The sequence below is a fragment of the Proteus sp. HMSC14B05 genome (assembly GCF_001808035.1).
GTDB classification, from domain to species: Bacteria; Pseudomonadota; Gammaproteobacteria; order Enterobacterales; family Enterobacteriaceae; genus Proteus; species Proteus mirabilis.
The window spans coordinates 1-57,671 of the sequence record NZ_KV791986.1 but is presented as its reverse complement, the minus strand read 5'-3'; the positions used below and the strand labels follow the sequence as shown (position 1 = coordinate 57,671).

Annotated in this window: 50 protein-coding genes and 1 riboswitch; of the genes, 27 read left to right on the top strand and 23 right to left on the bottom strand. The window is 39.3% G+C overall.

Features of this window, described 5'->3' with window-relative positions; genetic code table 11:
- Positions 1-7: 7 nt before the first annotated feature.
- From bioB to HMPREF3129_RS08905, 6 genes are all read left to right on the top strand, one after another.
- Complete coding sequence (gene bioB / locus HMPREF3129_RS08930) at positions 8-1,045, top strand: biotin synthase BioB (protein ID WP_017628468.1); 1,038 nt, start codon at positions 8-10, stop codon at positions 1,043-1,045.
- A complete protein-coding gene (bioF, locus tag HMPREF3129_RS08925; protein WP_036919994.1) occupies positions 1,045-2,208 on the top strand; it encodes an 8-amino-7-oxononanoate synthase in 1,164 nt (387 codons plus the stop codon). The genes bioB and bioF overlap by 1 nt, the downstream gene beginning before the upstream one ends.
- Entirely contained in the window at positions 2,183-2,950 is a 768-nt protein-coding gene (bioC, locus tag HMPREF3129_RS08920; RefSeq protein WP_036919995.1) for a malonyl-ACP O-methyltransferase BioC, read from the top strand. Before bioF ends, bioC begins: the two co-directional genes overlap by 26 nt.
- The gene (gene bioD, locus HMPREF3129_RS08915; protein ID WP_004247565.1) at positions 2,943-3,629 is read left to right on the top strand and encodes a dethiobiotin synthase; all 687 of its coding nucleotides are present in this window, start codon (positions 2,943-2,945) and stop codon (positions 3,627-3,629) included. Before bioC ends, bioD begins: the two co-directional genes overlap by 8 nt.
- 470 nt (positions 3,630-4,099) lie before the next feature.
- Positions 4,100-6,109 carry an excinuclease ABC subunit UvrB gene (gene uvrB / locus HMPREF3129_RS08910; RefSeq protein WP_004247566.1) on the top strand — a complete coding sequence of 670 codons (2,010 nt, stop codon included), beginning with the start codon at positions 4,100-4,102 and terminating at the stop codon, positions 6,107-6,109.
- A 188-nt stretch (positions 6,110-6,297) separates the two neighbouring features.
- Positions 6,298-7,263 (top strand): DUF1266 domain-containing protein, encoded by a 966-nt coding sequence (locus tag HMPREF3129_RS08905; RefSeq protein WP_004252144.1) that lies wholly within the window; start codon positions 6,298-6,300, stop codon positions 7,261-7,263.
- Between the two features lie 117 nt (positions 7,264-7,380).
- Here HMPREF3129_RS08905 and HMPREF3129_RS08900 read toward each other — a convergent pair whose 3' ends face one another.
- The gene (locus HMPREF3129_RS08900) at positions 7,381-8,316 is read right to left on the bottom strand and encodes a gluconeogenesis factor YvcK family protein (protein ID WP_004244471.1); all 936 of its coding nucleotides are present in this window, start codon (positions 8,314-8,316) and stop codon (positions 7,381-7,383) included.
- A gap of 289 nt (positions 8,317-8,605) precedes the next feature.
- Positions 8,606-8,755: riboswitch (molybdenum cofactor riboswitch) on the top strand.
- Between HMPREF3129_RS08900 and moaA the strand changes: the two genes are divergently transcribed.
- The 5 genes from moaA (at position 8,745) to HMPREF3129_RS08875 (ending at position 11,856) form a co-directional block, all read left to right on the top strand.
- Entirely contained in the window at positions 8,745-9,725 is a 981-nt protein-coding gene (gene moaA / locus HMPREF3129_RS08895; RefSeq protein WP_004244473.1) for a GTP 3',8-cyclase MoaA, read from the top strand. (Overlaps the previous riboswitch by 11 nt.)
- A 41-nt stretch (positions 9,726-9,766) precedes the next feature.
- Positions 9,767-10,246, top strand: coding sequence for a cyclic pyranopterin monophosphate synthase MoaC (moaC, locus tag HMPREF3129_RS08890; protein WP_004247569.1), 480 nt, complete (start codon positions 9,767-9,769; stop codon positions 10,244-10,246).
- Positions 10,243-10,488: a molybdopterin synthase sulfur carrier subunit gene (gene moaD / locus HMPREF3129_RS08885; protein WP_017827747.1), complete on the top strand. Its 246-nt coding sequence runs from the start codon at positions 10,243-10,245 to the stop codon at positions 10,486-10,488. The genes moaC and moaD overlap by 4 nt, the downstream gene beginning before the upstream one ends.
- A 1-nt stretch (position 10,489) precedes the next feature.
- Complete coding sequence (moaE, locus tag HMPREF3129_RS08880) at positions 10,490-10,951, top strand: molybdopterin synthase catalytic subunit MoaE (protein ID WP_004244476.1); 462 nt, start codon at positions 10,490-10,492, stop codon at positions 10,949-10,951.
- A gap of 194 nt (positions 10,952-11,145) precedes the next feature.
- Positions 11,146-11,856, top strand: a complete 711-nt coding sequence (locus tag HMPREF3129_RS08875; RefSeq protein ID WP_004244477.1) for a Bax inhibitor-1/YccA family protein — start codon at positions 11,146-11,148, stop codon at positions 11,854-11,856.
- 128 nt (positions 11,857-11,984) lie between these two features.
- On the opposite strand, the gene HMPREF3129_RS08870 is transcribed toward HMPREF3129_RS08875, so the two are convergent.
- The 5 genes from HMPREF3129_RS08870 to cecR are packed head-to-tail and all read right to left on the bottom strand — an operon-like array spanning position 11,985 to position 17,746.
- Positions 11,985-13,094, bottom strand: coding sequence for an ABC transporter permease (locus HMPREF3129_RS08870; protein WP_004244478.1), 1,110 nt, complete (start codon positions 13,092-13,094; stop codon positions 11,985-11,987).
- A 15-nt stretch (positions 13,095-13,109) separates the two neighbouring features.
- Positions 13,110-14,261, bottom strand: a complete 1,152-nt coding sequence (locus tag HMPREF3129_RS08865) for an ABC transporter permease (RefSeq protein WP_004244479.1) — start codon at positions 14,259-14,261, stop codon at positions 13,110-13,112.
- On the bottom strand, positions 14,254-16,023 hold the full coding sequence (locus tag HMPREF3129_RS08860; protein ID WP_036919997.1) for an ATP-binding cassette domain-containing protein: 1,770 nt from the start codon (positions 16,021-16,023) through the stop codon (positions 14,254-14,256). Before HMPREF3129_RS08860 ends, HMPREF3129_RS08865 begins: the two co-directional genes overlap by 8 nt.
- A 20-nt stretch (positions 16,024-16,043) precedes the next feature.
- Positions 16,044-17,030, bottom strand: a complete 987-nt coding sequence (gene hlyD / locus HMPREF3129_RS08855) for a secretion protein HlyD (protein WP_004247573.1) — start codon at positions 17,028-17,030, stop codon at positions 16,044-16,046.
- A gap of 17 nt (positions 17,031-17,047) precedes the next feature.
- The gene (cecR, locus tag HMPREF3129_RS08850) at positions 17,048-17,746 is read right to left on the bottom strand and encodes a transcriptional regulator (RefSeq protein ID WP_004244482.1); all 699 of its coding nucleotides are present in this window, start codon (positions 17,744-17,746) and stop codon (positions 17,048-17,050) included.
- Positions 17,747-18,056: 310 nt separating this feature from the next.
- On the opposite strand from cecR, the gene rhlE reads away from it, so the two are divergent.
- The 3 genes from rhlE to HMPREF3129_RS08835 all read left to right on the top strand — a co-directional run bounded on the left by rhlE (position 18,057) and on the right by HMPREF3129_RS08835 (position 20,850).
- Positions 18,057-19,454, top strand: coding sequence for an ATP-dependent RNA helicase RhlE (gene rhlE / locus HMPREF3129_RS08845; protein ID WP_012367680.1), 1,398 nt, complete (start codon positions 18,057-18,059; stop codon positions 19,452-19,454).
- A gap of 9 nt (positions 19,455-19,463) precedes the next feature.
- The gene (dusC, locus tag HMPREF3129_RS08840) at positions 19,464-20,396 is read left to right on the top strand and encodes a tRNA dihydrouridine(16) synthase DusC (protein WP_004247575.1); all 933 of its coding nucleotides are present in this window, start codon (positions 19,464-19,466) and stop codon (positions 20,394-20,396) included.
- A gap of 205 nt (positions 20,397-20,601) precedes the next feature.
- Positions 20,602-20,850, top strand: a complete 249-nt coding sequence (locus tag HMPREF3129_RS08835) for a GlsB/YeaQ/YmgE family stress response membrane protein (protein WP_004244486.1) — start codon at positions 20,602-20,604, stop codon at positions 20,848-20,850.
- An 83-nt stretch (positions 20,851-20,933) separates the two neighbouring features.
- Here HMPREF3129_RS08835 and sseA read toward each other — a convergent pair whose 3' ends face one another.
- The 4 genes from sseA to metC all read right to left on the bottom strand — a co-directional run bounded on the left by sseA (position 20,934) and on the right by metC (position 24,841).
- Positions 20,934-21,779 carry a 3-mercaptopyruvate sulfurtransferase gene (sseA, locus tag HMPREF3129_RS08830; protein ID WP_036919999.1) on the bottom strand — a complete coding sequence of 282 codons (846 nt, stop codon included), beginning with the start codon at positions 21,777-21,779 and terminating at the stop codon, positions 20,934-20,936.
- A gap of 12 nt (positions 21,780-21,791) precedes the next feature.
- A complete protein-coding gene (locus HMPREF3129_RS08825; RefSeq protein WP_012367682.1) occupies positions 21,792-21,977 on the bottom strand; it encodes a hypothetical protein in 186 nt (61 codons plus the stop codon).
- A 285-nt stretch (positions 21,978-22,262) separates the two neighbouring features.
- A complete protein-coding gene (gene dcuC, locus HMPREF3129_RS08820; protein WP_004252125.1) occupies positions 22,263-23,630 on the bottom strand; it encodes a C4-dicarboxylate transporter DcuC in 1,368 nt (455 codons plus the stop codon).
- Positions 23,631-23,665: 35 nt separating this feature from the next.
- Positions 23,666-24,841: a cystathionine beta-lyase gene (gene metC / locus HMPREF3129_RS08815; RefSeq protein ID WP_004244491.1), complete on the bottom strand. Its 1,176-nt coding sequence runs from the start codon at positions 24,839-24,841 to the stop codon at positions 23,666-23,668.
- Between the two features lie 408 nt (positions 24,842-25,249).
- Between metC and purB the strand changes: the two genes are divergently transcribed.
- Both purB and HMPREF3129_RS08805 read left to right on the top strand, forming a co-directional pair.
- Positions 25,250-26,617, top strand: coding sequence for an adenylosuccinate lyase (gene purB / locus HMPREF3129_RS08810; RefSeq protein ID WP_036920001.1), 1,368 nt, complete (start codon positions 25,250-25,252; stop codon positions 26,615-26,617).
- A 70-nt stretch (positions 26,618-26,687) separates the two neighbouring features.
- Positions 26,688-28,067: an MmgE/PrpD family protein gene (locus HMPREF3129_RS08805; protein WP_070486955.1), complete on the top strand. Its 1,380-nt coding sequence runs from the start codon at positions 26,688-26,690 to the stop codon at positions 28,065-28,067.
- 120 nt (positions 28,068-28,187) lie between these two features.
- Here the strand turns inward: HMPREF3129_RS08805 and HMPREF3129_RS08800 are convergent, their stop codons facing one another.
- The gene (locus HMPREF3129_RS08800; protein ID WP_004244494.1) at positions 28,188-29,096 is read right to left on the bottom strand and encodes a LysR family transcriptional regulator; all 909 of its coding nucleotides are present in this window, start codon (positions 29,094-29,096) and stop codon (positions 28,188-28,190) included.
- Between the two features lie 263 nt (positions 29,097-29,359).
- On the opposite strand from HMPREF3129_RS08800, the gene dinG reads away from it, so the two are divergent.
- The gene (gene dinG / locus HMPREF3129_RS08795) at positions 29,360-31,468 is read left to right on the top strand and encodes an ATP-dependent DNA helicase DinG (protein WP_070486953.1); all 2,109 of its coding nucleotides are present in this window, start codon (positions 29,360-29,362) and stop codon (positions 31,466-31,468) included.
- 60 nt (positions 31,469-31,528) lie between these two features.
- Here the strand turns inward: dinG and dps are convergent, their stop codons facing one another.
- Both dps and rhtA read right to left on the bottom strand, forming a co-directional pair.
- Positions 31,529-32,035 carry a DNA starvation/stationary phase protection protein Dps gene (gene dps / locus HMPREF3129_RS08790; protein ID WP_004244496.1) on the bottom strand — a complete coding sequence of 169 codons (507 nt, stop codon included), beginning with the start codon at positions 32,033-32,035 and terminating at the stop codon, positions 31,529-31,531.
- Positions 32,036-32,312: 277 nt separating this feature from the next.
- Entirely contained in the window at positions 32,313-33,203 is an 891-nt protein-coding gene (rhtA, locus tag HMPREF3129_RS08785) for a threonine/homoserine exporter RhtA (protein ID WP_004244497.1), read from the bottom strand.
- 348 nt (positions 33,204-33,551) lie between these two features.
- On the opposite strand from rhtA, the gene HMPREF3129_RS08780 reads away from it, so the two are divergent.
- Together HMPREF3129_RS08780 and HMPREF3129_RS08775 are read left to right on the top strand one after the other, a co-directional pair.
- Positions 33,552-34,130: an LOG family protein gene (locus tag HMPREF3129_RS08780; RefSeq protein ID WP_004244498.1), complete on the top strand. Its 579-nt coding sequence runs from the start codon at positions 33,552-33,554 to the stop codon at positions 34,128-34,130.
- 9 nt (positions 34,131-34,139) lie between these two features.
- On the top strand, positions 34,140-34,604 hold the full coding sequence (locus HMPREF3129_RS08775; protein ID WP_004244499.1) for a GNAT family N-acetyltransferase: 465 nt from the start codon (positions 34,140-34,142) through the stop codon (positions 34,602-34,604).
- A gap of 63 nt (positions 34,605-34,667) precedes the next feature.
- Here the strand turns inward: HMPREF3129_RS08775 and HMPREF3129_RS08770 are convergent, their stop codons facing one another.
- From HMPREF3129_RS08770 to moeA, 3 genes are all read right to left on the bottom strand, one after another.
- A complete protein-coding gene (locus tag HMPREF3129_RS08770) occupies positions 34,668-36,368 on the bottom strand; it encodes an amidohydrolase (RefSeq protein ID WP_004247580.1) in 1,701 nt (566 codons plus the stop codon).
- Between the two features lie 256 nt (positions 36,369-36,624).
- Entirely contained in the window at positions 36,625-37,392 is a 768-nt protein-coding gene (moeB, locus tag HMPREF3129_RS08765; protein WP_036920003.1) for a molybdopterin-synthase adenylyltransferase MoeB, read from the bottom strand.
- Positions 37,393-37,397: 5 nt separating this feature from the next.
- Positions 37,398-38,639, bottom strand: a complete 1,242-nt coding sequence (gene moeA, locus HMPREF3129_RS08760; protein ID WP_004252107.1) for a molybdopterin molybdotransferase MoeA — start codon at positions 38,637-38,639, stop codon at positions 37,398-37,400.
- Between the two features lie 215 nt (positions 38,640-38,854).
- Here moeA and HMPREF3129_RS08755 point away from each other — a divergent pair, with 215 nt between their 5' ends.
- The 3 genes from HMPREF3129_RS08755 (at position 38,855) to yeiB (ending at position 41,993) form a co-directional block, all read left to right on the top strand.
- Positions 38,855-40,024 (top strand): YbfB/YjiJ family MFS transporter, encoded by a 1,170-nt coding sequence (locus tag HMPREF3129_RS08755; RefSeq protein WP_004244503.1) that lies wholly within the window; start codon positions 38,855-38,857, stop codon positions 40,022-40,024.
- Positions 40,025-40,169: 145 nt separating this feature from the next.
- Positions 40,170-40,832: a GTP cyclohydrolase I FolE gene (folE, locus tag HMPREF3129_RS08750; protein ID WP_004244504.1), complete on the top strand. Its 663-nt coding sequence runs from the start codon at positions 40,170-40,172 to the stop codon at positions 40,830-40,832.
- 9 nt (positions 40,833-40,841) lie between these two features.
- Positions 40,842-41,993 carry a DUF418 domain-containing protein YeiB gene (gene yeiB, locus HMPREF3129_RS08745; RefSeq protein ID WP_036920004.1) on the top strand — a complete coding sequence of 384 codons (1,152 nt, stop codon included), beginning with the start codon at positions 40,842-40,844 and terminating at the stop codon, positions 41,991-41,993.
- On the opposite strand, the gene sanA is transcribed toward yeiB, so the two are convergent.
- From sanA to metG, 6 genes are all read right to left on the bottom strand, one after another.
- On the bottom strand, positions 41,990-42,715 hold the full coding sequence (gene sanA, locus HMPREF3129_RS08740) for an outer membrane permeability protein SanA (protein ID WP_004244506.1): 726 nt from the start codon (positions 42,713-42,715) through the stop codon (positions 41,990-41,992). The two genes, yeiB and sanA, sit on opposite strands and share 4 nt — an antisense overlap.
- A gap of 134 nt (positions 42,716-42,849) precedes the next feature.
- Positions 42,850-44,547, bottom strand: coding sequence for an NAD-dependent malic enzyme (locus tag HMPREF3129_RS08735; protein WP_004244507.1), 1,698 nt, complete (start codon positions 44,545-44,547; stop codon positions 42,850-42,852).
- A 214-nt stretch (positions 44,548-44,761) separates the two neighbouring features.
- Positions 44,762-45,646, bottom strand: coding sequence for a cytidine deaminase (gene cdd / locus HMPREF3129_RS08730; protein ID WP_004247586.1), 885 nt, complete (start codon positions 45,644-45,646; stop codon positions 44,762-44,764).
- Between the two features lie 214 nt (positions 45,647-45,860).
- Positions 45,861-46,562, bottom strand: coding sequence for a CidB/LrgB family autolysis modulator (locus tag HMPREF3129_RS08725; protein ID WP_004247587.1), 702 nt, complete (start codon positions 46,560-46,562; stop codon positions 45,861-45,863).
- Positions 46,556-47,023 (bottom strand): CidA/LrgA family protein, encoded by a 468-nt coding sequence (locus HMPREF3129_RS08720; RefSeq protein ID WP_004247588.1) that lies wholly within the window; start codon positions 47,021-47,023, stop codon positions 46,556-46,558. Before HMPREF3129_RS08720 ends, HMPREF3129_RS08725 begins: the two co-directional genes overlap by 7 nt.
- Positions 47,024-47,158: 135 nt before the next feature.
- Complete coding sequence (gene metG / locus HMPREF3129_RS08715; protein ID WP_036920005.1) at positions 47,159-49,186, bottom strand: methionine--tRNA ligase; 2,028 nt, start codon at positions 49,184-49,186, stop codon at positions 47,159-47,161.
- 204 nt (positions 49,187-49,390) lie between these two features.
- Between metG and apbC the strand changes: the two genes are divergently transcribed.
- The 5 genes from apbC to dcuC (HMPREF3129_RS08690) all read left to right on the top strand — a co-directional run bounded on the left by apbC (position 49,391) and on the right by dcuC (HMPREF3129_RS08690) (position 55,790).
- Positions 49,391-50,503 (top strand): iron-sulfur cluster carrier protein ApbC, encoded by a 1,113-nt coding sequence (gene apbC, locus HMPREF3129_RS08710; RefSeq protein WP_004247590.1) that lies wholly within the window; start codon positions 49,391-49,393, stop codon positions 50,501-50,503.
- A 212-nt stretch (positions 50,504-50,715) separates the two neighbouring features.
- Positions 50,716-51,357, top strand: a complete 642-nt coding sequence (gene udk, locus HMPREF3129_RS08705) for a uridine kinase (protein WP_004247591.1) — start codon at positions 50,716-50,718, stop codon at positions 51,355-51,357.
- Positions 51,358-51,433: 76 nt separating this feature from the next.
- Positions 51,434-52,015, top strand: coding sequence for a dCTP deaminase (dcd, locus tag HMPREF3129_RS08700; RefSeq protein ID WP_004244515.1), 582 nt, complete (start codon positions 51,434-51,436; stop codon positions 52,013-52,015).
- Between the two features lie 45 nt (positions 52,016-52,060).
- Complete coding sequence (gene asmA, locus HMPREF3129_RS08695; RefSeq protein WP_004247592.1) at positions 52,061-53,992, top strand: outer membrane assembly protein AsmA; 1,932 nt, start codon at positions 52,061-52,063, stop codon at positions 53,990-53,992.
- 436 nt (positions 53,993-54,428) lie between these two features.
- The gene (gene dcuC / locus HMPREF3129_RS08690) at positions 54,429-55,790 is read left to right on the top strand and encodes an anaerobic C4-dicarboxylate transporter DcuC (protein WP_004247593.1); all 1,362 of its coding nucleotides are present in this window, start codon (positions 54,429-54,431) and stop codon (positions 55,788-55,790) included.
- Positions 55,791-55,950: 160 nt separating this feature from the next.
- Here dcuC (HMPREF3129_RS08690) and HMPREF3129_RS08685 read toward each other — a convergent pair whose 3' ends face one another.
- On the bottom strand, positions 55,951-57,531 hold the full coding sequence (locus HMPREF3129_RS08685) for a TerC family protein (protein ID WP_036920006.1): 1,581 nt from the start codon (positions 57,529-57,531) through the stop codon (positions 55,951-55,953).
- Positions 57,532-57,671 lie beyond the last annotated feature (140 nt).

Below are 57,671 nucleotides of genomic sequence, written 5' to 3'. Positions count from 1 at the left end.
ATGTATTGTGAGTACGTTAAAACGTTGGACATTAAAAGAAGCTAGGGCACTGTTTGATATGCCATTTTTAGATTTGGTTTTTCAAGCGCAACAAGTGCATCGTCAACATTTTGATCCTTCACAAATTCAAGTCAGCACCTTACTGTCGATAAAAACAGGCGCTTGTCCTGAAGATTGTAAATATTGTGCCCAAAGTGCGCGCTATAAAACAGGGTTAGAAAAAGAGCGCTTAATGGAAGTACAACAAGTGATTGAATCAGCCAAAAAAGCAAAAGCAGCAGGTTCAACCCGTTTTTGTATGGGCGCGGCTTGGCGTAATCCACATGAGCGTGATATGCCTTATCTTGAGCAGATGGTCAAAGAAGTGAAAGCGCTAGGTATGGAAACCTGTATGACATTGGGTAAGCTTGATGATTCACAAGCCTCACGCTTAGCACAAGCAGGACTGGATTTTTATAACCATAATCTTGATACATCACCTGAGTTTTACGGTAGCATTATTACCACCCGGACATATCAAGACCGTTTAGATACCTTAGATAAAGTACGTAATGCGGGCATTAAAGTGTGCTCTGGAGGCATTTTAGGTTTAGGGGAAGAGGTCAAAGATAGAGCCGCTATGTTAGTGCAATTAGCTAACTTACCGCAACCGCCGGAAAGTGTACCTATCAATATGTTAGCCAAAATTAAAGGTACGCCACTGGCTGATAATGAAGATGTCGATCCCTTTGATTTTATTCGGACTATTGCTGTTGCTCGTATTATGATGCCTCGCTCTTATGTGCGACTTTCAGCAGGGCGTGAGCAAATGAGTGAACAAACGCAAGCATTTTGTTTTATGGCTGGCGCAAACTCCATTTTTTATGGTTGCAAATTATTAACGACTACGAATCCCACTGAAGATAAAGATCACCAATTATTCCGTAAGCTTGGTTTAAATCCTGAAAGATTATCTGTCTCGATGGGCGATCAGCAACAAGAAGACGCGTTGCTACAAGCTGTTGCTGAAAAAGACACCGAACAATTTTATAACGCGGCACTGTAATGAGTTGGCAAAACTATCTAGATAGGCGACTTAATGAGCGTAGAAATACGCCATTATGGCGAAAAAGACAGGTGATCCAGCATAGTAATGGACGCTATTTAACCACACTGTCTGGTGATAAATATGTTAATTTTTCTGGTAACGATTATTTAGGGATAAGCCAACATCCTGATGTTATTCAAGCATGGCAACGTGGTGCGAATGAATATGGTATAGGGAGTGGGGGATCGGGTCATATTACCGGTTTTACACAGGCCCATCAGCAGTTAGAGCAACAACTCGCTGACTGGTTAGGGTACGATCATGCGCTATTATTTTCTTCAGGCTATAGTGCTAATCAAGGTGTTATTGCGACATTACTTGAAAAAGAAGATGCCATCATTGCCGATAAACTTTGTCATGCTTCATTAATGGAAGCGGCTATCTTATCACCGGCGAGTTTATGGCGCTTTTTGCATAATTCTGCGCCATCTCTATCTCAGCGGCTTCATAAAACCTCTGCGAATAAAAGCTTAGTCGTGACAGAAGGGGTTTTTAGCATGGATGGTGATAAAGCGCCATTAGCGGCTATGGCAGAAATAAGTCAACAGCATCAGGCGTGGTTAATGGTTGATGATGCGCATGGTATTGGCGTGTTAGGTAAAGAAGGTAAAGGGAGTTGCCATGAAGCAGGGATTAAACCTGAGTTATTAATAGCGACTTTTGGTAAAGCCTTTGGTATTAGTGGTGCGGCTGTACTGTGTAATAAGGCGACTGCTGAGTTTTTCGAACAATATTCACGTCACTTAATTTACAGTACCTCAATGCCCCCCGCACAAGCCGTTGCTTTACATGCAGCGTTAAAAGTTATTAAACAAGATGATGAAGGACGAGAATATCTTCAACAACTTATTAGCTTTTTCCGTCAAGGTGTCTCATCACTTCCAGTCACATTATTACCTTCACAAACAGCCATTCAACCGTTAATTATTGGTGATGAACTACGCTGTCAACAACTTTCAGACTATTTACAACGTGAAGGTTTCTGGGTAAAAGCGATCTTTCCACCGACTGTACCCCCTCACAGCGCACGTTTACGCATTACTTTAACGACTCGTCACCAAATTTCTGACATTGCGATGTTAATCGAGCTTCTTCATGGTTTCTTCAATCAAAACAGATAAACAGCAGATAGCCCAGTGTTTTAGTAAAGCGGCTAGCCATTATGATCATCATGCCTCTATTCAACGTTATAGTGGCGATAAATTGATGTATTTAGCTCGCCACCAAGCAGGGGATAGGGTGCTAGATGCGGGGTGTGGCACTGGGTATTTCAGTCAAAAATGGCGACAACAAGGGCGGTTTGTTATCGCACTTGATTTATCTCATGCCATGTTACAAGTGGCGAGACAACAACAACGGGCTAATTGTTATTTACAAAGTGATATTGAGCACTGTGCGATCACCCCCCACAGCATAGATATCGTTTTTAGCAATTTAGCTATGCAGTGGTGTGATGATCTTACCATTGCGGTAAATAGCTTAATGAGTGTCGTCAATCCACAAGGGGCGCTCTATTTTTCTACGTTAGCAACATCAACGTTACAAGAGGTACGAGACGCTTGGCAGTTTCTTGATAACCACCAACATGTTAACCCGTTCCTCTCTTACCAACAGATTGAACAAGCCTGTAGTGGTTTTCAATATCAATTTGTGACTGAAAAGGTGACAGAACAATATGCATCATTGCCTGAGCTTTTTACCTCATTAAAAGGGGTAGGCGCGAATTTTGTGCAAGGAGAACGGCCAAAAGGATTAATGACACGCCAAAAACTGCGTCAATTAGAGCAAGTTTGGCGCAAAACAGACTCTGGTAAATATTTACTTACTTATGAACTCGTTATAGGAAAGATTTCTCATGGCTAAAACATGGTTTTTAACAGGAACAGATACCGAAGTCGGTAAAACCGTCGTAAGTAGTGCATTATTACAATGTGCTACACAACAAGGATATCAAACGGCGGGTTATAAACCTGTCGCATCTGGTAGCGAATGGTTACCTGAAGGTTTACGTAATAGTGATGCATTAACGTTGCAACAGTTTAGTAGCGTCCCTTTGGCTTATCAGCAAGTGAATCCCTATTGCTTTGAAACCCCCACATCACCTCATATTGTGAGCGAAGAAACAAAACAACCTATTGATTTTCAGGTTATGTCGAAGGGGTTATCTTATCTGCAACAACGCGCAGATTGGGTATTAGTTGAAGGTGCTGGGGGATGGTTTACGCCACTATCAGCAAACCAATTCTTTGCAGATTGGGTGATTGAAGAAAAATTACCCGTTATTTTAACGGTGGGTATTAAATTAGGTTGTATTAATCATGCATTATTAACGCAACAAGCTATTTGGCAATCAGGGTTGACTTTAGCGGGCTGGGTAGCAAATGAAGTAGAGCCTGCCGGACGGTATCAACAGCAGTATTTAGCTACTTTAATGACGCATATTAAAGCACCACTTTTAGGTAAAATTCCTTATTTAACACAAGACGTTAAACAACATAATTTTACCTCTTATCTTGATCTCTCTTATCTCAAATCACATTGATACATCATCATTGAGTCAATTTTAACAGCTTATTTTCATGTATAAAAAAATAAAAAAATTATTTTTTTGCTAAATATTAGGGTTATTTTTAATAAGAAAAAAAGCTGTAACCTACCGTGGTATAAGCACTTTGTTCAGTTATCCACTATTCCTGTGGATAACCTTGTGTATTACCATAATAAAAATACGCCAAATATAGAGAATACAAGGCATTGCTAAAGATTGGTGTTATTCTCAACTTTTATTTTTTATTGTTTATTATTAATAAGTTAAATAAAATCAATAGTGCGAAAGCGTCAACTTACTCTCAGTGATTTATCCCTAAAATAAGGGGTTGATTTTTTAAAAAACTTTTTGATTAAAATCTGGGGATAACTTAAATCCGTTATTCAGATTATTTTTTGTAAGATAGAGATTGAAGCTGGATTTTTATCCAGTATCATAAGGAGTGTCTGCGAGGAGATAAGAATATGAGCAAAGTTTTTAAACTGCATTCAGAATTTAAACCCGGTGGTGATCAACCTACTGCTATCGCTTCATTATGTGAAGGGTTAGAAGATGGACTTGCTCACCAAACCTTATTAGGGGTAACCGGATCAGGTAAAACCTTCACTATTGCCAATGTGATAGCTAACCTAAATCGTCCTACTATGGTATTAGCGCCAAACAAAACGCTAGCTGCACAGCTTTATAGTGAAATGAAAGAGTTTTTCCCTGAAAATGCGGTGGAATACTTTGTCTCTTATTATGACTACTATCAACCTGAAGCCTATGTGCCAAGCTCCGATACCTTTATTGAAAAAGACGCCTCTGTTAACGAACATATCGAACAAATGCGTCTATCGGCTACAAAGGCTCTCTTAGAGCGTAAAGACGTTATTGTGGTCTCTTCAGTTTCAGCTATTTATGGTTTGGGTGATCCTGATAGCTATTTAAAAATGATGCTACATTTAAGCAATGGCATGATTATTGACCAACGTGCGATTTTACGCCGACTTGCTGATTTGCAATATACCCGCAATGATCAGGCTTTTCAGCGCGGTACTTTCCGAGTCCGTGGTGAAGTGATCGATATCTTTCCGGCTGAATCTGATGACTACGCTTTACGTGTTGAATTATTTGATGAAGAGGTTGAGCGTTTATCGCTATTTGATCCTCTCACAGGGCAAATTCATTACAATGTGCCACGTTTCACCGTCTATCCTAAAACCCACTATGTTACGCCACGCGAACGTATTCTGGATGCGATGGAAAAAATCAAACAGGAGCTAGCTGAAAGACGTAAGGTGCTATTAGCCAATGATAAATTGGTTGAAGAGCAGCGAGTTACCCAGCGCACTCAATTTGATTTAGAAATGATGAATGAATTGGGGTATTGCTCAGGTATTGAAAACTACTCCCGCTATCTTTCTGGTCGTGGGCCTGGTGAGCCACCACCAACGCTATTTGATTATTTGCCTGCTGATGGGTTATTAGTGATTGACGAATCACACGTTACTATTCCGCAAATTGGCGGCATGTATAAAGGCGACCGCTCACGTAAAGAGACGTTAGTAGAATATGGCTTCCGGTTGCCTTCTGCGTTGGATAACCGTCCATTGCGTTTTGAAGAGTTTGAAGCATTAGCACCACAAACCATTTATGTCTCAGCAACACCGGGCAAATATGAGCTAGAAAAATCAGGTAATGACATTGTAGAACAAGTGGTTAGACCTACAGGCTTACTTGATCCGGTGGTTGAAGTTCGCCCTGTTGCCACACAGGTTGATGATTTATTATCAGAAATACGTATACGAGCAGCTAAAAATGAACGTGTATTAGTGACAACATTAACAAAACGTATGGCGGAAGATCTGACCGAATATCTTGAAGAGCATGGTGAACGGGTACGTTATTTGCACTCAGATATTGATACCGTCGAGCGGGTTGAAATTATCCGAGATTTACGTCTAGGTGAATTTGATGTGCTGGTGGGGATAAACTTACTTCGTGAAGGGTTAGATATGCCAGAAGTCTCTCTTGTGGCGATTTTAGATGCAGATAAAGAGGGATTCTTACGTTCAGAACGTTCGCTTATTCAGACGATTGGTCGTGCTGCTCGTAACCTTGAAGGTAAAGCTATTTTATATGGCGATAAAATAACAGATTCTATGGCGAAAGCTATTGGTGAGACAGAACGTCGTCGGGAAAAACAGCAACAATTTAACCTTGAACATGGCATTGTGCCAAAAGGCTTAAATAAGAAAATTGGTGATATTCTTAAGATTGGTCAACCGACTCAAGGCCGTAATAAGAAAGGACATAAAGCGGTTGATACTCATGAAGATTATCCATTACTTTCTACGGCTGAATTAGAAAAAGAAATTCAGCGCTTAGAAACGGAAATGTATCAACATGCTAAAGATCTTGAATTTGAAAAAGCGGCTCAAACACGGGATAAATTACAAACTTTGCGTGCGCAATTTATTGCTAATTCTTAATAAGAACATTTAAGTAGATTAGCTTACAGGGGGGCGTTATAACGTTTATAACGCTCTTTTTTGTTATTTCTTTATCACTTTTTATTTATTTTGTTATTCCCTTCCTGGCAGGCAATCAACTGTTTAAATATTACAACTAACAAACAGTCAATGATTTACAAAGATAAAAAAGACATTAAGGATAGTGAATGAGTGGTTATGTGTATGCAGGGTTTCCAAGCTCTGTAGGAGTCATTATTGGTGTTTTTTTCCTCGTGGTACTTTTTAAGTGGTTACGCAACTTTGCCGTGCAAGACAATAAATTATCAACCTCTGCAATGCCAGCAACAACTGATCCAGAGTCTGCGTTATCTACTCCAACAACGGAAGGTTCAGTAAATCAGCTATTACCTAATGAATGGGGATTATATGTTGCAGCCCCTTATGCTGTCATGAATGAATGGGCATATAACGAATATAATCAAGGTAAAGATGATGGTGGGCTATCAGCGGCTTGGGGAGTTAATGATCGGTGGGATTTAATCTACCAATTATTTTGGTTGCTGACTCAAGGTCATACCAATGACTTTTACCAGTTACGTGACCAGATTTTGAATGGCAAAGAAGAAGATATTCAATCATTAAAAAACGATATTTTATTATCTGATTTAACTGAAAATGATAAAAATGAACGTTTATGGCAAATCGATATGATGAACACCAATCGAATGAATATCCAAAATGTAAAATATCTTATTTGGGATCTTTGTCGTTTTAACAAGCTTTGCTTAGAAGGCTGCCAACAAGGTTATATTACCCAGCAAGAAGCACAAACATGGTCATTAATGAGTGCATCAATGCTACGTCGTATTTATGATGGTTGGGAAGATATGTGGCAAAACTTTATTGCTACTCGTTGGTTATGGGCAAGTGGTGATCAAAATTGGGCATCATCACATCAAACATTTTCCGATGTCGTACAAAATATACTCAAAGCAGAAAATACCTTAGCGACAGAAGAAAACTGGGTGATGGAGCTACCCCCATTAGATTTAATGTCTTTTACACGAGCCGTAGCTGGATTAGGTTTTATGAAAAATGATGTGCCTATGTCACTGGCTGAAATAGAAGAAATGATCAGCGAACGCATTACTTTAAAAACACTTAATAGCTAATTGTCTATTTGTAAAACAAAATTACACAGTTAAAGTAAGAAAATAATCTAATAAAGACTAATTAACCGCACTGAGATAGATAATGATTTTAGTGCGGTTTTTTGATTGGTATAACGATTAACTCGCTGTACAAGCGGTATTACGTTGACCTAATTGCTGAAGTGTTAATTCAATAGCTTTACTTAATAGGTGCCTATCATGACGGTAAGGAATATCTTTCGCCTCTAATTGCGCTTGAACAATCAATCGTCCTTTCATTGATTCATATTGTGTTTCTGGACTAATAATCACGGCATCAATAGTTTGTAAGCCAATATAGGTTTCCATCATGGCGATTTTATCTGACATCGTCATACTTGCAGCCGCAGGGCTAAGCTCTTTACCTAAATTACCAATATAAATAGTAGTGGCACTGCTACGACGTAATGCTTTAGCTAAATCAGGTAGCAACAATAAAGGCATCAAACTGGTAAAAAAACTGCCCGGGCCAATTAAAATTAAATCAGCTTGCTCAATGGCTTCAATGGCTTCTCGTGTGGTGGTGACGTCTGGATAGAGTTTTAATTGACGAGGCATCCTCGGTAAATTATCTACATTGACCTCGCCATAGATTTCATTTCCTTCATCATCAATGGCCATTAAATCAACCGCTTGTTCTGACATAGGAATAAGATGAGCATTGACTCTAAGTAGACCGCGGATAAGATTAATTGCTTCTAATGGGCGAACGCTTAAGTTATCTAAGGCCTTTAGCATAAGATTACCTAAGTTGTGTCCAGCAAGCTCTCCTGTGCCGGAGAAACGGTATTCAAACATCGCAGAAGCAACGGAAGGCTCTGTGATTAATTGATTAATACAATTGCGCATATCTCCCCACGCGATACCGCCTTCGTCTTTACGAATACGTCCCGTGGAGCCACCATTATCTGTTGTCGTGACAATCCCCGTAAGGCGAGTTCCTAAATAGGAGAGTGCTGAAAGCACACGTCCAAGGCCATGACCTCCACCAAGGGCTACAACACGATCTAAATCACTTAGCGTGCGATTTCGCATAATTGTCTTACTCACTTTTAAAAATTTGCCGCTAATTTATCACAATTATAATTTAAGCCTATGATCACGGCGTGATTTCATCACATTCTTAATCTTGAATGAGTATCGATTGCTGGTTATTTAGACAAATAAAAGGGAAGAGTAAGGGGAGTGTAAATAGAATAAAAATAAAAAAAGTGTTGTAAGTCGTTGTATTGTAAATTATATAACGAAAACAATATTCGCTTTTTATTAAATAAACAGGTAAAATCCACACATAAAATATTGGTATAAGAACCTGTTAAAAACAGGTAAAGATTAACTCCTAGCCTTAACATCTAAGTCAACAAGCTTTATCCAAAGGATATGATGTTCTGGCCGTGACTAACTAAGTCACCAGGGTGCACGGTAGAAATGCCCGCATCTCCCGAATTTGGAAAGGTGTTATTATGCAACAACTTGTTGATGCGTTTTCCCGCAAATTTTTCTATTTACGTCTATCAATCACAGACGTGTGTAATTTCCGTTGCACTTACTGCTTACCTAATGGCTACAAGCCAAATGGTCATAAGTCCTTTCTATCACTGGATGAAATCCGCCGACTGACTCACTCTTTTGCTGAATTAGGCACAGAAAAAATCCGTTTAACGGGTGGTGAGCCTACGATGCGTCGAGATTTTACTGATATTATCGCGACTATTAATGAAAACCCAGCCATTAAAAAGATTGCTGTGACAACAAACGGCTATCGTTTAGCCCGTGATGTTGCACAATGGCGTGATGCGGGGCTAAGTGCGATAAATGTCAGTGTTGATAGCTTAGATCCCCGCCAATTTCATGCCATTACCGGGCAAGATAAATTCCATCAAGTGATGGAAGGAATAGACGCTGCTTTTACGGCAGGTTATGACAAAGTGAAAGTCAATGTTGTGCTAATGCGCAACGTAAATGATAAAAACTTGCCTGATTTTCTCCATTGGATCAAAGACAGACCGATACAACTACGCTTTATTGAACTAATGGAAACTGGTGATGGTAGTGATGTTTTTAATCGCTTTCATTTATCTGGTGAAGTGATCCGCCAACGTTTACTTAACGAAGGTTGGCTACAAATTCCTCGCGCCCGTAGTGATGGGCCAGCTCAAGTCTTTACTCATCCTGATTATCAAGGTGAAATTGGTCTTATCATGCCTTATGAAAAAGACTTTTGTGTCACCTGTAACCGTTTACGCGTTTCTGCGATTGGTAATCTTCATCTTTGCTTATTTGGCGAAAATGGTATTCCTTTACGCGATTTATTGGCTGATGATGCACAACAACAAGCTCTACAACAGCGTATTCAGGGTGGACTTCTTCATAAAAGAGAAACACATTTTCTTCATCAGGGCGATAGTGGTATTACCCCTAATCTTTCTGTGATTGGTGGATAAGTTTTTTCGCTCTGTTATTTAGTTAATTTCAGGAGTTGTGCATGTCTCAACTAACTCATATTAATGCTGCCGGTGAAGCGCATATGGTGGATGTTAGCGCCAAAGCTGAAACCGTACGTGAAGCGCGAGCAGAAGCCTTTGTTGAAATGTCAGCAGAAACCTTAGCAATGATAACCGAAGGTCGACACCATAAGGGAGATGTCTTTGCTACCGCACGTATTGCGGGTATTCAAGCAGCCAAAAGAACATGGGAATTAATTCCTTTATGTCACCCATTGCTGTTAACCAAAGTTGAAGTCCATTTAGAAGCCCTTACAGACTCAAATCGTGTGCGTATTGAATCAGTGTGTCGCTTAACGGGTAAAACGGGTGTTGAAATGGAAGCACTCACTGCCGCATCAGTGGCCGCATTGACTATCTATGATATGTGCAAAGCAGTACAAAAAGATATGGTCATAGGATCTGTGCGTTTATTAGAAAAAACCGGTGGTAAATCGGGACACTTTAAGGTGGATGCATGATTAAGGTTCTTTTTTTCGCCCAAGTGCGTGAATTAGTGGGTGTTGATTCACTGGAATTACAAAATGATTATTCAACAGTGGATGATTTACGCCGTGCTTTAATTAACAAAGGCGATCGTTGGGCATTAGCGCTTGAAGATGGCAAATTGTTATCCGCGGTAAATCAATCCTTTGTTCAAGGCAATTATGCCATTAAAGACGGTGATGAAGTGGCTTTTTTCCCACCTGTAACAGGGGGCTAAGATGAGTACATTGACCCGTATATCAGTCCAAAACGAACATTTTAATGTTGGTGATGAATATCAATGGTTGTCAGAGTGTGAAAGTGATGGTGCGGTCGTCACTTTTACAGGAAAAGTGCGTAATCATAATTTAGGTGATGAAGTTAATACGCTAACTCTAGAGCATTATCCTGGTATGACAGAAAAGGCGTTAAATGACATTGTTGAGCAAGCACGCGCGCGTTGGCCTTTACAAAGAGTCAGCGTCATCCACCGTGTTGGCCAATTAAATATTGGTGAAGAGATCGTGTTTGTTGGTGTGACCAGCGCACATCGCCATAGTGCTTTTGAATCCGCAGAATTTATTATGGATTTTTTAAAAACGCGCGCGCCTTTTTGGAAAAAAGAGGGGCTATCAGCTAACCAAGATAGATGGGTTGATGCTCGCCAAAGTGACTATGATTCAGCTAAGCGTTGGGAATAATTCATCAAGCGAAATCAAAGACAACATCACTTTACTTAAATTTATTTTACGGTGACATTCTATACAGTTTATTTCGTGGAAATGTAACATTAGTGTGATAAAATTAATCACTAATGAGTCCATAATGGGCTCTTTACTGAAATAAACGTTATCGTTAAATTCAACGTTATCACTATGATTAAAGGGTAATCATCATGGATCGATTTTCACGTTCAAATGATTCAATCGTACAGCGCACTGGTACAGGTCTACAAACCTTTATGGCGCAAGTGTATGGCTGGATGACTGTAGGTCTGTTACTTACTGCATTTGTTGCTCTGTATGTTGCATCCAGCGCGACTTTAATTGAGATGATCTTCACTAATAAGATCTTTTTCTTTGGTTTGATTATCGCTCAATTAGCATTAGTTTTTATATTATCCGGTATGGTACATAAAATGAGTGGTGCGCTTGCCACAACCCTCTTTATGCTCTATTCCGCATTAACAGGTGTCACTATTTCGAGTGTGTTAATTGTTTATACTTACTCCTCTGTTGCTAGCACTTTCTTTATCTGTGCGGCAATGTTTGGTGCATTAAGTGTTTATGGTTACACCACTAAACGTAGTTTAACTGGGATGGGTAGCTTCCTGTTTATGGGGCTTATCGGTATTATCATTGCTTCTATTGTTAATATCTTTATGCAAAGCAGCATGATGAGCATGGTTATCTCTTACGCAGGTGTACTGATTTTCGCTGGTTTAACCGCATATGACACACAAAAATTAAAGGATATGGGTAGCGAAATTAATCAAGAAGATAAAGAAAATATGCGCCGTTACTCAATTATGGGTGCATTAACGCTTTATTTAGATTTTATCAACCTGTTCTTAATGTTACTGCGTATTTTAGGCGATCGTCGTTAATCATAAACTGCGTCGTTTAATAACCGCATAGTTAAATCCCATAACCTCTTCAGTTATGGGATTTTTTGTATTTATAAAATACTATTTATAGCGTGAGATGTTTATTCTTATCTATCAAGGTAGAGATTTTATACTATCTTCCTGCGGAAAAGATAATAGGCAATAGAGCCTGTCCCAATAGCAATAACAATCAGTGCCCATAAACTATGCCATATTACGGTAATATCGGCATTTTTGAGGTAGATTTGTTTGGTAATATCAGTGAAATGACGGATTGGGTTTATCCATGTGGCTTGCTGTAACCAAACTGGCATATTTTCCACTGGAGAAATATAGCCTGATAATAATACTGCGGGCATCATAAATACGAACACACCAATGAATGCTTGTTGTTGTGTTGAACTTAACGCGGAAATCAAAAGCCCAAAACCTACCAGCGATAAACCGTAAATAAGCATGGTAAAGTAAAATAATAGCAGTGAGCCTGAAAAAGGTATTTGATAGCCGAAAATACCGATAATTAATACAATGGTTCCCTGTACTGCCGCAACAACCATCGCAGGAACCGCTTTTCCTACAAAGATTTGCCAAGTTGATAACGGTGAAACTAATAGCTGATCTAATGTCCCTTGCTCTCTCTCTCTAGCAACAGACAGTGATGTTACTATCATTACTCCGATGGTGATAATTAAGGCCACTAAAGAAGGCACAATAAACCATTTATAGTTTAAATTGGGGTTATACCAATTACGTACTACTAATTCGCTTTTATTCAGTAAAGATGGGGTATCGCCGGCTAATTCTGTTTGATAATTTTGCACAATTTGTTGTACATAATTTGCCGCAATTTGTGCACTATTAGAATTACGTCCATCAAGAATTAATTGTAATTTTACCGGAGTATGACTGGCTAAATTAGCACTAAAATTTTGTGGAAAACGCACCAATAGCAAGGCTTTACGATTATTAATCGTCTCTTTAATTTCATGTTCACTTTTTAATAATAGGGTTTCAGAAAAAGCACTGGCTTTGGCTATGCGTTGGGTTAATTCAATAGATTGTTTACCATTGTCTTCATCAAAAATAGCAACAGAGGCATTGGTAACATCAAGGGTGGCAGCAAAAGGGAATAAGATCATCTGAAAGATAACCGGTAATATTAAGATAATCCGTGTTTGCGGCTCTTGTAATAATGACTGTAGCTCTTTCATTATCAGGGTGAGAAGACGATGAAACATAAAAACTCTCCCTTATTAATCTAAGCGACGACGTGTTGCTAACGCCGTTAAGCCAATAAAAAAGATGGCTGAAACAATTAATAGCCACATATCTAGCATTAAGATCATCGGAATATCTCCCGCTAAGAAGAGTGTCTGTAAGCTACTAACAAAATAACGTGCGGGAATAAAATAGGTCACTACTTGAATAAAAAATGGCATGCTATCAATTTCAAACACAAAGCCTGATAACATCACCGCAGGTAAAAAAGCCGCATTAAGTGAGATCATTGCCGCGTTAAATTGATTGCGAGTTAGGGTGGAGATCAGTAGCCCCATACCTAGTGCAGTGGCTAAAAATAGTGAAGTAATACCCGCTAAAATCCATAATGAGCCACGGTAAGGCACGCCTAATATATAGACAGTGACCAACATACATAGCACCATAACAAAACTGCCTAATACTTGATAAGGAATAAGCTTGGAAAGCAGTAATTCTGTGCGTGTAATTTGGGTTGAGAGTAAGGCTTCCATGGTGCCACGCTCCCATTCTCGAGCGATAACCAAAGAGGTTAGAATAGCCCCAACCACGGTGATGATAATAGTGACGGCACCGGGAATAATATAGTGTTGGCTGATGGCGGCAGGGTTAAACCAATACCTTGGCTCAATTTCAATTAATGGTTGCTGCTGAATGCCTTGACTTAAAGCTTGTTGCTGTAACCAGATTTGCCAAACCCCTTTGGTATAGGCTTGTACAAAGTTTGCGGTATTTGGCTCACTACCATCGGTGATCACTTGAATGGGAGCTTTGCTATCTTGTCGGGCTAATAATTGCGCAAAGTCGACAGGAATAACCACAATGCCACGAATTTCTCCGGCTTGCATTTTATCGATAAGCAATTGGCGATTATCGCTGATGGTGGCGTTAATATAGGGAGAGTTGGTAAAAGTATACACTAACTCTTGTGCCGGTTGGCTTTGTTGGTTAGTTAGTATACCAATATTTAATTTGCTTGAATCTAAGTTGATACCGTAACCAAAAATAAACAGTAGGGTGAGGGGGATAACAATAGCAATAAGCGCGCTACTGGGATCACGGGTGATTTGTTTAGTCTCTTTTAAACAAAGAGCATATAAACGTCGCCAAGAAAAGTGTGCAGGTGATGATTGAGACGAATTACTCATGTTTTTCGCTCCCTTGGTGATTTTCTTGTTCAAGTTTTTTATCGTAATCCAGTACTAATCCAATAAAAGCATCTTCCATAGAGGGGGTCGGATTTTCTTTTGTTGCTACCATCTGTTTTAATGAATCCGGCTCGCCTGCTGCAATAATTTTTCCGCGATAAACCAAACCGATACGATCACAATATTCAGCTTCATCCATAAAGTGAGTCGTTACCATCACTGTTACACCTTTATCCACCATTCCATTGATATGAAGCCAGAATTCACGGCGTGTTAAAGGATCAACCCCTGAGGTAGGTTCATCAAGAAAAAGAATATCTGGCTCATGCATCAAAGAGCATGCAAGGGCAAGACGCTGTTTATAGCCAAGAGGTAAGGTATCGGTGATTTGATTAATCATTGGCTGTAAGCCAAATGCGGTTATCATATCATTAATTTTATTGCGTTGTTGCTTACCATATAATCCATAAACCCCAGAAAAAAATTTCAGGTTCTGCCCCACTTTTAAGTTGCTATATAGCGAGAATTTTTGTGCCATATAACCTAAATGTTGGCGAGCTTTACCTGAACTGACTTTCAGATCCATACCTAACACTAATGCTTTACCACTCGTTGGTACTAATAGCCCGCACATCATCTTAAAGGTTGTCGATTTTCCCGCACCATTAGGGCCTAATAATCCGAAAATCTCCCCACGTTTAACTTGGAAATCAACATGATCAGTGGCGGCAAATTGACCGAACATTTTCGTTAATTGTTGAGCTTCAATAACGGTTTCATCGGGTGCTGGGGGGATTTGTGGCATGATCTCCGCCAGTTCAGATTTATGAGAAGGGCCACCACCTAATAAATCAATAAAGGCATCTTCAAAGCGCGGTGTCGCCGGAATAAGTTTTGCATCTGGTTTTCCTAAGGCGTTTAACAATGCTGTTTGGTCACTGTGTTTTTTTAAGATCAATCGTACAGATTGCCCTTGGATCACGCCATCGGTCACTTGAGGTTGTATAATGGCTTGTTGCAATACTTTTCGACGCTGATGACCTTCAACATTGAGTAAAAAAGAGCGTCCCGCCATTTTAGCAGTTAAGGTCTGAGGTACACCGCTATAAAGTAATTCACCTTTATTCAGTAGCAGAATGTTTTTACATTGTTCTGCTTCATCAAGATAAGAGGTACTCCATAAGATAAGCATGCCATCACCGGCTAAGGTATGAACCATTTGCCAAAGCTCTCGACGGGCAATGGGATCAACACCAACCCCGGGCTCATCTAATAACAGGACTTTGGGACTACCTAATAGAGTACAAGCTAACCCTAATTTTTGTTTCATCCCACCAGAAAGATTACCCGCTAGACGAGAGGTAAAACGTGTTAAGTCAGTAAAAGAGAGTAGCTGTTGATAAACTCTTTTTCTCTCTTCACCAATAACATTTTTTAAATCTGCATAAAGATTGAGATTCTCTAGCACAGTGAGATCTTCATATAAGCCAAATTTTTGTGGCATATAACCGAGGATAGCCCTAACATCAACACTCTGTTTTTGCGGATCCATTCCTAAAATTTTGATCTCACCAGCATCAGGTTTTAGTAATCCTGCTAGCATGCGGATTAGGGTTGTTTTTCCCGCACCATCAGGGCCGACAAGACCTGTGACTGAACCACCGGTAATGGTGGCGGTGAGTGAAGCAACCGCCGGTTTTTCAAGCCCAACAAAGCGTTTTTCAACACCGCTTAAATTGATGGTGTAATTTGTGTTATCCATATTGATTGCCTCTCCTCAACTTAATGAGTCGGTGCAAATTTCAAGGTCACTGGCATTCCTTGGCGTAATGCATCATCAGCATCGGTGACAACCACTCTTATACGATAAACTAGATCAGTGCGTAGTTCCGGTGTTTCAACGCTTTTAGGGGTAAATTCAGCGGTTGGCGAAACAAAACCTATAGTGCCGTGATAAGGCTTATCTTTGCGACTGTCGGTATAAAGATACACTTCGCGATTAGGTATCGCTTCACCTAAATGATTTTCACTAATATAAGCTCTAACCCATACAGGGTTAGTTAAAGAAACAGTAAAAACAGGGCTTCCTGCTGATAAAATAGTGCCAGGCTCCACAGCACGAGTCAGTATAGTTCCTTCTGCAGGTGAGGTTAATTTGGTGTCTTGAAGATTAAGCTCTGCTTGGGCGACTGCCGCTTTGGCTTGAAGTACTTGACCTCTTGCCATATCAATATCTTCTTGGCGATAACCATTTTGATATTGATTGAGTTTGTCTTGTGCTGCTTTTAATGCCGCAGCCGCTTGGTTACGATTATTGCGGGCACTGTCTAAGTCATTGGCTGAAATAACTTTGCGATTAGCAAGATCTTGTTGTCGCTTATAAAAGTTTTCAGCATATTGCCATGCGGCACGTTTTAATGACACATCTGACTGGGCTTGTGCAATTTCTTCACTGCGGTAACCAGCCTCCATTAAGGCTAATGAAGCGATGGCACTATCACGTTCACCATAAGCTTTATTTAATGCATTAATGTAAGGTGCATCATCGAGTTGGCCTAATAATTGACCTTTGGTGACCGGCGCACCTTCATCAACTTGTAGTTCCGCTAACTTGCCTGCAACACGAAAACTTAAGTTAACCGTCCGAATATCAACATTTCCATAGAGTACTAACTCAGGATCTTTGTTCTCTTCATAATAATAGATACCTGCGATAATACCGATAATAATCATTAAGATAATAAAGACACTGATTTTTTTCGTTTTCATAATAACTCTATTTATATTTATGCATGGTTGTTATGAGTATAGATCTCTCTTAGTCCATCAAGTAGTAAAGTAATATGTACTTTTAAGGTATTAGAAATAATTTCATATTCCTGTTTACCAATTCTATCCCATCCAGTTTGGCGTAAAATGGTTTCTCGTACTAATCGAAATGATAGCACCTCTCCCAAAATAGCGTGAGTATGTAGCATGGTTTTTGGTAAAGTTGGATCTAAGCCAATATAAAGTGCTAATAAACGATTTACACGAGTTAATAGCGGAGATAACGCTTGCTGGTGGATAAGGGAATAGGCTTCTGTGGGAACAAGTTGTTCTCTTGCCATAATGCGACTGATATGTACATTGCTTTTATCAAGTACGAGTCGGGCATATTGCAAAAAACTGTCAATGATCAGTTTTTGTAATAGGGGTAAGTGCTCTGTTGGATTAGGTTTTTCAAGAAAATCATCAAGTTGTGCAACGGTGGGTTCAAAATCAATTCGAATTAAATCGGCAATATACTGTGCAACAGCGAGATATAACCCTTCTTTAGAGCCAAAATAGTAAGCAATAGCCGCGATATTTTGCTTCGCAGCTTGCGCAATCTGGCGAGTTGTGGCGCTATCAGGCCCATTTTTACCAAAGATTTCACAGGCAGCTTCTAATAACTGTCGTTTTGCAAGTTCCCCTCGAGTTTTCTTTTGGTGTGTGTCTGGCATAAGGATACCTTACTTAAGTAAAATGTAACAAAGAAATAACATTAAAATAGTCGTTATTGAAAGTAGTATATTCGATGATATTGAGTAACAGGATAAATTTGTAGTAAATAATGAAATAAAGATGACATGTAATAAAAAAAACATGATTTATTTAAAAATTATTTTTATATTCGCAAGATAGCAAAACTGTTAAAATGACCGCTATTAGGTTAACCTGATAAGGTTCATTCTCTTTCACCTTGAGGTGAAAGCCCGTCATTTTTAATTTCAATCACCGTGTTATACGTTCTGGTTGTAGGAGATTTCTGTTTTGACCGATTTTACATCGCTTGGTTTAAGTGAGGCGCTTCTCCGCGCTATTGATGAACAAGGGTATAAAACCCCAACCCCTATTCAACAACAGGCGATTGAGCCGATTTTGGCGGGTAAGGACGTATTAGCAAGTGCACAAACGGGTACGGGAAAAACGGCCGCATTTACATTACCGATACTGGAAAAACTCGCTACATCTGCAGAGAAAACGAAAGGGCGTAAGCCAGTTAAAGCGCTTATTTTAACCCCTACACGTGAATTAGCTGCACAAATTGCCGATAACGTAAAAGCTTATAGTCGTTATTTACCTATTCGTTCATTGGTGGTTTTTGGTGGCGTCAGTATCAATCCTCAAATGATGAAACTACGAGGTGGCGTCGATGTTTTGATTGCAACACCGGGCCGCTTACTTGATCTTGAACATCAAAATGCTGTTGACTTATCTCGCGTTGAAGTATTGGTGTTAGATGAAGCTGATCGTATGTTAGATATGGGATTTATTCATGATATTCGTCGAGTCATCAATAAGTTACCGAAAAAACGACAAAATTTACTCTTTTCAGCGACTTTTTCAAAAGAGATAACAGGGCTTGCTAACTCACTACTCAACAATCCTATAAGTATTGCTGTTGCCCCCAAAAACTCAGCGGCTGAATCTGTTGATCAATATGTCCATTTAGTGGATAAAAAGCGTAAGACAGAGCTGTTATCACACTTAATTGGTCTAGAAAATTGGCCTCAAGTTCTTATTTTTACTCGAACTAAACATGGTGCGAATAAATTAGCTGAACATCTTAATTTAGATGGCATCAAATCAGCGGCGATCCATGGTAATAAAAGCCAAGGAGCTAGAACACGTGCTCTAGCTGATTTTAAAGACGGTAAATTAAAAGCGTTAGTTGCCACTGATATTGCAGCGCGGGGACTTGATATTGACCAACTTCCTTATGTGGTCAACTTTGAATTACCGCAGGTAGCAGAAGATTATGTTCATCGTATTGGTCGAACAGGGCGTGCGGCAGCAACAGGTAAAGCGATATCTTTAGTTTGTGTTGATGAACATGGCTTATTAGCTGATATTGAACGCTTATTAAAACGTGAAATTCCTCGTTTAGCATTAGAAGGTTATGATCCTGATCCCTCAATAAAAGCGGCACCTTTGCATAAAAAGCCAAAGAATAAAGCACGTAATAATAAAGAAGGCGGACATGGTCGTGCTGATATTCGTGGCAAAGATAATCGCCATACACCACGTAATAAAAATAGTCGTAATCAAAAAGAGAGTGAAACGGGTGAGATAAAACAGAATAAATCTAAACCAGCTAGACGTTCACGCAAACACGATGATGATCGTGATAATCAAAATCCTTGGTCAAAAGCTAGAAAAGAATTTTGAGGCTAAACTGTGCGAGTCCTATTAGCGCCAATGGAGGGGGTGTTAGACCCCCTTGTGAGAGATCTACTGACGGCGATTAATCATTACGATCTCTGTATCACGGAATTTATTCGCGTTGTTGATTCATTATTACCGCCAAAAGCATTTTATCGTTTATGCCCTGAATTACACACCCAAAGCCGCACGCAAAGTGGCACCTTGGTGCGGGTACAATTATTAGGGCAAAATCCACAATGGTTGGCAGAAAACGCTTTTCGAGCCGTCTCTTTAGGTTCATGGGGGGTTGATCTTAATTGTGGTTGTCCTTCTAAAACCGTCAATGGTAATGGCGGTGGTGCCTCGTTATTAAAACAACCAGAAACGATTTATCAAGCAACTAAAGCGATGCGTGGTGCTGTACCTGCGGATTTACCTGTTTCTGTAAAGGTACGATTAGGGTGGGATTGTTCATCTTATTGCCATGAAATTGCCGATGCGGTAGAACAAGGTGGCGCGACAGAAATTACTATCCACGGTAGAACAAAAGAAGATGGTTATCGTGCTGATAAGATAAACTGGCAAGCGATTGGTGAAATTCGCCAAAAATTGACTATTCCCGTTATCGCTAACGGTGAGATTTGGTGTCGAGAAGATGCTATCTCTTGTTTAAAGATAACCGGCTGTGATGCGATTATGATAGGTCGCGGGGCGATGCATACGCCCAATTTAAGTAATGTGATAAAAGGTATTGAAGAAAAAATGCCTTGGTCACAAGTGATCCAATTACTTAAACGCTATATTCGTCTAGAAAAGCAAGGGGATACCACTTATTACCATGCTTCCCGTATAAAACAGTGGTTGGGATATTTAAGGAAAGAATATCAAGATGCTGATGCACTTTTTAGTCAAATTAGAACGCTAAAAACCTCACCTGAAATAGCCAAAATAATAGAAGCGTTATAATAACCACAACAGGTTATTAATAGCCAAAACCAGCATTAATAATAAGGTGCTGGTTTTTTCTATAAAAAGGTAAAAATATCTGAATATGAAAAAAATAATTGCTGTTTAAGTACAATTATTGGAAAAAATCACTATTTCGTCTTACACTCTTAAAGTGACCATTTTTAATATACTATCTATATTATCACTACATTTAGGGGGAACTATGGGATTTCTTTCTTGGATTGTGTTCGGTCTTATTGCGGGTATCTTAGCCAAATTCTTAATGCCTGGCTCGTATGATATCGGCCTTATCTGGACCTGTATTCTAGGTATTGTGGGTGCTGTAGTTGGTGGTGTAATTAGTAATTTCTTTGGTAAAGGCAAAGTAGATGGTTTCAATTTTGGTAGTTTTGTCGTTGCCGTAATAGGGGCAATCGTTGTGCTTTATTTAGCAAAAATATTTGCCAGTTAATTGGAAATAAAGAGTCTATTAATACTATTAAACCCGCATCTGCGGGTTTACTTTTTTGTGCTAACTTCACTATCGCTTTTATTTTATTCGCATTCACAAGGTAATGCGTTTTCTGCTCCCCACTGCGCCCAAGAGCCATCATACAGTGCGATATTTTGGCAGCCCAATAGAGTTAAAGCCAAAAATAGAATAGCTGCTGTCATACCTGAGCCACAACTGACAATAATTGGTTGAGATAAATCGACACCTGCTTGTTCAAAAATGTGCTGTAATTGCGCTTTATCTTTTAATTGTCCATTAATAACTAAGTTATCCCAAGGAACATTTTTACTATTGGGAATATGGCCCCTACGTAAACCGGGACGAGGCTCTGGTGCTCTACCATAAAATCTATCCGCCGAACGAGCATCAATGATTTGATTTTGTTGCGTAGTCAGATTATCCAGTATTTGTTGTTTATCGACACGGCGTTGAGTGTGGCGTGTAACGATAAAAGGGTGAGTGGCTGGGACTTTGGGCGTTTCTCCTTGTTCAAGGGGGAACCCCGCTTCTTGCCAAGCTTGTAAACCACCGGCCAGAATACGCACCTTGTGACAACCTAAGGTAGTAAAAGTCCACCAGCCACGAGGTGCTGAAAAGAGATTGCCGATATCATAGAGGATCACTGTTGTATTATTTGAAATACCTAACTGAGTTAAGGTTTCAGAAAACAGTGTGTCAGATGGCAACATATGTGGTAATGATGTTGTTTTATCGGCGATTTCATCCAGATCAAAAAAATGGGCACCAGGGATATGACGTTCAAGATAGCGTTGATGATAGTCAATATCTTGCGTAGGCATGGGCGCGCTAACATCAACTATCACCAGATCTTGATCGTCGTGATGTTCAAAAAGCCATTGTGGGGTAACAAAATAATCAAATTCCATGGTGCAACCTCTTTATTTCGTCGATGGTGAGCTATCTGGTAGAGCTGGAAATTGCTGTGCTGGTGAGCGATTAGGTTGAGTCTGCTCTGTGTCTACCGGTGTGGTTGAGCGCGTATAAATATTTAGTCCGGCAAGAAAAACGCCTCCAAGGGAGCCAAAAGCCAGTAGTGCGATAACAACAAGAAGTAATTTTTTCATAAGATTTATGTGCAGATGAATGTTACTAAAAAGTATATCTAGATATGCCATTGAAACAAGTGCTGTACCACATAAAGCAGTAAATTGGTTAGTATTAAAATAGGATATCACTGTTCAAAAAACAAACAAATTTGGAATATAATAATACCTAGTTTTAATTATGGTGATAGTTATTGTTTAGGGTGATGGATAATAACAAAAAGCCCTTAAACTCAGGAGTCACCGAGTTTAAGGGGAAGGGAATACAACTTATTATTTTATTTGATACACAATCGGTGCTGTAAATTATGTGTATAAAAACCAGAATGTCATCGCTAAGTTAACGGTAGCGGCGATAGCCATTGGAATTGCGGTTCTTTTCACTATTTGGAAAGGTGAGACATTGGCAATTCCTGCAATAGCAACAATAGCTGCCGTAATAGGTGAAACTGTGCGACCAAAGCTGGTCATAATTTGCATAGGTAAAATTAAAGTGATGACATCGACTTTTAAGAACGCAGCAATTTTGGGTGTTAATGCGGCAAATGAAAAGAATGCAGCATTACCCGATCCCATTAAAAAGGCTGCTAATGCTAAGATGGCACTCATCACAATAATCATCGCAGCAATACCAAAGCCAGCATCTTGAGCAGAACTAATTAAGGTATCTACCGCGCCACTTTTTAGTAATCCATTAGCAAAAAATTCCCCAGATACAATCAACGATACAACTAAAACAAACTGTTTTCCCATGCCTTCAAAGAACAACATAAAACTGTTCATTACCGCTTTAGCATCGCGCAATCGCACATATTCAAAGACTAGTGCAATAACCGTACTAATAATCATTGCGGTAGTCACTTCTAATTTAATGTAATTATGAAATAACGGACTAAAACCAATAATGAGAATTAAAGGGATCACGGGTAATAAGGCATATGATAATGGCACCTGACTTCCTTCTTCTTTTACATTATCAATAGCTGTTGGGTCGAAAACAAAACCCTCACGTTTATCCCACCAACGTTGAATAAAGAAATGGGTAATAGCAACCGCAATGATAATAGGAATAGTGATAGGGAGTTGGTGTTGAACAAAATAGACTGCAGGTTCAATATCCGCTGTTTTAGCCGCCATAATAACATTTCCAGAGCCGGGTCCATGATCAATAAATTGACAACAACCGATAACAGCTAAAGCAGATAGAGGACTAATACCTGAGCGAATTAAAATAGGGTACATCGTTACCATGAGTAACATTCCTAAACCTGCATGGCTAGGAATAAAAATAACTAAAATTTGTGTGACTAAAAATGAAATAACCAGTAATAAGTAGGGGGATTTAATCGTTTTTAATGGTTTTTCAAAAATAGCAAATAAAGCTCGGCTGGCGCCCACGTGTTCCATATAACGTGAGAAACCAGCAATTGCCATTAAGGTTAAACCTAAACCCGCTAAACGCGAGCTCATAATATCGGTAAAAATTTGGAAAATATCAAAATACTTAAATTGTGTAGATTTATTTTCCGGTAATAAAGGGTTGAGATCGAGAGAAGCTGTAAGGAGCAATAACAGCATGCCTCCGAGTAATAACACAGGTTGAGGTTTATAACCTCGAGCCAGCAAATAAACTACCAACGCAGTAACTAGCGCGGCAATAATTAAACCAGTCATAATTAATTCCCCAGTGTCGTGATGCAGTATTGTTGTTATTGATTTAATGCACTAAATGCTTGGGTGAGATCTGCAATTAAGTCATCAGTAGACTCAAGACCAATATGTAAACGTACAAAAGGACCGTGGCCTTCACGCCAATCTGTTGCTGTTCTGGCACCCATAACATTGGCGGGTAATGCAAGACTTTCAAATCCTCCCCAAGATGCACCAATACCAAATAAGGTTAATGCATCAATAAATTGTTCAGATTGTTTAATGGTATATTTTTGTTTAAATTCAATGGTTAATAATCCATTACTACCTTTACAATCACGTTTCCATAAGTCATGGCGAGGATGTGTGGGTAACTCTGGAAACCAAACTTTGGCCACTTCAGGGCGTGTTTCTAACCACTGAGCGATAGCCAGTGCTGATTTACCATGATTTGTAAGACGTTGAGCAAGAGTCCTCATTCCTCTCAGGACTAAGGCGGCATCATCAGGGCTACTTGCTTGACCAAGAGCTTCTGGTAATGCCCCAATTTGTTTCCATGCGGTTTCATTTGCGATCATAATGCCCATCATGACATCTGAGTGACCGCATAAATATTTAGTTGCAGCAATTACAGAAACATCAGCACCTAATTCCAAAGGGTTATAAAGCCATGCCGAGCCCCAAGTATTATCCACCCCAACAGGAATATTTTTTTCATGAGCGATATGGCAAATTTCTGGTAGATCCAGCATTTCATAAAGTAATGAACCCGGTGATTCAACGAAAATAAGTTGAGTGTTTTCTTGAATTTTTTGCTCGAAATCTGAACCGTCAGTTTTAAAAAAGCTATAAGTGATATTATTAGGCTCTAAAAAAGCAGAGGCTATTTTACGTACGGGTTCATAGACAGAATCAGCAAATAAAACATGCCCACCACTTCGGGCGTAGCCCATAATAGTAAATGCAATTGCGGCTAGCCCTGTAGGAAAGAGCTGTGCTCGATAACCACCTTCTAATTCAGTTACTAATGCTTCAAGTGCAAACGCTGTTTCTGTACCACGAGCACCATAGCTTAATACTCGTTCAGTAATACGACGATCGCGTATTTCACGCCAACTTTTTATTGAATCAAAAACAATAGTACTGGCTCTCATAACAGGAGGGTTAATTGGGCCAGATGTTTTAATTGCTTGACGCCCACTATGTATCAATGTTGTTTGTTTATTCTGTTTCATTATTTATATCTCCGAATATAGAAAATAAGATCTCCCAGTAATTAATTTAGAATTTAATTACTATTTTGAGCTGGAAATTTGTAGTTGCTATTATTTATAACAAAGATATTTATTTTTAAAATATCTATTTTTAAAAAATGATGATCTTGCTCTAATTTTTTATCATTAATTATTCTAATTAAATCTTAAAGATTGTTTAAGATTTAAAAGGTATAAATAATAAATTAATTTTATTTTGCAACTTATTGAATTTTAATTAGTTTTCAATTGATTAGAAATTCTTTAAATTAGATTAAAATTATCAAAGTGTTTTTATTAAAATTCTATTGCATAAATAAAGTAACAAGCTAACAACTCGTTTTATTTTAAAAACGATTTTTTATTATTCTTTTAACAGGGGAAATAATTATGGGAACTAGTGTGTTTGATTCTGTTTTATTAAAAAACTTATGGTCAACAGAAGAAATGAGAACTATTTTTTCTGACAAAACTAGAATACAAAATTGGCTTGATTATGAAGCAGCATTAGCAATAGAACAAGCTGAGCTTGGTTTAATTCCTCAAAAGGCGGCTGAGGTTATTGTACAGAGTGCAAAACTTGAAAAATTAGATATGGATTATGTATTAGAACAAGTTCGTCTTACTCGACATCCATTAGTACCTACTATTCGAGGCTTAGAATATACTTGTTCTGAACATTATGGAGAATATGTTCATTTTGGGCCGACAACACAAGATGTTATTGATACAGGCTTAGTGCTACAACTTAAAGCTGCTCATCAAACTTTTTTACGTGATATTAAAATATTAGGTCGTTCATTACTTTCTTTAAGTGAAAAACACCGTAATACACCTATGGTTGGACGCACTTTAGCGTTACAAGCGTTACCAATCACATTTGGGCATAAAACAGCAATTTGGTTGACAGAGTTAGCGCGTCATTATCAACGACTTAAAGAGGTGGAACCTCGTCTATTTGTTGGCAGTGTAGTCGGTGCTGTCGGGACTAAAGCTTCTTTAAGCGATAAAGCTGATGAATTAGAAAAACGCGTATTAAAACGCTTAGGATTAGGTATACCGGAAATCTCATGGCAACCAGCACGTGATAGATTTAGTGAATATGGTATGTTAATTGGATTAATTAGTGGAACGTTAGGGAAAATAGCTAACGAGATCTTAATATTAGCACACAATGAAATTGATGAGCTTTCAGAGCCTTTTGGTAAAGGGCAAGTTGGCTCTTCAACTATGCCACATAAACGCAATCCAGCTATTGTTGAAAATGCCGCCTGTGTAAGTAATACCTTAAAAGCTAATCTTTCTGTATTAACGGATATGATGAAACATCAACATGAACGTGATGGTGCTATCTGGAAGATGGAGTGGAAGATTATGCCAGAAATGTGTCTGATGTTATCTGTTATCTTGGATAATATGAAAACAGTACTAGGTGGGCTAAATGTTCATGTTGAAAAAATGCGTCACAACATGGATATCTTAGGTGGGTTTATGTTAGCAGAACGTGTGATGTTTGCTCTGTCCGATAAAGCAGGCAAACAAACTGCTCACGAAATTGTGTATGAAGCGTCAATGTCTGGACAAGAAGAGGGGATTACTTTCGTAGAAGCTATTAATCGTGATACTCGTATTCGTGACCATATTTCACAAGAAGAGTTAAATGCTTTGCTAGATCCAACTACCTATGTTGGTAATGCTCCTGAGCAAGTTGATCGTGTAGTCGCTCAAACAAAAGCTTCCGGCTGGTTAAATGATTAATTGATGGAATGAAATCTCATAAAAAGCCAGTGATAACTGGCTTTGTTATTATCAGCATTGAGGTATTTATATGACATTGAGTCAGCATGTAGCTAATTTTATTACTACAACGACATTTTCACAGCTTCCAACGCAACTGATAGCTCGAGCCAGATTACATTTATTAGATACATTAGGTGTAGCACTTGCAGGGAGTACACAATCTAGCTCGAAACAAGGACGTCATGGGATTACTCTTTTACCCGATAGCCAAGGTAAGATCCCCATTTGGGGAAGTATGCAGACAGCTAATACCACTGCAGCAGCCTTAGCCAATGGTATTGCTGCACATGCATTAGATTTCGATGATACACATACTGATTCTATTACTCACGGTAGTGCTGTATTAACACCGATAGCTTTTGCGTTAGGGGAAACATTAAACGCCTCAAATGAAGAAATATTAACGGCTTGGGTTATTGGTTGGGAAGTTGCTGCACGGGTTGGTTTAGCGAGTCACAGTGGTTTCCATCAACGTGGATTTCATGCAACGGCGATTGCTGGGATCTTCGGTGCAACAGCATGTGCGGCTTCATTATTAAAACTTACGTCACAGCAGGCGGTAAATGCGTTAGGACTAACGGCAAGTCAAGCAGCGGGTATCGCTGAATATCTGACTAATAGCTCATCGGCAAAATGTTTTCATGCCGGATGGGCCGCTCAATCCGGTATTATTGCAGCCTCGTTAGCTAAAGGGGGAATGACTGGGCCTGAGACAATATTTGAAGGGCGATACAGTATTTATCATACTCATGGGATCAGCGAGCAAGCGATCCCTGAACAGGTTGCACAAGGATTAGGTGAACAATGGGAGTTTTTAAATGTTTCAATAAAACCTTATCCGGTTTGCCATTTTGCTCATGCTACTGTTGATTGTGGACGTCGTTTACTTAAAAGAGGGATCAGTGCGGAAGAAATTGAACAAGTAGAATGTGTGATTGATCCAGTTGCTGCTGCATTAATTTGTGAGCCACTCGAAACAAAATGGGCGCCAAAAACAGCTTATGGGGCAAAATTTAGCTTACCTTGGTTATTTGCTATTGGTTTTTTGGATAATGCGTTAACTTTATCATCGCTTTCAGCGGAAAACTTACAGCGTAACGATATCCAACTATTGGCGAAAAAAGTGAGCTATCGTTATCCATCAGAAAATGAAATTCCCTTTCCGAGCTATTTTCCTGGATTAATCTTTGTTAGATTGAAAAATGGGCAACAATTAACTGAAAGGATCGATATTCAGTATGGTAACCCTGAAAATCCGATGGTTGATACGGATGTAATAGCGAAGTTTTATGATAATGCCAAGTGTGTAATGAAAAAGACACAAGCTGATCAACTGATTGAAAATATAATGAATTTTGAAAATATACCTATTTCATTACTTACACAATTATTACGGGTAGAGGCATAACTCTTTTATCTGCATCCACAGGGACAAGATAATGAATCTGATACCTTTTGTTTAAATGAGTTGCACCTGATAAATGGCACTGACAATTTATTGTAGTGCCATTTTTGTTTCCTTAATGAGTTAGTGGTTTTGAAGGGTAATATCTGCGTGATTAATGACTTCATTCTGCTCATTTTTTAATGAATCAAATAGTATCTGAGCTGCTTTACTCGGGCTATTGGCATTAAGATAAAGGTTATAACGAATAGCAGGTAATGGCGGTAATCCCTCTTTTTCACCCAAAATACGTAAATCATCACCAGAAAGCTCGATAGAGCGTGCCATTATACCTAAACCAGCACGAACGGCCGCTCTGGCACCAGATAAGGTGGTGGCAATATAGGCAATGCGCCAGCGAATATTTTGTTGATCAAGGTGATTTATCATCATATCACGGTAAGTACTTGGTTCATCAAGAACCACTAAAGGTAACGGTTCGTCAAGATCAAATCTAAAATGTTTACCGCAATACCATAACGAAGGCGATACGCGTAAGACAATTTTAGGATAACCGACATGCTCTTCTGTAGAAATGGCTAAATCGACCTCATTATTTTCCAACATTGACATTAAAAAAGGGCTACGTTTAACAATAATCTCCATAATTAAACGAGGATAAGCACCTGAAAAACGAGCAAGTAGATCGGGTAAGATTGTGTTTGCTGTATCATCGGGAGAGCCAATCTTTAATATTCCATCAATTTCTTCATGCAATAAAGATAAACATGCTTCATCATTAATGCGCAAAATCCGCCGAGCATAATTAAGCAGTTGAGTGCCTGCTTCGGTTAATGTTTTATTTCTCCCTTGTCGAGCAAAAAGCTCTTTACCTATTAATGACTCAAGGCGTTGCATTTGTTGGCTGACTGCAGATTGTGTTCGGCAAACTGATTCAGCGGCTGCGGCAAAGGTGGAACCATCGGCAACAGCAACAAAAGTTCTGAGTAGGTCTAACTCTAAATTAAAAATAGGGCGCTTTGCAGAAGTCATTTTATTATCTCTTAATTGGTGTTGTGGTGCGAAATAAAACGCAAGAGGTATTATTTTTATAAAGGTTAATAAAGTTCTTTTTAATTGGCATACCGCTCTCTTTCATACTATGAAGAGTTGGATCAATAATCTATAACACCGCTCAATAAATTCGTAGGGTTACGCAGTATTTGATGAAAAAGGCGAGTAAGTGCAGCTGACTACTGATTTTTATACAGTGTTATGCGACAATAACGCTTATTTTAATGATAAATAGAGTAGTTATGTCCCTTTCTCAATCTGTAAAAATGCAAATCAGCCAATGGTATAAAGCATTACCTGAGCATATTGAAGGCTTTATTCCACGAGCGCCTCAGCGCGAAATGATTGCTGAAGTTGCGAAGACATTTTCTGATGAAACGGGGCGACATCTAATTATTGAAGCGCCTACAGGAGTAGGTAAAACACTCTCTTATCTTATTCCTGGTATTGCTATCAGTCGGGAAGAGAAAAAACCACTGATTATCAGTACGGCGAATGTGGCGCTACAAGATCAAATTTACAGCAAAGATCTGCCTTTACTAAAAAAAATTATTCCAGACCTGACTTTTACTGGGGCTTTTGGGCGAGGTCGTTATTTATGTCCCCGTAATTTAGAGGCAATTTGTGCAACAGAAGGTGAGCAAATTGATTTAATGTTTTTGCTGGAAGATAAAGTTGATGTCGCAACCAGTGCGGAAAGGGAGATTTGCCAAGAGTTAAAGCACGATTTTACCAGCTTTGGTTGGGATGGTTTGCGTGATCACCATAAACGAGCATTAACGGATAGTTTATGGCGCAAGATTAGCACAGATAAAATGAATTGCTTAGGTCGTAATTGCCAATACTATCATTGCTGTCCTTTTTTTCTGGCCCGTCGAGAAATAGACGAAGTTGATGTGGTTATCACCAATCATGCTCTTGTGATGGCTGCGATGGAAAGTGAATCGGTGTTACCTGATGCAAAAAATATCTTATTAGTGTTAGATGAAGGGCATCATATTCCTGATGTTGCTAGAGATGCGCTTGAAGTTGAAGGGGAAATAACCTTATCGGCATTAAATATGCAACTTGATAATATGACTCGTCATGTCAGCCAATATTTAGCACAATTTATCCCAGTCAAACCACCCAAATTAGCCGATCCCATTCGTTTTGATGCTCATATTGCAAAAATGCGCGAAGCCTATCAAGACGTTGAACATTTTACCCGCGCGTTATTGCCTGAGCGCAGTGAAAATGATGAATATTTATTTCCATTAGGTCAATTACCTGAACAATTACTGTTATGTTGCCAAGACTTATTTAAGCTAACCGATGGTTTAAAAATGTTAGGTGAGTCGATTCTTAACGACTTAACTGAGCGAACAGCAAAAGAAGATGTTGTACGTTTACATCGCGCGATTTTAACCACCAGCAGAATGGTTGGTTATCTGGAAAATATGGCAAAACTATGGCGACTTGCGACATTAGAGCAGACATCAAAAGCACCCGTTTCGAAATGGCTTACTCGTCGTTATGATAAAAAGCAGTCACATCTCTATTTACATTGTGCTGGTATTCGCGTTAGTGAACAGTTAACACAATTATTATGGAAAAATATTCCTCATGTGGTGATCACTTCTGCCACACTACGTTCATTAAACAGTTTTTCGCGTATTCAAGAGCTTACAGGACTAAGCGAACACTTTGATGATCGTTTTATTACCTTGTCATCGCCTTTTACACATGAAAGGCAAGGGAAACTCGTTATCCCTAAAATGCGTTATGAACCGACAATGGCGAATGAAAAAGCGCATTTAAAAGAGATGGCACGCTATTTTCGTCAAGGAATGGTAGAAAACCACCATCGAGGGCAATTAGTATTATTTAGTAGTCAACGGGCGATGGAAGGTTTTTTAGAGGAAGTTAAAGATCTACGTTTGAGTCTCTTAGTCCAAGGAGATCAACCGCGCTATCGTTTAGTGGAGACACATTGTAAGCGTATTGATGCGGGCGATAATAGTGTGTTAATTGGGTTACAATCTTTTGCTGAAGGATTAGATTTAAAAGGTGACTATTTAACGCAAGTACATATTCATAAAATTGCTTTTCCACCTGTTACTGATCCGGTCATTGTGACGGAAGGGGAATGGCTAAAATCACTGAAACGTTATCCTTTTGAAGTGCAAAGCTTACCAAGTGCATCATTTAATTTGATCCAGCAAGTTGGGCGTCTTATTCGTAGCCATCATTGCCATGGTGAAGTTGTTATTTATGATAGACGTTTATTAACGAAAAACTACGGCTCACGGCTATTAACCGCGCTACCTGTCTTTCCTATTTATCAGCCAGATATACCTAAAACAGAATAATAAAAAGGCTACCTATATTGGTAGCCCTTTTCAGTAAGAAGCATGTGATTAAGTAAGCAATTAGTTTTCAATATTTGCTTCAATAAACCATAAGAATTTATCTAGATCACGGGATGCTGCGGTAAACATATCAGCAGTATCTTCATCTTCAACTTCATCAATCGCTTTACGAATATCATTAGCGACTACCGCATAGCGATCAGCCAATGCTTTAAGGTGATCTTGCACATCATGAATATCGAGTGGATAGGCTTTTAAAGGTGTTTTTTTACTGACAGTTTGTGGTGTACCAAGGACTGTGCCACCTAATTGTACTAAACGCTCAGCAAACTCATCAGTATGTTCATTGATGGTATCACGGAAACCATCTACCATTTCGTGTACGGCAATAAAGTTTCTACCGCGCATATTCCAGTGTGCTTGTTTGGTAATGAGAGACAAATCGATAAACTGAGTCACCATTTGCTGCAGTAGTTCGATAGTATGCAGTTTAACACTGTCATCAACATTATTACGGGTATAAAGCAGGGCTGAAGGTGTGGATTTGACTAATTTAGCAGTACTCATAATCGTTCTCCCTAAATAATTAATAACTCAATATCTTAATTTCTGTTAATTATGATAGTGGATTATTAATGGTTAGTCTTATCGCTTGCTACTATTAAATTGATAGGGCATTACTAATAAAAATGTCATCTATCGAAATAGCCTATTTAGAATAAGACAATATGCTTAAAATAGCAATGTTAGGGAAGTAAAGTTATTATTTAATAAGTAAAAAGAGATCAACTGATCTCTTTTCATTTAATATTTTATTTATTAATAAGTTAAACTGTATAAATATTTATTCTACTTTTTCAATTTTGGTTTTTCTTTTCATGGTTGCAGTGGAACCAATTGACGCTAACACAATAAATGCCAACGCAACCCATTGTATTAACGTTAAATGTTCATGTAAGAAAATAATACCAATAAAAGCCCCCATACAAGGCTCTAAACTCATCAATGTCCCAAAGGTTTTTGCCGGTAAACGGGTAAGTGCAATCATTTCCAAAGTATAAGGAAAAGCGGTAGATAAAATCGCAATAGCTAATCCAATAGGTAATATAGACCAACTAAAAACTAGCTCAGGGCTACTTTGTAGCATACCAATAGGGAAAAAGATAAAGGCGGCGATAAGTGAGCCAATAGAAACTGTCGCTGCGCCATAGCCTTTTCCTGCACGTTGTCCGAAAACAATATACAGTGCCCAACCGACACCCGCACCTAATGCATATAAAATGCCTAGGGGATCGAGTCCGTGAATATTATCCCCAATCGGCAGTAATAACCCTAATCCAGCAATCACTAAGATTATCCATAAAAAATCGATTGCTCTGCGTGAAGAAAACATCGCTACCGCAAGCGGTCCCGTAAACTCAAGTGCTACTGCAATACCTAATGGAATAGTTTCAAGAGCCAAGTAGAATAAGTAGTTCATTGCCCCTAATGATAAACCATATAAAAATAGTGGCATTATGGCACTACGAGAAAAGCTTAGACGCCATGGTTTAAAAATAAAAAACAGGATCAGAGTACCTAAAAAAAGGCGTAATGCTGTGACTGCGGGGGCGCCAATAACAGGAAACAGGCTTTTTGCCAATGATGCGCCACTTTGTATTGATAGCATAGAAAGAAGCAAAAGAAGCACAGGGTAGAACACCTGTAATTTAGCTGAGTGTCTGGCTGACAACATCCTGAAAAACCTCGTCAAAAGTAAAGCGTTGAGTACTCTGTTATCCTATATAACAAAGGATCACATAATATAAAGTAAATTTGTGATTTTTAATATAGTTATTTATTAATTATTTATTAATAACACAACTTAAATTATTTTAGTTTAGGGATAGTTTAATAATATTAAAATATATTTGGAGAATACAATAAGGATGAATAAAAACAATCAAATTAAATGTGTATTATTAATAAAACAAACAGAGAGATATATTATAAAAGCGATAAAATAATTTTTTTTGACCTTTTTTATAACTGAGGGGTTCAGTATAATTTTTCACTCGTTTTAACTAGCTAAAGAGAATTAAAAATGAATAAAATAAAGTCTATTGCCGTGTATTGTGGTTCAAGTTTAGGCGCTTCACCAATTTATAAACAACAAGCGATTCTTTTTGCTAAAGAGCTGGTTAAACGTAATATCACTTTAGTTTATGGTGGTGCCAGTGTAGGAATTATGGGCACGCTCGCGGATACCGTTTTACAGGAAGGGGGTAAAGTTATTGGTGTGATCCCAACGCTATTAGAAGGGCGTGAAATCTCACATAAAAATCTGACAGAGCTCCATGTCGTTGAAACTATGCACCAACGTAAAAGTAAAATGATTGAACTCGCGGACGGCTTTGTGGCACTGCCGGGGGGTTTTGGCACATTAGAAGAGTTCAGTGAAGTGTTTACTTGGAGCCAAATAGGCCTTCATCAAAAGCCATTAGGTATATTTAATATTAATGATTTTTATCAGCCATTACTGGCTATGATAGATAAAATGGTAGATGAAAAATTCTTACATGAAAAATATCGTCATATGGCGATTGTTGAGCAATCACCTATTCAGTTATTAGATAAATTTGAAAGTTATATTGCCCCTTCGATTAAAACCTACGATAAATAAAGGTAGAGCATGATAACCATAAGAAAAGCTGTACTTTCTGATGTTGAGCAGATTAATACCCTGTATGGCTATTTATTTGCTGAGATGGCGAAATTACAGCCAGAAAGATTAAAACCGGGTAAACAAGATGAAGCATTTATTATTAATGGCATTAAAAATGATAAATTTCATCTGTTAGTGGCTGAGTTAGAACAGAAAATTGTCGGTTTTACTATTGCCCAAATACAAGAGACACCGCTATTTAACTGTTTAGTACAGCGTAAATATGCCTATATTTTTGATATTGTTGTTGACCCTTCTGTTCGTGGACAAGGGGCAGGGGCATTGTTGCTAAATGCCATGAAGGCGTGGGCAAAACAACAAAAAATGACCCACCTAGAGCTTTCAGTATTGGCTGAAAATGCCGATGCTAAACGTTTTTATCAGCGAGAAGGGTTAAAAGAAGTCAGTACCGTGATGGGTATTGCTTTGTAAGTTTCGCTTAATCATGGCAAAAATAAACCCGCTGAGTGCGGGTTTATTAATTATGTTATTCAGCTAAATTGTGGGTTTCCCCGCAATTATCGTACACAATACCCTGACATTTTCAATATCTTCTGCCGATATTTCAAACAAGTTTCTATCTAAGACAATAAAATCGGCGAATTTTCCTACTTCTAATGAACCAATCTGTTTATCCATATCTAGTGCATAAGCGGCATTGATGGTGGCAGCTCGTAATACTTCGATTAAGGTGAGATTGCGATCATTATCTAAACGTGGCTGAGAGGGATCTTTTTGTCGAGTCATGGCAACTTTAAAGTCATACCACTCATTTAATGGATCAATCGGCCAATCACTGCCAAATGCGACAGTCACTCCCGCATCAATAAATTTACCGGCGGTTTCTAGATATTGGCAACGTGCTTTGCCTAACATTTCAAGATCTTTATCAATATTATGTTGCTCTACGCCAGCCCATTGAAAGGAGAGAAAAGGGTAGGTATTTAATTGGGCAAAGCGCGCATAATCTTTTTCACACATTAATTCGTTATGCGCAAGGCCGGGGCGAATATCTTTTTCTGGCAAGGCTTTGCGCATTTCACTAATGGCGTCAAGTGCGACACTAATAGCCCCTTCAGCTACGGTATGAATATGAGGATGATAACCTGCACGGCTAATCTCAGTGACTAATGGCGTCAAGATTTCAGGTGAAAAATAGAGATCGCCAACATGCTCTGAATCTTGCCAATGAGGCGTTTCATCCGTACCGACATTAATACGATAAGGGGCGTGTAAACGGGCTGTCATAATCGGCGCTTGTAATACACCATCAAGAAAAAGCTTAATATGGCGAATAGCGACACTGGGTTGCGCGCCTTGGCTGATTTGATGCCAGTGAGAGAATCGTGTTATTGCTTGTTGTACAGCATGAGGAATAGCTGCAATATCAGCCACATCATCAGGGGTAATTTCAACCGCATTCTCAACACGAACCGTTAATTCACCCGCTTCTCGCAAGGTATTAAAGGCACGTAATTGTGGCTCACCAACACGTGCATCCATGATAGTCGTTACCCCTTGTTGATTGAGCAACTTTTGTACATGGCGTGCGATTTGTAGATTTTGCTCTGCCGTTAAAGGCGGTAGGCTATCAATAGCCTGCATAGCTGGCGCATCTTCAAGAATACCAATAGGTGTTCTATCACCATCACGTTCAATATTGCCATCAGGGGGATCGGGGGTTTCAGCCGTAATATTTAATAATTCTAGTGCGCGGGAATTTGCTAATACGCTATGACAATCACTAGAAAAAAGTAAGATAGGACGAGACGTATTTAAGCTATCAAGGTGATAACGCGTCATTTGTATCCCTTCCGGTTGCATCCCTTCACGATACCATGCTGACACTTTCAACCAAGCTGTATCACTATCGATGGGATCAGCATCAAGATAGCGTTGGATACGCGATAGAATTTCATCGATTGTTAAGGAGAGGTAATCAAGGTGACAACCTGCTAATGTGGCTCCCCCCCAAAATGGATGCATATGAGCATCAATAATGCCGGGCATCACCATTTTCTTCTGTAAATCGATATGCTGTGTTTTTTCATTACAGTAAGCAAGTAAATTCGATTTTGTGCCTGTTGCAATAATAATGCCTTGGGAAACAGCGATAGCTTCGACGAAATTGTTACTATTATCAGCGGTATAGATTAGGCCGTTATAATAGAGTGTGTCTGCAATTTGAAATGTCATTCTTCTACCTTGTATAGCTTTTTTGGCGATGATGGCTAATTTTCGGTACTGATTGGGCATCCTATGAAGTTTTGATGCGGGCGGTCATATTAGAATTAAATGACGCTCAATACTACCTACGTGTTACATTGATTTAACTAACTGTTTTATCAACGGGCGAAAATAATAGGATAAACCGCATAGAATACCACTATATGGAAGAGAATAAGGTAAGCAGAACCGATAGCTACTTACCCTATTAAAATATTAGAAGGGGTCAATTATCGGGTAAATTAGCCGCACATACATCACAGTGTGGATTTTTAGGTAGCTTAAATTCACGAAATTGCATCCGCATAGCGTCAAATATTAATACTTTGCCATGTAAAGTTTCGCCATAACCAGTGAGTAATTTGATGGCTTCAATGGCCTGTAAAGTGCCAATAGTACCCACAACAGGGGCCATAATACCCGCTTCAACACAAGTGAGTGCATTATCACCAAAAAGATGACTTAAACAGCGATAGCAAGGTTCATCATCTTGATAGGTAAAGACGCTAATTTGGCCTTCCATACGAATGGCTGCACCAGATACTAAGGGTTTTTTCTGCATAAAACACAGTCGATTTAGTTGTTCGCGGATAGTGACATTATCTGTGCAATCCATTATCAGATGATGTTGGCTGATTAATTCAGCCAGTGCTTTATCTTCAAGTAGTGCATCAACCGTATCTATCTGTACATGGGGATTAATCGCGTTTAATGTTGTTTTAGCTGATAAAACTTTCGGCTGACCAATGGTGCTATCGCGATGCAGGATCTGGCGTTGAAGATTGGACAGTGAAACGGTATCAAAATCTAATAGTGTCAGTTTGCCAACACCTGCGGCAGTGAGATATTGCGATACACTACAGCCTAATCCCCCAACACCGACAATCAATACAGAAGCACTTTTCAGTGCTTCTTGACCGTCAAAATCAAAGCCCCTTAACACAATTTGGCGATTATAACGCAGCGTTTCTTCATCGGTTAATTCTATACTCATAAACACTATTCGCTTTTTAGCAGAGGATTAAATAGCTCAATAGTGACGGTTTCACCCGCTGCAACTTTACCACGCTCTCGCTCTAAGACGATAAAACAGTTTGCAACACTAAAGGAGCTATATACGTGAGAGCCTTGATGTCCCGATGTGGTTACTTGCCATTCACCATTTTCATTAATACTGGCGATACCGCGTTGGAAATCCAGACGACCGACAGATTTTTTTAATGGTGAACAGGTTTTAGCATGGAAACGCTGTGGTGCTCGCCACTGACTAAAACCAGATAAACGGGCAATTAAAGGCTGTACTAATTGGTAGAATGTCACTGTTGCTGATACAGGATTACCCGGTAATCCGCAGAACCAAGCATTATGTAAGCGACCAAAAGCAAAAGGTTTACCCGGCTTAATGGCTAATTTCCAAAAACCAATCTCGCCTATTTCATCTAAAATTTGTTTAGTATAGTCCGCTTCACCCACAGAAACTCCGCCACTGCTAATCACTAAATCCGCTTGTGCATCAGCGGTTTTAAAGGTTTCTCGCAGTTTTTCTGGCGAATCTGGAATAACGCCTAAATCAAGCACATCACAATCTAGTTTTTCCAACATTAAGCGTACGGCAAAGCGGTTAGTATCATAGATTTGCCCCGCTTTTAATGGTTGGCCAATAGTTTGCAACTCATCACCCGTTGAAAATACGGCCACTTTTAATTTGCGGTAAACATTAATATTGGCAATACCGAGTGAAGCAATAAGAGGTAACTGTGCTGTAGAAAGTTTTGTTCCTGCGGCTAAGACGATATCGTTTTGTTTTATATCCTCACCAATACGACGAATATTTTGTCCAAGCTTGGCCGGATGTGGAAAAAGAATACCGTTGTCAGTCACTTGTGTTTCTTCTTGCATAATAACGGTATCGACACCTGCGGGTATCATGGCTCCGGTCATGATACGAACACATTGTCCTTGTGGTAATTCACCTTCAAAAGGGACTCCAGCAAACGCTTTGCCTGCAATAGGTAAAGGAGATTGAGTGTTTAGATCCGTATAACGTACACCGTAACCATCCATGGCAGAATTATCGAAAGGAGGTACATTGAGTGGTGAAGTGATGTGCTCACTTAAGATATAACCTGCTGCCTTATGCAAAGGGATACTAAGGGTATCTGTGATTGCCACCGGTTTTTCAAGTAATTTTTCTAGCGCCTCATCAAGGGATAACAAACCGCTAACCTGACATTGACTCATTGTATACTCCAAAATCTATCGAAATGTTCTGTTTTATTTCATGATACTAATCTATCACGATGAAGCACATCATGTTAGCGATCATCTCATCAGCAAAAAAAGAAAATATTACTCAACATAAAATGTTAACTATTTAAAACAAAACTGTTAGTTAATGTGTTAATAATATTGTTGTATTTTAAATGTAATAAATAACATCAATACAATGGAGCCTTATGAATACCTCAACCCACCCAAGCCATTCAGCACAAGCCTTTCATATCGCTTTTAGTGGTTTTCTTGCTTTAGTTGTTGCAATGGGGATAGGGCGTTTTACTTTTACGCCTCAAGTACCGCTAATGATTGCGGACACACAACTGACATTAACCAGTGCCAGTATTGTTGCAGCATTTAATTATCTAGGATATTTAGCTGGTTCATATGATGCGATGAAAGCAACTAAAGGTGTGGGCTATCGGCTTTGGGGGGGATTATGGGGAGCGGTGATCATTACACTGCTTAGTGCGGTACTTAATGATGCTTTAACTCATAGTATTGCCCGTTTTTTTATTGGTTGGGCAAGCGGTTGGACATTAGTGCTTGTTGCTTCGTGGGCAAATGAAGTATTAGCCCGTTTAAATCGCCCGGCATTAAGTGTGGCAGTCTATGCAGGAACAGGGGCGGGGATCTTTATTAGTGGCCTTCTTGCGGTATTCATTCTCAAGTGGCAGATGAGTGCGACAACAGGTTGGTTGATTTACGGTGTGTTGGCATTTATTTGTGCAATTTATGTGAGCTATCATTTACCCAAACCTTGGTCAATTAATCGTGAGCAAGTCAAAGTAGAGCCACTTATCTTAACGCCGGCGATGAAAAAATTGATTTGGGGTTATACCTTTGCGGGCTTTGGTTATATTTTACCTGCGACCTTTTTATCTCAAATGGCGACAGAACGTTTTCCCGGTAGCTTAGTAGCTCAATTTGTCTGGCCTATTTTTGGTGCTTCCGCAGCTTTATGTATTGGGATCGCGATACTGACACGTAATGTCCTTAATACACAATTACGATTGGCGATAACACTATGGTTGCAAGCACTGGGGATCATCATTGCCGAATGGCTACCCACAATTACAGGTCTTGCTATTGGCGCATTTTTAGTGGGGGGAGGGTTAATGTGTGCGGTGCAATTGGCATTTTTACGTGGTAAAGAGTTGGCACCTGATCATGCTCGTTATATGGCAGGATTATTAACAACATTTTATGCTATTGGACAGCTAGTTGGGCCTCTGGTTTCCTTCCTTTCAACGGCGTTAACGGGAAGACTAGAGCCGGCATTATATGTCGCCTTTGTGATATTGATCATCGGCGGTATTTTGGTTTGTATGAAAGAAAACAATAAAGGGTAAAACAATAAAAAATGACAAAAAAGCAATAATTTCATAACCAAAAATGCAGTATTGCTGGATAATGTGATTCAGCTCATCTAAAGTGTAACGGTTATCGTTGAATTAGGTAACAGAGACTTAATTAATGTGTTTATCGGAGAGTCCAATGTCATCAACATTAAGTAAAGAGGCGCAATGGGTACATGCCGCGTTAGTGGAGCGTGGTTTGGAAACGCCTCTTCGTGAGCCAAAACTTTCACCCAGTGAGAGTAAACAACAAATTAAACATCACATGACGGAAGTGATGAAATTGTTAAACCTAGATTTGAGTGATGACAGTTTAGCGGAAACGCCACATCGCATTGCGAAAATGTATGTTGATGAAATTTTTTCAGGCTTGGATTATCACAACTTTCCTAAAATCACCCTGATTGAAAATAAAATGCAGGTTGATGAAATGGTCACTGTTCGTGACATCACATTAACCAGTACTTGTGAGCACCATTTTGTCACTATTGATGGTAAAGCAACGGTTGCTTATATTCCTAAAGATAAAGTGATTGGTTTATCAAAAATTAACCGTATTGTGCAGTTCTTCGCACAACGCCCTCAAGTGCAAGAGCGTTTAACGCAACAAATATTGATTGCCTTACAAACGCTATTGGGGACGAAAAACGTTGCTGTCTCTATTGATGCCGTTCACTATTGTGTAAAAGCAAGAGGCATTCGTGATGCAACCAGTGCAACCACCACAACCTCATTAGGTGGACTATTTAAATCTAGCCAAAATACTCGCCAAGAGTTTTTGCGTGCTGTACGCCATCTTTGAGATGAATAAATGGAACAAAATTCACGTCAACGCATCGACGCTTTAGATGCGTTGAGAGGAATAGCGATCCTTGGCATCTTATTACTCAATATCTCAGGTTTTGCCTTATTAAGAGTTGCCTCATTTAATCCTATGCATTCAGGAGAGGCGACTTTTGCGGACAAACTTACTTGGATGGGGCTAAATTTATTTACCCAAGGAAAGTTTCTGTTTATTTTTGCGCTGTTATTTGGCGGAACACTTTATTTATTATCACAGCGCTCTGTTGCTTGGAACGTCTCTCGCCTAATTATTCTGGCATTAATCGGTATTATTCATACCCTATTACTATGGGAAGGGGATATCTTATTTCCTTATAGTATTTGCGGATTATTTGTTCTCTTTTTTATTAAAGCATTACCTATTAAGCGGCAATTTATCCTTGGGCTGCTGCTCTATTTATTTGGCGCGATTATTTTAGCTTTTTTATTTTATTACTATCGTGATTTTGTTGAAATAGTTTGGTATAGCTCTGACTATTCCGCCATGATAGAGACTAATTGGAAAACCGGAAACTATATAAATAGTATCTACTGGCGATTAGATGAACTGAGTGATTTTATTTTTAATTTAGTTCGTCAATATAGTTGGTTTTTAATTGGCGCCATGTTAATGGGGGCGGCGTTAATGGCATCCGGTTGGTTACAACGACGCTATTCACAGTCTCATTATGGTTTGATAGCGGTTTGTTTTTTAGTCATAAGTTTACTTTTCCAAGGGACGCTTGTTATTACCGATTATTATTTAGATTGGCATTATATGTGGTCTGCGGTAGTGGCTCAGCCTATCACCATGGTGATCCAAATTATTCAAAGCTTAGGTTATATTGCTTTACTCTATTGGGCATGGCCTTATATTCAACACAGTTTTATCGCCTATGCTTTACGTTGTGTGGGGAAAATGGCGCTTACCACCTATTTACTACAGAGTATTATTGGCACAACGCTTTTCCAGCGGATGGGGTTATTTAACCAATTTACCTTATTGCAGCTTATGCTATTTGTGATGGCTATTTGGGTGATAAATATTATCTTTGCCGTAACGTGGTTACGCTATTTTTCTCAAGGGCCAATCGAGTGGCTGTGGCGCCACTCGTCAACAGGGTTAGCAAAACGCTTTTAACTGTTTTTGCCATTGTTTAATGGCAAAGCTTCTACCTCTTGTGGTGAAACCGCCGGATAGCCCTTAATATCATCAGGAATATTTTGTACAGCAGGTATTGCTTCTGGTGGACCTAGAAAACGCGGTTCGCGTTTTAATATATAGAGATCGACAACCGCACCTGCTCTGGCTAAAACTTCACGTACACGCACCTTAAACATACTCTTCGGCGAAGCAACAGCAAAACACTGGGCATCAATGCCTTTTTCAAGGGCAATAAATACGGCTCGTTCGCAATGGAAACGCTGAGTGATAATAGTAAAGCCATCTGTTCCAAACACTTCTTTTGTGCGTACTACCGAATCTAAAGTTCTAAATCCAGCAAAATCCATAACGATACGCGATGCCGGTATGCCTGCTTTAATTAAATCTTTACGCATCGTATTGGGTTCATTATAGCTATGCTGTGCATTATCTCCACTGAGTAACAGATATTGCACTTTGCCGCTGTTATAGGCATTAACAGCACCTTGAATACGATATTGATAAAATTGGTTAAGATAGCCTGTGGTGTAATATTTAGCAGTACCTAATACCATGCCTACTTTTTTGGCGGGTAGTTTATCTATATCTTCAAATATATAGGGGCTAGTTTTTACACCTATCCAGCGATCACAAGCAATTAATGCCACCGCAACTAAGATAAAAAGGGTCAAAAAGAGATAAATGAGGCGCTTTAGCATATCCTTGCCTTAATGACTCAGGGTTTTCTAATAGGTTAAAGGCTACTTGAGCACTAATTGGGAAGCAAGAAAAAAGCGCGCTATTAGTGATAATAGTGCGCTTTTCAGAATGAAACCTAATGATTTTAACTCAATTAGAATGACGTTCTCTTGTAAATACGGTATTCAGGCTCCCAATAGTTACGTTCAATCGCTTCTTCTAAAGCAGAATCAGACGTGACTGTTGCAACACCTTGCACCTGTGCTTCTTTGGCAACTTGTTTAGCAATATAACGTGAAACTTGTTGAATATCGGCTAATAAAGGTAATAGTGGGCCATCGCCTTCTTTTGCCATAGGCGAACAATCGGCTAACGCACGGCTTGCAACCATTAACATGGCATCAGTAACACGTTTTGCACCACTTGCAATAACGCCAAGGCCAATACCAGGGAAGATGTATGAGTTATTGCATTGTGCAATAGGATACACTTTCTCTTTATAGGTGACTGGGGCAAATGGACTTCCTGTAGCAACAAGAGCTTGTCCATCAGTCCAATTGATAATATCTTCAGGACGCGCTTCAACACGAGACGTTGGGTTAGAAAGAGGCATCACGGTAGGACGTTCACAATGCTTATGCATTTCACGAATAATCTCTTCAGTGAAAAGTCCTGCTTGACCAGAAACGCCAATCAGAATGGTTGGCTTAGCATTTTTAACCACTTCTAACAGTGAAATTGCATCCGTTTCTGTTTGCCAATCGGCCAGCGTTTCGCTTTTTTGAATAAGCTTACTTTGGAAATCGAGTAAGTTTGGCAGTTTATCCGTTAACAAACCAAAACGGTCAACCATAAAGATACGTGCACGAGCTTGTTCGTCGCTTAGTCCTTCAGACTTCATTTGTGCAATAATTTGCTCTGCAATACCACAACCGGCTGAGCCTGCACCTAAGAAAGCGACAGTTTGATCTTTTAATTGACGCCCCGCAGCACGGCTTGCCGCAATTAGACTACCTAATGTCACAGCGGCAGTACCTTGAATATCATCATTAAAGCAACATAATTCATCACGATAACGATTTAATAACGGCATGGCATTTTTTTGTGCAAAATCTTCAAATTGCAGCAGTACATTTGGCCAACGACGTTTAACGGCTTGAATAAATTCATCGACAAATTCGTTATATTCATCTCCGGTAATACGTGGGTGGCGCCAGCCCATATAAAGTGGGTCATTTAAACGTTGTGGGTTATTGGTGCCAACATCCAGCACAACGGGTAAGGTATAAGCGGGGCTTATTCCACCACAAGCGGTATATAAAGAGAGTTTACCAATAGGAATACCCATACCACCGATACCTTGGTCACCTAAACCAAGGATACGCTCACCATCTGTGACCACAATCACTTTTACGTTTTGTTTGGTGGCGTTTTGTAGCATATCATCAATATTGGCGCGGTTAGGGTAAGAGATAAAAAGTCCACGCGCACGACGGTAAATATCAGAGAAGTGCTCACAAGCTTCACCTACTGTGGGGGTATAAATGATGGGCATCATTTCAGTAAGGTGAGATTCCAACAGACGATAAAATAGCGTTTCATTGGTATCTTGGATATTTCTTAAATAGATGTGTTTATCGTTATCATTTTTAAAATCAAGATATTGACGGTAAGCACGTTCCACCTGCTCTTCAATGGTTTCTACTGCCTCAGGCAGTAAACCATGAAGGTTAAAGGTGCTACGCTCTTCTTCGCTAAAAGCACTACCTTTATTTAACAGGGGAAATTCAAGCAGGATTGGGCCTGCATACGGGATATAGAGAGGACGTTTACTTTCGTGTTCCAGTTCCATGAAAAATACTCTTGTAAGGCAGTTAGTCACATGACAAGTGTAGATCCTACAAAATAATAAAAATATGTACAGCTTATGTTATTTTTTTATGATTTTTCTGCTTAGAAATGAGAGATAGATACAATTGTTATGACTTTTTCTGATAAGCATCAGCAAAAATTTACATGCTGATGCTTTTTTATGAGGACAATTTAACGGTATAAGTTAAAAAATGTTACAAAGTGACACGCTGTATTTGGCGACAACCTAAAGCTGTTAATGTTGCTTGTGTGGCATCCCACTGAGTTAATAGGCTGTCTGCTTTTTCAATTAATATTGCAGACTCAATATCCATAACATTTTCACCCGCCATATTTAATGCGATAAGTGCCGCTTGTAATGGTGGCATACTGGGATTGAATGCGGCATTTTCAGCATAACTGCCTTGAAAGATCTTACCGCTTTTCATCTGTACAGCAATACCACTGTGAGAATGGCTGTAAGGGGCATGACTACGATTTATTGCTTGTAGTGCCTGTTGTGCTAGTTGGCTAGTGTTATCTATTTGATAACCGTGATTAACTTTATCCATCAGTAGGGTAGTGATATTGAGATCTTTAGGGCCAAAGCTATCAGGTAAGTAGTCACCTAAGGTCGCCACTTTTCGGCCTGGGAGATGGATTGCAATATGAGTGCCGCTATTTAGTTCGTTCATAAACTGACGACAATGACCACAAGGGGTATAGTTAACTGTGATGGCAACTAAACGAGACTCACCGCGTAACCAAGCATGTGTAACCGCACTTTGCTCTGCGTGTACTGTTTGTTGTAATGGGGCGCCAGCAAACTCCATATTTGCCCCAAAATAGAAGTGACCGCTTTCACCACGAGCAATGGCACCCACATTAAAATGAGAGATAGGTGTCACAGCACAAGCGGCTGCAACAGGCAGTAATGCGAGGGCTAACTCATCATCATTACATTGTAACTGTGTTTTTAACGCATTAACTTGTTCTGCAGTGAACATTGCCGGAAATTCATCCTGCTCAAGATAAGGCGTAAGTGCTTGTTGTAATTGAGGGGATAAATCTGACCAAATTGCCTGAAAACGAGTATGCATATAGGTGTCTCCCATTAATCTTCTGCTATTGTAAGATTTTAGGCATCTTTACCTACTCTTATATGTGATTAAAATCATATTTTCAATGAAACCATTGCAACTGAATGATTAATTGGGAGATGCATCTCAAATTTATGTAAATTGATTTTAGCATTAGCATAAAAAACCTTCGCTCCGAACGAAGGTTTTTTATGTGTTCTCTTGATTTAGCTAATTAGCTAAAAAGGTGCAAAATAAAAGGAAAAATAAAGGGTGCAGTAAGTGAAGTAATAATACCGCAAGTCATTAATGCTAATGAACTATATGCCCCTTCAATATAATCGATTTCAGCAGCTCTAGCTGTACCCACTGCGTGAGAGACGGTTCCCATCGCTAAACCACGAGAAGCGTGAGTTGGAATACGTAATATTTTAAATAGCGTATGACCAAAAATGGCACCTAAAATACCTACTGCAATAACACATGCAGCACTGATTGCAGGAATACCACCTATGGAATCCGCAACAGCCATTGCGATAGGGGTTGTTACCGATTTAGGCAAAATGGAGGCGGCAATTTCAGGAGTAGCGCCAGCCCATAATGCAATCGCTGTACCACTAGCCATGGCGGCGATACTACCAATAAAGCAGATACTAATTAACGATTTCCATTGTGCGCGTATTTGGTGTAATTGTTGATATAAAGGAATAGCTAAAGCAACAACAGCAGGTTGCAACAAGTCGTTAAGGATACGACTTCCGGCAAAATAATCCTCATAGGCGGTGTGTGTCACTAATAAAATAGGAATAATAACAACAATAGCAATCAATAACGGATTTAAAATAGGCCATTTAAATCGAGCAGCTAGTTTACGAGCTAAGTAGAAAATAATAAGCGTTAGCGGTAATGACCACCAAATATTCATTAATATTAACATTTTTTCTTCTCACTTAACGCTCTGTCGTCGTCTTGTTGTTCTGCTAATTCTACATCCTCTACTTTATCGGGTTTAGCACCGATAATAGGACGTTCACGATGCACGTAATGTGAGCAGTAAGCGACTAGCGCCATCACCGCAAAGGTACTGACAACACAGGCCAGAACAATAGGAAAGAGTTGTTGGCTTAATAAATTATAATAGTTCATTACACCCACCCCGATAGGAATAAAGAGCAATGACATATTTTTCAGTAAAATATTACCACCGGGTTTTACCCAACGTAATGGAATAAGCTGGAAGGCAAGTAAACCAAATAGAATAAGTAGTCCAACAATACTGCCTGGCACCGCGAAAGGTAATAAGGCTGAAATAAGATTACCGGCAAAAAGGCAAAGATAAAGTATAAAAAATGATCGTATATAGTGCCAGATTGTGATCTGCACCCGCTTAGATTTCATAGATATGTGTCCTAAATCAACTGACGTATTTATCATACACCAATTTTCAAAGTGTGCTATGGATCACAATAAAAAAAGAGCGGGGCTCTTTATAGAACCCCGCTTTGTATTTGCATTTTGAATAAAGGTCAGTTTTTATTTCACTTGGTGACCCGGTTTAGCCCCACTATCTGGGCTAAGTAAGAAAATATCTTCACCACCAGGGCCTGCGGCCATCACCATACCTTCTGAAATTCCAAAACGCATTTTGCGAGGTGCTAGGTTTGCAACCATAACAGTTAAGCGACCTTCTAATACTTTCGGATCAGGGTATGCAGAACGAATGCCGGAGAATACTTGGCGTGTTTCTCCCCCTAAGTCCAGTATTAATTTTAGCAACTTATCTGAGCCGTCAACGAAATCAGCCTGTTTAATTTCAGCAATGCGCATATCAATTTTGGCAAAATCATCAAATTTAATGGTTTCTTGAATAGGCGCGTCTGCTAATGGGCCCGTGATTTCTTTGGCTGGCGCAATGGTACTTTTTGAAGCTTCTACCATTGCATTGGCTTTATCCATTTCAATACGATTAAACAATGCTTTAAATTTAGTAATTTCATGGTTTAACAGCGGTTGCGACAGAGCATTCCAAGTTAATTCAGTTTGTAAGAAGGCTTCTGAACGTTTTGTTAAAGAAGGTAGAATTGGTTTTAAATAAGTCATCAGTACACGGAATAAGTTAATTCCCATAGTACAAATAGCTTGCAACTCAGCCTCTTTACCTTCTTGTTTAGCAACCACCCAAGGCGCTTTTTCATCAATATAGCGGTTAGCTTCGTCTGCTAATGCCATAATTTCACGAATGGCTTTACCAAATTCACGGTTTTCAAAACATTGTGCGATGCTTTCTTGCATATCGACGAAATGTTGATATAACTTCGCATCATCAAGGCTTGCCGCTAATTTGCCATCAAAGCGTTTACTGATAAAACCCGCAGTACGGGACGCGAGGTTAACCACCTTGTTGACGATATCGCTGTTTACACGCTGTACAAAGTCTTCTAAGTTTAGGTCAATATCATCAATACGTGATGAAAGTTTTGCCGCATAGTAGTAGCGTAGGCAATCAGCATCAAAGTGATCAAGATAGGCACGTGCCGTAATAAAGGTGCCGCGAGATTTTGACATCTTCGCACCATTGACGGTGACATAGCCATGCACAAATAGGTTGGTTGGTTTACGGTATTCACTACCTTCTAACACTGCCGGCCAGAATAAGCTGTGGAAATAAACGATATCTTTACCGATAAAATGGTATAAGTCAGTTTTGCTCTCTTTGTTCCAGAACTCATCAAAGCTTAAATCACCACGCTTTTCACATAGGTTTAAGAATGAGCCCATATAACCAATAGGGGCGTCTAACCAAACATAGAAATATTTACCCGGCGCATCAGGGATTTCAAAACCGAAATAAGGGGCGTCACGGGTGATATCCCACTGTTGCAGACCGCTGTCAAACCACTCTTGCATCTTATTGGCTACTTGCTCTTGCAATGCACCGGAGCGGATCCACTCTTGCAACATATTGCTAAAGGCTGGGAGATCAAAGAAATAGTGTTCAGTTTCACGCATTACCGGCGTTGAACCCGATACCACAGAGCGAGGATTAATTAATTCTGTCGGGCTATAAGTTGACCCACATACTTCACAGTTATCACCATATTGATCGGGCGCTTTACACTTAGGGCAAGTCCCTTTAACAAAACGATCAGGCAAGAACATGCCTTTTTCTTCATCATAAAGTTGAGAAATCGTTTTACTTTTAATATGACCATTTTTTTTCAGGGCTAGATAAATTTTCGTCGATAATTGACGATTTTCTTCACTGTGTGTGGAGTGATAATTATCGTAGCTGATATTAAAACCGGCAAAATCCTGTTGATGCTCTTTGCTCATCTCTTCAATCATGGCTTCTGGGGTAATACCCAATTGTTGAGCTTTCAGCATAATAGGCGTGCCGTGAGCATCATCAGCGCAGATGAAATGAACTTCTTTGCCGCGCATTCGTTGGTAACGGACCCAGATATCAGCCTGAATGTGTTCAAGGATATGACCGAGATGAATTGAACCGTTAGCATAAGGTAACGCGCAGGTTACCAATAATTTATTCGCGACGTGAGACATAGTAAGGATCTTACTTCCATTAAATTAAAAAAAGGGTCTTTGATGTTAACCTATCCGTCATGATGTCGCTAGGGCAATCATAGAGTTTTTGCAAGAGAAATTTCGCTTGGCAAATTGAGGTAAGGCATTATCGTAGTCATTGACTATCTGATATGATAGGTGCACTCAGATATTTAATGAATAACGAAAATGAGAGGAGCCGGGATGAGTGATAAATCCCCCGAGCAGACCACCCCTGAGATTCTGAAAGAAAAAGTTTCAGGTGTCTTGTCTACTTTTGAACACCCGACATTGAAACGTAATCTGCTTTCCCTAAAAGCATTACATCAGTGTGCGATGATTGATGATGTCCTTCATATCGAATTAGTGATGCCGTTTGTGTGGAAAAAACCTTTCCAACAACTGATTGAAGAAAAAACGGCAGAGCTGCGTAATATGACGGGAGCCAAAGCTGTTGAGTGGAAGCTAAAACATAATATTGCCACACTACGTCGTGCAAACGATCTTCCAGGTATTAATGGCGTACGTAATATTCTGGCGGTGAGTTCAGGTAAAGGCGGGGTGGGTAAATCCAGTACCGCGGTAAACCTTGCTTTAGCGCTAGCACAAGAAGGGGCTAAAGTTGGTATTCTGGATGCGGATATTTATGGCCCATCCATTCCTAATATGTTAGGTACAACCATGGAACGCCCAACTTCACCAGATGGGCAACATATGGCACCTATTATGGCGTATGGTCTAGCATCTAACTCTATCGGTTATTTAGTCACAGACGATAATGCCATGGTATGGCGTGGTCCAATGGCAAGTAAAGCGTTGATGCAAATGCTGCAAGATACGTTATGGCCTGATTTAGACTACCTTGTGATCGATATGCCACCAGGAACGGGTGATATTCAATTGACCTTATCACAAAATATTCCGGTGACTGGCGCCGTTGTTGTTACAACACCACAAGATATTGCGCTGGTGGATGCGATGAAAGGCATTGTCATGTTCAAAAAAGTCAATGTACCCGTATTAGGTATTATTGAGAATATGAGTGCGCATATTTGTAGCAATTGTGGTCATCTTGAGCCTATTTTTGGTACTGGTGGTGCTGAGAAATTAGCCGAAAAATATCATTGCCAATTATTGGGTCAAATTCCACTGCATATCTCTTTACGTGAAGATTTAGATCGCGGACAACCGACGGTGATGCGTGATCCAGAAGGTGAATTCGCTGATATCTATCGTGAAATTGCTTCAACAGTTTCTGCGCAAATGTATTGGGATGGGGATGCTATTCCAACGGAAATTTCTTTCCGCGCGGTATAAGCGGTGAAACAATAATCTATTGATTATTATGGGAAGTCTTTTAGGCTTCCTTTTTTTTATCCGCTGAAATCTGACTATTTTTGATAAAAAACAAAGAGATTTTTGGTTTTACGCTGGAACCAGAAGGATTTCAAAACTATAATCTGCGCGAGCGTAATATTTACATATTATTACGTTATTCCTCTTTTTTATTTCAAACCAGGTTTTTTATTATGGCTGACACAGCACATCAGTGCACAATTGTAGGTATCGCTGGAGCCTCTGCTTCAGGTAAAAGTCTTATTGCCAGTACACTTTACCGTGAATTAAGAGCGCAAGTAGGTGATCATAATATCGGTGTGATACCAGAAGATTGCTATTATCGTGACCAAAGTGATTTAACAATGGAAGAGCGATATAAAGTTAACTACGACCACCCCAATTCGATGGATCACGCACTTTTATACCAACACTTGTGTGAACTAAAAGCCGGAAACGCCATCGAACTCCCTCAATATGATTATGTCGCTCACACCCGTAAATCAGAAACCATTCATTTTAAACCAAAAAAAGTTATTATTATTGAAGGTATTCTGTTATTAACAGATAAACGCTTACGTGAAGAGATGGATTTTTCTATCTTTGTCGATACGCCATTAGATATCTGTTTAATGCGTAGAATTAAACGTGATGTGAATGAACGTGGGCGCAGTCTAGATTCTGTTATTGAACAATATAATAAAACTGTTCGTCCGATGTTCTTCCAGTTTATTGAGCCTTCTAAACAATATGCCGATATTATTGTGCCTAGAGGGGGAAAAAACCGTGTTGCGATCGATATTTTGAAAGCAAAAATCGGACAGTTTTGTGAATAATTGAGTTCATTTGTAGGCAGCTTTCATGCATGATTAACCATGAAACTGCCTGTTTAACTTGAAGAAGGGAAATAAAATGCGATTATGCGACCGTGATATTATTCAGTGGCTTGATGAAGGTAAATTAGTCATTGAACCCCGCCCGCCTGTCGAGCGAATTAACGGCGCAACAGCGGATGTTCGCTTGGGTAACCAGTTTCGTGTTTTCCAAGGACATACTGCGGCTTACATTGACCTCAGTGGCCCCAAAAATGAAGTTAATGAGGCCCTTGAGCGGGTAATGAGTGATGAAATTGTATTACCAGAAGGCGAAGCTTTTTATCTTCATCCCGGAGAGCTTGCCTTGGCGGTTACATTAGAGTCTGTCACATTACCGGATAATGTAGTAGGGTGGTTAGATGGACGCTCATCTTTAGCGCGATTGGGATTAATGGTACACGTCACGGCTCACCGAATTGATCCGGGTTGGCATGGACACATCGTATTAGAATTTTTTAATTCAGGTAAACTGCCATTAGCATTAAGACCGGGTATGGTGATTGGCGCATTAAGTTTTGAACCTATGTCAGGCTCTGCGGATAGGCCTTACAATCGTCGCCAAGATGCGAAATATAAAAATCAACAAGGTGCGGTAGGAAGTCGGATTAGCGAAGATTAATTTTTCATTAACGACTATTATCAACTTTATTAAGCGGGTAACAATATGAAAAGGTTTTTGACAACACTCGCCATTTTGCTTGTAGTGATTTTGGCAGGCTTAACGACATTAGTTTTGCTCATTAACCCTAATGATTTTCGTGGTTATCTTGTTGAACGCGTTGAAAAACAAAGTGGCTATAAATTAACCTTACAAGATGATATGCGTTGGCATGTCTGGCCAAAACTCAGCATTATTAGTGGTAAAATGTCATTAACAGCTCCCGGTGCTGAGCAACCATTGATCACTGCTGATAATATGCGTCTTGATGTGGAATTATGGCCATTACTTTCCCACCAGTTGGAAGTAAAAGAAGTGATGCTAAAAGGCGCAGTGGTTAGACAAACGCCTGAGAGTAAAGCAATACCTAAAATAACCCCGCCTTCTGTTGCCAATGAAGACAGTACTCGTCCGATTATTGAGCCAAAAACAAATCGTTGGCAATTAAATATTGCTAAGGTGAGGATCTCCGATAGTTTGATTATTTGGCAAACCAAAGGGGGAGAGCAACTTAATTTACGCGATATCAATTTATTATTAAAAACGGACGACAAAAAACAAATTAACCTTGAGATGAGCACCAAAATTAATCGTGATCGTCGCGAGTTAATGTTAAATGTTGTTGCTAATGCTGATATGAGTGGCTACCCATATCAAATCAGTGGCAATATCGCTCAATTAGATTATGCATTATCGGGAATAGGACTTCCGGCTCAAGGGATCTCCGGAAATTTAACCTCAGATTTCAATATTAAAAATGATAGTGTAAATGTTATTGCCTTAAATAATTTAAATATGACGGCAAATGAGAGTCAGCTACAAGGTAGCATCACGGCTGAATTGGCTAAAAAGAACCGCTATCAAGTGGAATTAACTGGGGACACTTTAAATTTAAATACCCTATTACCTGAGTTAGCACAGCCTAATTCATCTGAAACAGCATCGTTAACCTTGGCAAATACCCCGTCGAGATCATTCTCATTCTTTAGCCATGCTCAGGCTGCACCATCACCCAATGCAACTATTATGGCTCGTCCGGTTATTACCTCCGCGACAATTGAAAACAAAGCGTATGATTTAACCCACTGGGGTGATATTGAATTTAGCTTAAACTTAGCGCTCAATAAGTTATTGTATAAAGAATTAGAAATAAACAATGTTAAATTAACCGCATTAAATAACCCCAAATCATTAAATATTGATAGGTTAGAAGGGCAGATCCTAAACGGAAATTTCTCACTGCCTACGGTGATTTCTACTAGCATTGTGCCAGCGCATATTAGTATGAATGTCACAATGAATAATATCCCTTTGCAACCTTTATTACGCGTCTTTGATCAGCCAGAAAATTTCAGCGGTTTAATTTCTGCGAAAGGGCATCTAGAAGGTGCCGGATATAATCGCAACGCGTTTCTTAATAGTTGGCAGGGTACACTGGATACGTCATTAAGCGAATTTAAAATGCTAGGATTAAATATTCCACAAGTGATCCAGCAATCTATTGCACAAACAACCGATCAAGTGGTTTATCCTGAAGATATTGAGAACTATACCAAAGCCGATAGTGTGATTGCCCAGTTTAAACTAGCGCCTAAAGGCCGAGTGACGTTAAATCAGTTAGATGCTCAAGCAAGTGCTTATCAGATCAGCGGGCAAGGTCAATTAGATCTACAACGTCATAATCTAGATGTGATGCTGATGGTTAATATCAAAAAAGGTTGGGGCAAAGAGAATGAATTTATTCGCCAACTGGCCAAAATAGATATTCCATTAAGATTGTATGGTAATTGGAATGCTATCCAATATGAGTTTAACGTTGAAAAATTACTACGTGATCAATTACAGCAAAAAGCAAAACAGGCCATAGATAATTGGTTAAATAAGCAAGATGATAGCCCCGAAGTTAAAGCGCTTAATCAATTATTGAAAAAAATATAATTTTTAAAGTTGTTAACAAGGTGGAATAAAATTTTATTCCACCTTGTTTTGTTTTTTGGCTAATAAATTGATTTTATTAATTTATGATTAATAACCCCTTCTCTTATATTAAACAATATCTGTGGAACACAGATGCTGCATTACGTTTCTTATCCCCGTTCCCCGTTCCCCGTTCCCTGTCACCGTTAACAGAAAATGGATAAAATGATTAAATTATGCTCATAGTGCATTATGTTTATCATTTAATTCAGTTTTTGCCTAAAAAATACTCATTCGTACTGTTTACATGTAAAAAAATAGTCGTTTTTTTTGATATATGTCATACACTGCAACGTTGCCTTTGGGCAGAGTGTGTCCATTGCACTAAATGCAAAAAAATGATGATAAAAACAAAAAGCTTCATTTTATAAATAACTATCGTAGACAGGAACTATACATGATTGAAATTCTTATCGGCGCCCTCGTCGCTGTGGGTGTTGGGCGTTACATTGTTAAGGGATATTCGCCAACAGGTGTGCTACTTACTGGTGGGCTATTATTGCTTATCATCAGTGTGATTATGGGCAAATCAGTATTACCAGCCAGTGTCACAAGTACCGGTTATCGCTTAATCGATATTGTTGAGTATGTAAAAAATCTACTTATGAGCCGTGGTGGTGATCTGGGGATGATGATCATGGTGCTATGTGGGTTTGCTTCTTATATGACTCATATTGGTGCCAATGACGTGGTCGTGAAACTTGCCTCACGCCCATTAAAAATGATCAACTCACCTTATCTTTTAATGGTAGCGGCTTATATTGTTGCATGTTTAATGTCATTAGCTGTTTCATCCGCAACAGGTCTTGGTGTGTTATTGATGGCGACCTTATTCCCAGTGATGGTCAATATGGGAATTAGTCGTGGTGCAGCGGCGGCTATCTGTGCTTCACCTGCATCAATTATTTTAGCGCCAACCTCTGGTGACGTGATTTTAGCGGCACAAGCTTCTGAAATGCCACTTATTGATTTTGCGTTTAAAACAACACTGCCTATCTCTATTGCCGCAATTCTTGGGATGTGTATTGCTCACTTTTTCTGGCAACGTTATCTTGATCGTAAAGAGCATATCGAAACAGAGATGTTAGATGTGAACGAAATCAAAACTCACGCCCCTAATTTCTATGCGATTTTACCTTTCACACCTATTATTGGTGTATTAGTTTTTGATGGTAAATGGTTACCAGAGCTTCATATTGTTGCCATTATTATTCTTTGCATGATGTTATCTGCGGTTATTGAATTTATCCGTAGCTTTAGTGCTAAAGAAGTTTTTGCCGGTTTAGAAGTTGCTTACCGTGGTATGGCTGATGCATTTGCCCAAGTGGTAATGTTATTAGTTGCCGCAGGGGTTTTTGCGCAAGGTTTAACAACGGTTGGCTTTATTCACGCGTTAATTGATGGTGCACAATCATTAGGCTCAGGGGCAATTGTTATGATGATTGCATTAGTCTTAATTACCATGCTCGCGGCAATGACAACCGGCTCAGGGAATGCGCCTTTCTATGCTTTCGTTGAATTAATTCCGCGCTTAGCAAGTAATATGGGTGTGAATCCTGCTTACTTAACTATTCCGATGTTACAAGCATCAAACTTAGGACGGACTTTATCACCTGTATCGGGTGTGGTGGTTGCTGTATCAGGAATGGCAAAAATTTCACCTTTTGAAGTGATGAAACGCGTTTCTGTGCCAGTATTGGTCGGGCTTGTGATTGTGATTGTTGCAACGGAAATACTGGTACCCAGCACATTAGGTTGATCATCAATAAATTATTGAAATAAAGTTAGCTTTATCTACTTTATTTTTCATTCTATTGACGGGCTTTGTTATGCATAGACAAAGCCCGTTTTTTATTAAGCACCATTTTCAGATAAAAAATATCCGCCTTAGAGACGGATATTTGGTTATTTAATAGAAATTAAGCTTCGTCGACGTTTTCTTCGTCTTCAGGTGTTGGTTCAACAATACGTACTTTATTAATACGGTGATTGTGTACATCTAATGGTTCAAATTCAATACCATCAATAACCACTTTTTCACCGACGGCAGGAACGCGTTGTAAATGTTCCATCAATAAGCCAGCCAAGGTTTCATACTCACGTTTTTCATCCAACTTAATGGGAATATAAAGCACTAAGTCTTCCAGCGGTGTAAAACCATTGACAGTCCATGAGCCATCTTCATTTTGTACTAAGTCGTGACGAGAGTCATTTTCCTCTGTACTTACTGGTAAATTACCGGCGATGGTTTCCATTACATCGGTTAAGGTAACAATGCCTTCGACAGAGCCAAACTCATCAACCACAAAGGCAAAGTGAGTATGAGCATTACGGAATTGTTCTAATGCCTGTAATAGTGATAACCCCTCAGGGAAGATTAAGGGTTGTGTAATTAATAAACGCAAATCTAATGGTTCATTACGTAACTGTTGATTTAATAATTGAATAACATTTACCACGCCAATAGGTTCGTCGCTATTTTCTTCGTCGGTAATAACGAGACGAGAATGGGGATCTTCTTCTAGTAATTGGCGAATATCATCTTGGGTGGCTTTTAGATCAACATATTCAACATCATGGCGTGAAGTCATAATACTATTGACGTTTCGCTGGCTTAAACCCAGAACGCGCACAATCATTTGGCGCTCTTGAGGATCAAACACCTCTTCTGTATTAGCAACTAAATCAGAAGTGTGAGGGTCAAGTTCAGAGGCTTCTGGTTTACCATTAATAATGCGCAATACCGCTTCCGCTGTACGTTCACGCAAAGAGCGAGAAGCTGATAAGAAGCGTCGGCGGTTAAACTGTGCGAGTTGGTTAAATATCTCTATCATAATAGAGAAACCAATGGCAGCGTATAAATAGCCTTTAGGTATTGGATAGCCAAACCCTTCTGCAACTAAGGCAAAACCAATCATCAATAAGAAGCTTAAACATAAAATAACAATAGTTGGATGATTATTGACAAATGTGGTTAATGGCTTACTTGCGAGGATCATCAAGAACATCGCAATAGTTACAGCAGCAATCATAACGCCGAGATGGTCAACCATCCCTACCGCAGTGATAACAGAGTCTAGAGAGAATACAGCATCTAGTACAATAATTTGCGCAACAACAGACCAAAAACTCGTGGTTTTACGTTGTTTTCCCTCGCTATGATCTTTACCTTCTAGCCGTTCATTAAGCTCCATTGTGGCTTTGAAAAGTAAGAATATCCCTCCGAGGAGCATGATTAAGTCTCTGGCACTGAAAGGATGATCAAACAGTGTGATAAGAGGTTTGGTTAGGGTGATAAGCCAAGAGAGACTAAATAGCAGTACAATCCGCATAATAAGAGCACACAATAATCCTGTGATACGTGCTTTATCTCTTAATTTTGCTGGGAGTTTATCTGCTAGAATAGCAATAAAAACAAGGTTATCAATACCAAGTACGATTTCGAGAACAATAAGGGTGGAAAGACCTACCCATATCGTCGGATCTACGATCCATTCCATACAGTTTGTTTTACCTTCTATAAAGACGGCATATGCCGACTTGGGAATAATGAGCAATTTAGCGGAATTTTTCAATAAATTATTATTGATAGTGGCAGAATAATTTCATTTTATCCAAAGCACCGTAAAACCCCGTCCTT

What these genes read in the sequence shown, in the direction of transcription:
- moaC (WP_004247569.1), top strand. Translation starts at nt 9,767, where the DNA reads ATGTCTCAACTAACTCATATTAATGCTGCCGGTGAAGCGCATATGGTG.
- HMPREF3129_RS08720 (WP_004247588.1), bottom strand. Translation starts at nt 47,023, where the DNA reads ATGAAATCTAAGCGGGTGCAGATCACAATCTGGCACTATATACGATCA.
- HMPREF3129_RS08860 (WP_036919997.1), bottom strand. Translation starts at nt 16,023, where the DNA reads ATGGATAACACAAATTACACCATCAATTTAAGCGGTGTTGAAAAACGC.
- folE (WP_004244504.1), top strand. Translation starts at nt 40,170, where the DNA reads ATGTCATCAACATTAAGTAAAGAGGCGCAATGGGTACATGCCGCGTTA.
- HMPREF3129_RS08780 (WP_004244498.1), top strand. Translation starts at nt 33,552, where the DNA reads ATGAATAAAATAAAGTCTATTGCCGTGTATTGTGGTTCAAGTTTAGGC.
- HMPREF3129_RS08875 (WP_004244477.1), top strand. Translation starts at nt 11,146, where the DNA reads ATGGATCGATTTTCACGTTCAAATGATTCAATCGTACAGCGCACTGGT.
- metG (WP_036920005.1), bottom strand. Translation starts at nt 49,186, where the DNA reads ATGTCTCACGTCGCGAATAAATTATTGGTAACCTGCGCGTTACCTTAT.
- HMPREF3129_RS08835 (WP_004244486.1), top strand. Translation starts at nt 20,602, where the DNA reads ATGGGATTTCTTTCTTGGATTGTGTTCGGTCTTATTGCGGGTATCTTA.
- HMPREF3129_RS08805 (WP_070486955.1), top strand. Translation starts at nt 26,688, where the DNA reads ATGACATTGAGTCAGCATGTAGCTAATTTTATTACTACAACGACATTT.
- asmA (WP_004247592.1), top strand. Translation starts at nt 52,061, where the DNA reads ATGAAAAGGTTTTTGACAACACTCGCCATTTTGCTTGTAGTGATTTTG.
- HMPREF3129_RS08770 (WP_004247580.1), bottom strand. Translation starts at nt 36,368, where the DNA reads ATGACATTTCAAATTGCAGACACACTCTATTATAACGGCCTAATCTAT.
- purB (WP_036920001.1), top strand. Translation starts at nt 25,250, where the DNA reads ATGGGAACTAGTGTGTTTGATTCTGTTTTATTAAAAAACTTATGGTCA.
- uvrB (WP_004247566.1), top strand. Translation starts at nt 4,100, where the DNA reads ATGAGCAAAGTTTTTAAACTGCATTCAGAATTTAAACCCGGTGGTGAT.
- bioF (WP_036919994.1), top strand. Translation starts at nt 1,045, where the DNA reads ATGAGTTGGCAAAACTATCTAGATAGGCGACTTAATGAGCGTAGAAAT.
- metC (WP_004244491.1), bottom strand. Translation starts at nt 24,841, where the DNA reads ATGAAACAGAATAAACAAACAACATTGATACATAGTGGGCGTCAAGCA.
- apbC (WP_004247590.1), top strand. Translation starts at nt 49,391, where the DNA reads ATGAGTGATAAATCCCCCGAGCAGACCACCCCTGAGATTCTGAAAGAA.
- HMPREF3129_RS08905 (WP_004252144.1), top strand. Translation starts at nt 6,298, where the DNA reads ATGAGTGGTTATGTGTATGCAGGGTTTCCAAGCTCTGTAGGAGTCATT.
- cecR (WP_004244482.1), bottom strand. Translation starts at nt 17,746, where the DNA reads ATGCCAGACACACACCAAAAGAAAACTCGAGGGGAACTTGCAAAACGA.
- HMPREF3129_RS08735 (WP_004244507.1), bottom strand. Translation starts at nt 44,547, where the DNA reads ATGGAACTGGAACACGAAAGTAAACGTCCTCTCTATATCCCGTATGCA.
- yeiB (WP_036920004.1), top strand. Translation starts at nt 40,842, where the DNA reads ATGGAACAAAATTCACGTCAACGCATCGACGCTTTAGATGCGTTGAGA.
- HMPREF3129_RS08825 (WP_012367682.1), bottom strand. Translation starts at nt 21,977, where the DNA reads ATGAAAAAATTACTTCTTGTTGTTATCGCACTACTGGCTTTTGGCTCC.
- moaE (WP_004244476.1), top strand. Translation starts at nt 10,490, where the DNA reads ATGAGTACATTGACCCGTATATCAGTCCAAAACGAACATTTTAATGTT.
- dcuC (WP_004247593.1), top strand. Translation starts at nt 54,429, where the DNA reads ATGATTGAAATTCTTATCGGCGCCCTCGTCGCTGTGGGTGTTGGGCGT.
- hlyD (WP_004247573.1), bottom strand. Translation starts at nt 17,030, where the DNA reads ATGAAAACGAAAAAAATCAGTGTCTTTATTATCTTAATGATTATTATC.
- moaA (WP_004244473.1), top strand. Translation starts at nt 8,745, where the DNA reads ATGCAACAACTTGTTGATGCGTTTTCCCGCAAATTTTTCTATTTACGT.
- rhtA (WP_004244497.1), bottom strand. Translation starts at nt 33,203, where the DNA reads ATGTTGTCAGCCAGACACTCAGCTAAATTACAGGTGTTCTACCCTGTG.
- bioD (WP_004247565.1), top strand. Translation starts at nt 2,943, where the DNA reads ATGGCTAAAACATGGTTTTTAACAGGAACAGATACCGAAGTCGGTAAA.
- bioC (WP_036919995.1), top strand. Translation starts at nt 2,183, where the DNA reads ATGGTTTCTTCAATCAAAACAGATAAACAGCAGATAGCCCAGTGTTTT.
- HMPREF3129_RS08775 (WP_004244499.1), top strand. Translation starts at nt 34,140, where the DNA reads ATGATAACCATAAGAAAAGCTGTACTTTCTGATGTTGAGCAGATTAAT.
- dinG (WP_070486953.1), top strand. Translation starts at nt 29,360, where the DNA reads ATGTCCCTTTCTCAATCTGTAAAAATGCAAATCAGCCAATGGTATAAA.
- HMPREF3129_RS08800 (WP_004244494.1), bottom strand. Translation starts at nt 29,096, where the DNA reads ATGACTTCTGCAAAGCGCCCTATTTTTAATTTAGAGTTAGACCTACTC.
- cdd (WP_004247586.1), bottom strand. Translation starts at nt 45,646, where the DNA reads ATGCATACTCGTTTTCAGGCAATTTGGTCAGATTTATCCCCTCAATTA.
- HMPREF3129_RS08865 (WP_004244479.1), bottom strand. Translation starts at nt 14,261, where the DNA reads ATGAGTAATTCGTCTCAATCATCACCTGCACACTTTTCTTGGCGACGT.
- HMPREF3129_RS08870 (WP_004244478.1), bottom strand. Translation starts at nt 13,094, where the DNA reads ATGTTTCATCGTCTTCTCACCCTGATAATGAAAGAGCTACAGTCATTA.
- HMPREF3129_RS08725 (WP_004247587.1), bottom strand. Translation starts at nt 46,562, where the DNA reads ATGTTAATATTAATGAATATTTGGTGGTCATTACCGCTAACGCTTATT.
- sanA (WP_004244506.1), bottom strand. Translation starts at nt 42,715, where the DNA reads ATGCTAAAGCGCCTCATTTATCTCTTTTTGACCCTTTTTATCTTAGTT.
- sseA (WP_036919999.1), bottom strand. Translation starts at nt 21,779, where the DNA reads ATGGAATTTGATTATTTTGTTACCCCACAATGGCTTTTTGAACATCAC.
- moeB (WP_036920003.1), bottom strand. Translation starts at nt 37,392, where the DNA reads ATGAGTATAGAATTAACCGATGAAGAAACGCTGCGTTATAATCGCCAA.
- udk (WP_004247591.1), top strand. Translation starts at nt 50,716, where the DNA reads ATGGCTGACACAGCACATCAGTGCACAATTGTAGGTATCGCTGGAGCC.
- HMPREF3129_RS08900 (WP_004244471.1), bottom strand. Translation starts at nt 8,316, where the DNA reads ATGCGAAATCGCACGCTAAGTGATTTAGATCGTGTTGTAGCCCTTGGT.
- HMPREF3129_RS08685 (WP_036920006.1), bottom strand. Translation starts at nt 57,531, where the DNA reads ATGGAATGGATCGTAGATCCGACGATATGGGTAGGTCTTTCCACCCTT.
- dcuC (WP_004252125.1), bottom strand. Translation starts at nt 23,630, where the DNA reads ATGACTGGTTTAATTATTGCCGCGCTAGTTACTGCGTTGGTAGTTTAT.
- dps (WP_004244496.1), bottom strand. Translation starts at nt 32,035, where the DNA reads ATGAGTACTGCTAAATTAGTCAAATCCACACCTTCAGCCCTGCTTTAT.
- moeA (WP_004252107.1), bottom strand. Translation starts at nt 38,639, where the DNA reads ATGAGTCAATGTCAGGTTAGCGGTTTGTTATCCCTTGATGAGGCGCTA.
- dcd (WP_004244515.1), top strand. Translation starts at nt 51,434, where the DNA reads ATGCGATTATGCGACCGTGATATTATTCAGTGGCTTGATGAAGGTAAA.
- HMPREF3129_RS08755 (WP_004244503.1), top strand. Translation starts at nt 38,855, where the DNA reads ATGAATACCTCAACCCACCCAAGCCATTCAGCACAAGCCTTTCATATC.
- moaD (WP_017827747.1), top strand. Translation starts at nt 10,243, where the DNA reads ATGATTAAGGTTCTTTTTTTCGCCCAAGTGCGTGAATTAGTGGGTGTT.